Origin of the sequence: Kitasatospora sp. NPDC091276, assembly GCF_040684355.1 — a bacterium.
Lineage (GTDB): Bacteria > Actinomycetota > Actinomycetes > Streptomycetales > Streptomycetaceae > Kitasatospora.
Genome location: NZ_JBFBFU010000029.1, coordinates 54,430 through 108,110 on the forward strand (window position 1 = coordinate 54,430; position 53,681 = coordinate 108,110).

The following is a 53,681-nucleotide window of genomic DNA, read 5'->3' on the forward strand; positions in this document are numbered from 1 at the left end:
ACCAAGCAGCAGCAGATCCTGATCGCCGAGAAGGTCCTCGCCGGGCAGGGCCAGGGCGCCTGGCCGCACTGCGGCCCGGCGGCCAACCTGGGCGCCGACCACGCCAACCCCTACCCGGCCGGCACCTCCTACCCCGACCCGGCGTCGCTGCCCACCGGCACGCTCGTCAAGTCGCCCAACGGCTCCTCGGTCAAGATCCTGATCAGCGGCGCCGGCCTGCCCGTCACCGGCTCCGACGTCGCCCCCGACGGCTACGACCTGAGCAAGATCGTCCTGGTGGACGACGCCCGCTTCAACGCCCTGCCCACCACCCCGCCCGAGGGCACCGTCGTCCACGACCAGGCCGGCGGCAACGCCCGCTACGTCGTCGTCGCCGGCGCGGCGCTGACCATCTCCGGCGCGGACTGGACGGCGGCCGGCTACAACACCCGCCCCGACATGGGCGTCCCCACCGCCTGGCTGCAGAACGCGCTCACCAACACCCTCCCGACCGGCCTCGTCGTCCACGACCAGGCCGGCGGCAACGCCCGCTACGTCGTCGTCGCCGGCGCCGCCCTGCCCATCTCCGGCGCCGAATGGACCGCCGACGGCTACAACACCCGCGCCGACATGGGCGTCCCCGGCGCCTGGCTCACCTCCGCCACCCAGGCCACCGTCCCGAACGGCACCGTCGTCAACGGCCAGGCCGGCACCGACCCGTCGATGTACGTCATGGTCAACGGCACCGCCCTGCACATCTCCGGCAGCGAGTGGACCGCCGACGGCTACAACACCAAGACCCTGATGGGCGTGCCCGAGGCCTGGCTGCAGGGCGCCGTCGCCAAGCCCCTGAAGAACGGCACGGTCCTCACCGACGCCGCCGGCACCGACTCCACCGTCTACGTGATGGCCGGCGGCCTGGCGGTCTCCCTGACCTACGCCGACTTCACCGCCATGGGCTACGACAAGCAGCCGCTCACGGGCGTCCCCGGCACCTGGCTGGGCGCGGCCGCCGCCAAGAGCGCCCCCGCCGACGGCACCCTGCTGCTCTCGCCCGACAGCCCCACCGTCTGGCTGGTCGCGGGCGGCGGCAAGAAGGCCCTCACCGCGGCCGACTTCGGCCCCGGCAAGTACAGCCTCGCCGACGTGGTCAACGTCCCGACCGCGCTGACCGCCAAGCTCCCGACCGCCACCGCGTAACCCCGGCCCCCGACCACCCCGAGCCGCCCGGCCGCACCCGCCGGGCGGCACGGGCGCGGTTCCGGAGACGCCCGAAACCCGCGTGCCCCACCGGGCACCGCTCCGGTAGCCTGCAGACCATGTCGAGCCCCGAGGCATCCAGGGTGGGGGCTTTCGGTCACGCGCCGTCAGCCCCCTGAACCCCCGAGCCGCGCACCCCGCCCTCCCGCCGCACCCCACGGCCGGACGGGCACGCCCTCAGGCCCCGGGCGCTGACCGCGGTGACGAGACGCCGACCTCCCGCGCATCTCCTCACTCCGGAGCCCCCAGATGTCCCCGACACGCCCGATGCCCCTCCCGCTGTACCTCCTCGCCCTGGCCGTCTTCGCCATGGGCACCTCCGAGTTCATGCTCGCCGGCCTCCTGCCCGACCTCGCCGCCGACCTCGGCGTGAGCGTCGGGGCGGCCGGCCTGCTCGGCCCCGCCTTCGCCGCCGGAATGGCCCTCGGCGCCCCACTGATGGCCGCCCTCGCCCGCACCTGGCCCGCCCGCACCAGCCTCCTCGGCCTCCTCCTCGCCTTCGCCGCCGCCCACGCCGCGGGCGCCATCACCACCAGCCTCCCGCTCCTGTGCGCCACCCGCGTCGCCGCCGCCCTCGCCTGCGCAGGCTTCCTCGCCGTCGCCCTGACCACCGCCGCCACCCTGGTCGCCCCCGACCGCAAGGGCCGCGCCCTGGCCGTCCTGCTCTCCGGCACCACGCTCGCCACCATCGCCGGCGTCCCGGCAGGCGCCGCCCTCGGCACCCTGCTCGGCTGGCGCGCCACCTTCTGGGCCGTCGCCGCCCTCTGCCTGCCCGCCGCCGCCGGCCTCCTGCGCGGCATCCCGGCCGCACCCGCCCCACACGACAGCGCCCCACACGACAGCGCCCCGCATGACACCGCCGAACCGGCGCTGCGCACCGAACTCGCCCAACTGCGCCGCCCCCGTCTGCTCCTGGTCATGGCGCTCGGCGCCCTGGTGAACGCCGCGACCTTCGCCGGCTTCACCTTCCTCGCCCCCGTCGTCACCGACACCGCCGAACTGGGCCGGCTCTGGATCCCCGTCGCCCTGGTGCTCTTCGGCGCCGGCTCCCTGCTCGGCGTCACCACCGCCGGACGCCTCGCCGACCACCGCCCCCGCCTGCTCCTCGCGGCCGGCGGCCCGCTGCTGCTCGCCGGCTGGCCCGCCCTCGCCGTCCTGGCCGAGGAGCCGGCCGCGCTGCTGGCCCTGGTGTTCGTGCAGGGCGCGCTGTCGTTCGCACTGGGCACCACCCTGATCACCCGGGTCCTCTACGAGGCGGCCGCCGCCCCCACCATGGCCGGCTCGTACGCGACCGCGGCCCTCAACGTCGGCGCCGCCACCGGACCGCTGGTCGCCGCCCCCACCCTGGGCTCCAGCGCCGGGCCGCTGGGCCCACTGTGGGCGAGCGCCCTGCTCGTCCTGCTCGCGCTGCTCGCCGCTGTCCCGCTGCGCGGGGTGCTCGCCCCCCGCCACGGCGGCGCGTAACAGGCCCCGGGCCGCACCTCGCGGCAGCTGCGCCGTGGGGAGTCGGCCACGCCGACTCCCCACGGCGGCCGTACGCCCCGTCGGTGGGCACGGCCCCGGCGCGGCACCATCCGTGTACGCCCCTTCACGTCCTGCCATGAGCCGGTGATGCCTCCCCGCGCCCCGTGGCGTCCGCCGGGGCACCGGCGCGTCGACGCCGGCGGGCGCGGGCCGACCCCTTGACTTGGGGGGCGGGGCGCCCCGGACCGGTTCCGCCGTGTGTGCGCCCCGCGCCCGCCGGTTCGGAGAGGACGGCCTTGAAGGTTCTGACGCACAACGTGATGTTCCTGTCCTGGCTGACGCAGAAGAGCGAGGGCGACTGGAACAACGCGGCGCGCTCGCGGCTGATCGCCGAGTCCGCGTACGTCGCGGACCACGACGTGCTGGTCTTCCAGGAACTCTTCGACCCCGGCCCCTCCGAGGAACTGATGCAGGGCCTGGAGGGCCGGGGGTACCGCCACCGCACGCCGGTGGTCGGGGTGGACGAGTCGGGCTGGGCCGCCACGCACGGCCGGCAGATCTCCCCGCTGCACGCCCGCGGCGGGGTCGCGATCGTCAGCAGGTGGCCCATCCTGCGGATGGAGCAGTACGTCTACGAGGTGGCCTGCGGCTGGGACGCCGAGGCCGCCAAGGGCTTCGCCTACGCCGTACTGGAGGTCGACGGCCGGCGCGTGCACGTGGTGGGCACCCACCTGCAGTCCGACGACGGCGCCTGCCTGACCGGCCAGGCGAGGATCATGCGCCGCTCCCAGCTGCGCGACATCGACGTCTTCCTGACGGACCGCCGCATCCCGGCGCACGAGCCGGTGATCGTCGCCGGGGACTTCAACACCGACCGCCACTCGCCCGACTTCCAGGACGTCCTGGGCTTCGGGAACCTCCAGGAGGCGGGCCCCCGGACCGGCTGGAAGTACTCCTTCGACACCATCGCCAACGACGCCGCCCTGCACCGCCACCCGGCCGACCCCGCCGAGGACACGGACCACGTCCTGCTCCGCAAGGGCCACGCCCCGCCGTGCGACGCCTGGACGAGCGAGGTCCTGAAGACCGCCTCGCCGAGCTGGGAGGCGGGTGGCCGGGCCTTCACCGACTACAGCGACCACTACCCGGTGACCGCGGGCCCGCTGAGCCCGGGCCGCTGAGCCCGGGCCGCTGAGCCCGGGCCGGGCCCTGGGACGGTCGCCCGGCAAGCGCGAGCCGTCCGACAGGAGGAGCGGATATGAGCTACTCGGCACCACAGCAGTTCGGCGAACTCACCTTCGTCTTCAGCACCGGCGAGACCAGACCTCCCGAGGGCTACCACGCCCTGTGCAGCGTCATCCCCGACAACGCCCCGATGACCTGGGTGCGGGGGAGCACCGCCGGCTCGGCCGCGCTGGCCGAGCCCAAGCAGTGGCGCAAGGTCACCGACTCCGACGGGGTGCTGCGCGGCCTGGTGCCGGTGGCCCCTCCCGGGTACCGGGCGCTGAGCGCGCTGTGGTCCTCGGACACGGTCCACGGGCCCCGTGACGTCCTGCGCGACCTCGGCGGCGCGGCCTTCGTCGCCCAGGGCGACCTGCGCTGCGTGAAGGAGGAGATCGGCGGACGCCCCTACGTGGCCCTCGGCGCCTGGCGCGGGCGCGGCGGCCTGGAGATCCCCGAGACCGTCCGCCCCGAGACGATCCCCGGCGGCACGGGCTGCCTGCTGACCCCCGGCATCGCGACCTGGATCTCCTACTTCGACGGCGACTACGAGGGGGAGGACCCCGGCGACGTCCACGTGCTGGACGTGCCGATGCGGCAGGTCCGGCAGGGGACGGCGAAGGGCCCGGCCGTCACGGACGGAGGCGACGTGCCCGAGCGGACCGAGCCGGTCGTCGACCGGGAGGTGGTCCTCCCGTGCACCGCCGTCCTCGACCGGGGCGCGTCCACGGAGTGGATCCTGCGCAACTCGCCGACGTACACGGTGCGGCGCAAGCGGTTCTACACCCGGGTCGCGGTCACCGACCTGCGGGAGGACCCGGGCCCGGGCACGGTCGGCGCCACCGTCCCGTGGGGGGTGGACGAGGCGCAGGCGCAGGCCTGCCGCGAAGCCGTCGGCCTGTCCGCGGGGTTCGAGGCGGGCGTCGAGATCGAGGGCTCCGGCGCCAGGGCGGCCGCCTCCCTCAGCCGCGAACTCGGCTACGACAGCACGCGTTTCATCGCCGCCATGACCCGGGAGCGGCAGGAGGTCCGCGCCCCCGCACCGGGCCTGCACCTCACCGCGCTGTACGTCGAGAGCCACCGCATCGAGGTCGTCCGCAACGACCCGGACCACACGCTCCCCTCGGACCGGGCGGGCCTGACGTTCAACGCCCACGCGTCCTGGACGGCGCCCACCTACCCGCCGCGCCCGGCCCGCTGAGGGGCCGGCGCCCCGCGGCGGCCGGCCCCGCCGCGCACCGGCCGGTGCGCGGCGACCGCCGCTGTCACCGCGCCGTTGACTGTTCATCAGATCTTGCGAACTCGTGGTCGTCGGCTGGTTGGGCCGGCCGGGCGGTGGCTACGCTCGGCCGTGTCGTCCGATGGGGGGCGGCACCCGTCGCGTGCCGCACGCGCCCGGCCCTCGTGGCCCTCGGGCGTCGGAGCGGAGCACGCGCGGGCGGTTCCCACGGGAGTGGATCATGAGCTCTGTTGGTCGCAAGACCGTCGCGGTGATGGCCGCGGCCTTGGCCTCGCTGGGTGCGGGGAGCGCGGTCACCGCGTCCGCGGCCGCCTCGTCGGCTCCGTCGTGCAGCGGGTCGGAGTGCCCCAGCCTCAAGCCGACCAGGCTCTCGGCCAGTCAGGCGAGCCTGAACGTCACCCAGATGCAGCTGGAGAACATCCACGCGATGGCCTCCGACGCGGTGACCGGGGAGCCCATCCGCGGCGCCCGGATCGTGTTCGCCACCGTGGGCGGCCGGACGCTGGGCGCGGCCTACACCGACTACGACGGCATCGCCGCGATCACCGCCCCCGAGAACCTGGGCCCCGGCACCCTCCAGGAACTGCTGGGCGGCTACGAGGCCGCGATGGTCGGCGACGGCGTCCACGCCCCGGCCGGCGCCCACGGGGCCATCACCATCGGAACCGACCAGGGCCCCGGCGTCCCGGGCAACCCGTGTGCCGTGTGCAGCGACCGCGGGCTCAAGCAGGACGTGGTCCCGGTGGACTGGAGCCGGTAGGGGCGCGGGTGCGGCACCGGCCGATGCGGCCCCGGGCGTGAGCGCGTCCGAGGCCGCGCGACGACGAGAGGGCGGGAGACCATGACAGGGCCGGACACCGCGGCAGGGCCGAGCACCATGGCAGGGCCGGACACCGTGGCAGGGCCGAGCACCATGGCAGGGCCGGACACCGTGGCGGAGCGGGGCGCCGTGGCGGAGCAGCCGTCGCCGGTGAGCACGGACGCGATCTGGCGGCTCCCGGTGACGGTCTGCCGCATCACCGGGCTCCTGGGCGAGCGGACGGCCGGCGCCCTGCTGGCACGCGCCGTCGCCGTCGCCTCCGCAGGCGAGGCGTTGCAGCCCTCCCTGATCGGGGACCGGGAGCTGGCCCCCGACTTCCGCCGCTCCCGCTCGTGCCGGGAGTTCGCCGCGCCCGAACTGCTGGCGGCCATCGACGAGGTGCTGGAGGCGGTCGAGCACACCCTGGGCGTCTCCTGCCGCAACACCGAGCCCGACTACACCCTCAACGTGCACAACGACGGCGACTTCTACCGGCCGCACCAGGACACCAGCGCCGAGTTCTCCCCCCGGCGCCTGCTCACCTTCGTCTACTACCTGCACGGCACGCCCCGGCCGTTCGGCGGCGGCGAACTGCGCGTGTTCGACGCCGCCCTGCCGCTGTACGGCGGGACGACGGGGGAGTGGGAGAAGCGCACCTGGCGGGACTGGGAGCCCGAGCACGACAGCATCGTGTTCTTCCGCCCCACCGCCTGGCACGAGGTGCGCCCGGTGAGCTGCCCGAGCCGGCAGGCCGAGGACAGCCGCTTCGCCGTCAACGGCTGGCTGTGCAGCCCCGATCCGGCGACCGGGGGGAGCGGGGCGCTCTGACGGGGCGCGTCCTCAGTCCTTCAGCATCACCAGCGGCAGGCCGCCGTCGCTCCACGCGCCGCCCGTCTCGTCGACCTGGTAGCGGTCGGCCTCCAGGTCGGCGGCGAAGGCCTCCAGGAACTCCCGCAGGCCGGCGGCCTCGTAGCCGGCCCGCCAGCCCTCGTGCGACCAGTCGATGATCTGGCCGCGGCGCTGCGGGGCGGGCGGGTCCAGGTCGATGCAGATCACGTCGCCGTTGCCGATGGAGATGAAGGGGATCCACCCGGCGGACCAGGCGACGTCCCGGCGGATCACGCCGTCCTCCTCCAGCTCGTCCCAGGGCGGATCCCCGGCGTCGGCGGACCGCTCGCGCCAGTCGTCCACCATCGCGTCGAGCGAGTGGAGCGCGGCGTGTAAACCGATCAGGACCCCCGGCAGGCCGTCGTGGCAGCGGTAGGACTCCCGGACGTCCGGCGGGAGTTCCACCCCCATCGCGGCCTCCGCCGCCCGGATCTGCCCGTCGGTGGCGCCTGGCGGCATCGCGGCCGCCAACTTCGGGGCGATCCGCCCGAGCACGGCCTCGATCCGCGCCCACAGCTGCTGCATCGGGAACTCCCCTCCGTTGTGACGAGGACCGGAACGTAGCACCCGTCACCGACAGCCGGTCGGTGGGCCGGGGCTGATTGTCGGAGCCTCCTGGTAGGAAGGGGCTGATCGTCAGCCGACCGGCCGCCGACGCGTGGTCACCGAAGGAGGCCCGGATGTCCGTGGAAGACACCGCCGTGCGGGAGGACGTCATGACGGCCGGGGCGGGCCTGCGGATCTACCCCGACCCGGCGGACGTCTTCGTCGCCGACCAGGCCGAGTTGGCCCGGCACCTGCACCCGCTGGTCTCGATCGACCTGGCCCGGGTCAATCCCGCCTGGCACGGGTGGATCCACCTGCTGAGCCCGCTGGAGCCGTCGGAGGGCTGCATCGGCGACCACACCTCCGCCTTCCACACGGGGCTCCAGGCGCCCAACTGGCTCGGCTTCACGATGGAGGGCGACCGCTTCCGCCTGGCCGGCGACCTGCGCTACTTCGCCCGGGCGGCGGGCCCGGACGAAGTCCCCGACCCCTGGCCCGGGTTCCACACCGACCTCGCCGAGCACTGCGAACGCCAGGAGCGCAGCTACCGGGCGCACCGCGACAGCTTCCGCCGCGAGGGCCGGCTCGTCCTGCTCGGCGACGACGGTCTGCCGCACCCCGGCCGCACCGGCGAGATGGCCCTCCTGGACCAGCTCGGCGGCTACGCCGACTCCGCCGGCAACTGGATCGAGACCGACGTGTTCCCGCTCGACTACGACGGCGACCGCACCTGGCCCGTCGGCCCGTCCGGCCGCCGCTTCGAGTTCGTGGCGGCGGTGCCCGGCTGGCACTACCGCAGCAGCGGCGCCGACTGGATCATGCTGTTCTTCGAACCCGTCGACCGGCTGGCCCTGTTGACCTTCGACTGGAGCTGAGGCGCGGACGGCTCCGGGCCGGTCAGGCGCGGCAGCGCAGCAGTTCCAGCGGCGGGCTGGCGAGGAGGTCGGCCCAGAAGTCCTCGCCGAACTCGCGCAGGCCCGCTTCGGACACCTGGAGCGGGACCCACTCGGCGTCGCCGAACCCGGCCGCCCGCAGGCACTCCTCGTAGACCTCGCGGCGCGGGGCCGCGCCCACGATGCTGATCGGCTGAGGGTCGAGGAGGGCCGTGATCCGCACTCGCGGCCCCGTCTCGGTCTCCTCGCCGGTCGGCTCGCAGCGGAACCCGTACCTGTCCAGGGAGGGGCAGTCGAAGCGGTAGTCGGGCTTCTGGGCGAGCACGAAGAACTCCCCGCCCGGCACCAGGCTCCGGTGGATGTTGCGGCACATCCGTTCCATCGCCGCGACGTCCTCGGCGTAGTTGAGGCACTGCACTCCCAGTGCGATGTCGAACTTCCGGTCGAAGAGCCGCAGTTCGGCCACGTCGCCGACCTCGTAGCGCACACCCAGCGGGTCGCGCCGCTCGATCGTGCGCGCGGCGGCGACCATCTCGACGGAGATGTCGACGCCGAGGACGTCGGTGGCGCCGCGCCGCTTGAACTCCCTGCTGTAGAAGCCGGTGCCGCACGCCAGGTCGAGGACCGACCTGGCGGCCACGTCCCCGACCAGGCCCAGGAAGCTCGGCACCTCCCCGTAGCGGATCAACGGCAGGGACTTGAACCCCTCGAACGCCTCGCCGATCCCGTCGTACTGCTGCACGCCCACGTGCCGCCCCTCCTGTGTGCCGCCCGCCGGGTCGCGGCCGTGGCGGAAAGTCTCCTCCGCCCCGCCGGGCCGCCGTACTGGCAGATGGCACAAAGAAGTTGGCCGGTGAATCGGGGGCGAACCCTCCTATCGCCCAACACCGCTCTTCGGGGGCGGGGAAACGCCGTCGAAGGGCCATTCGAGTGACGTCCCGCGTCCTCGCGTGTCCGAACGGCCACACTGGCAGCGCTGAGGAAGCCCGCCGTTCAAAGGAGACGAGTCCGTGAAGAGCCTCGGAAGGACGCTGGTCACCGTCGGTGCCGCTGCGGTTCTGTGCATCGCAGTCCCGTCCGACGCCCAAGCCGCGGAGGGGACTTTCACCTACATCAGCAACAACCAGGAGCACACGCTGGAGAACCCCGAGGGCGACCGGTGCTACGACCTCGGCCGCCGCGTCACCGAGCTGTACAACGACACCGACGCGGAGGCGACCGTCTACCTCGGCGCCGGCTGCCGGGACGAGATCAAGACCATCAGGTCGGGTGGTTCGAGCACCCAGAGCGGCATCGGCTCGGTCAGTTTCACCGACGACGAGTAGCCGGCGCACCCGGCGGCGGGGCGGCCCGTCCGTCCGACGTGATCGTGAAGGGCTCGGACCAGTTGCCGGAATCACCGGACAGGACGACCCGGTAGTCGTCTCCAGGGGGGACGTTCGGCACGGTCACCTCCATCCGTCCCAGCAGGATGTCGAAGTCACGGGCGAGGACCCGGTCGAGGAGGGTGACGCCGCCCGCGCGCAAGGCGATGGACCCCGTGCGGTTGGTGATCTGCGCCGGCGGGTCCGAGACGTCCCAGGTGACTTCGACCCGCTCGCCGACCCGCCAGACCGTCCCCGCGCGAGGGGAGAGAACGCGCGGCACGTAGACGTCGCGCCGGGACGTGCGCTCGGCGGAGTGGGCGGCCACCGCCGGACCGGTGGCCTGTGCCTGTGCCGGCACCGTGGCGAGCAGGCTCGGCATGGCGGCGGCGGCCAGTGCCACCACGCCCAGGACGGGTCCGTTCCAGATCCTCATGGCCCCAGTGTCTCGGTTCGGCCCGGAGTGAGCGCACGGACGGGCGCCGCTTCCCTCGATCGGGGGAACGGCCGTCGGTGACGGAGGGCCCGTGAGGGGGGCGTGGCCCGAGGTCCGAGGGCGGCAAGCGGCCCGTCAGCCGCGTGACGGGGCGTGCGGTGCGGGCGCCACGGCCCCTTTCCCGGTGCAGGTCGGTCGCCTACGGTGGGTCACCCCGAAGACGAGGAACGGAGGTTCCCTGTGGCGGACGAGGTGACGACGCAGTACCGCAGCTACGCCTGGGAGGACGAGCACGGCGTCAAGTACGTGGCCGCCTACCCGGGCGACGAGGAGGCCGACGAGGAGCGCAAGGCCGAGCTGCGGGCGTTGGGCGCCCGCGTGTCGGCGGACCTGGTGGCCGAACAGGAGGCCGAGCGGGAAGCCCAGCGGGAAGCCCAGCGGCCGAGGGCCGGGCGGGTGGCCGGGCGTGCAGGGCCGGCGCTGCGGCTGATCCGTGGTGAAGGCTCGTCCTGAGTGCGTGACCGGGCCCGCCGGTGCGCAGGGCGCGGGCGGGCGGAGTGGGAAGTCGGCCGGGCCGACTTCCCACTCCGCGGTCGTCGGGGTGGTCCTCTCCCGGGCGGGGCCGCGGGGCGCGACCCGCTTCAGGCCGGGCCGTCGGGCGTGTAGTCGAAGGTGTGGGCCCGGTGTCGGGCGAGGTCGCCGAAGGAGCGGGCGGCGGCGCTCTGGTAGGCGGTGTCCCGGCGGAGCAGGGCGACGGCGCGCGAGGGGAGCGGCGGGTCGACCGGGATGGAGCGCAGGTGGGGGTGTTCGCGGGTGGTGGCGTCGGGTAGCACGGTGGCGAGGCCGGTGCGTTGGACGATCGCGACGAGCGCGCTGACGGAATTGGCCTCGACGGCGATCCGCGGCCGGACCCGGTGGTCGGAGAGGAACCGGTCGATGTGCTGCCGGGTCGCGAAGTCGCCGCTGAGCAGGGCGAGTTGCTGGTCGCCCAGCTCGCGGACCGGGAGCGGGCCCGGGTGGGCCGCGTACGGGTGGTCGGAGGCGACGACGAGGCCGAGGTGCTCGGTGAACAGGGTGGTGGCGGTGATGGCCGGCAGGTGCGCTCCGCCGAAGGCGATGCCGAGGTCGAGCTGGTCGGCGGCCAGCTCGGACTCGATGCGTTCCTGTGCCATCTCGCGGACGTCCAGGCTGATCCCGGGGTGGCGCGCGTGGAAGTCCCCGATGAGCGGCCCGGTCAGGTAGGCGGTGAAGGTCGGGGTCACGGCCAGGCGCAGGGTGCCGCGTGAGAGGTCCTTGACGTCCCGCACCGCGCGCTCGGCCGCCGCGAGGTCGCGCAGGGCCCGGCGCGCGTAGTGGGCGTAGGCCTGGCCGGCGTCGGTGAGGCGCACGGTGCGCCCGGAGCGGTCGAGGAGCTGCACGTGCAGCGAGCTCTCCAGCTGCTTGATCTGCTGCGAGAGGGTCGGCTGCGAGACGTGCAGGGCTTCGGCGGCGCGGGTGAAGTTGGCGTGCTCGGCCACGGCGAGCAGGTACCGGAGGTGGCGCAGTTCCATGAGCCAACTATAGGCAGCGCTGATGGCAATGATGGTTACCGCGTCTTGGACACTATAGGACCAGGTCATGCATCGTTGAGGTCATCGGCAGGCACCACGGTCGTCGAAGAAGGAGTGACCTCATGAACGAGATGGCGCAGGGTTTCCAGCGGTTCAGCCGGGACGTGTTCCCGACCCGGGCGGCACTGTTCAAGAGGCTCGCCACCACCCATCAGCCGACCGTGCTGTTCATCGGCTGCTCGGATGCCCGGGTCGTGCCGGAGCTGATCACCCAGACCGATCCGGGCGAGCTGTTCGTCATCCGCACCGCCGGCAACCTCGTGCCCCCGTACACCCGGGGCGCGGACGGTGTCGCAGCGAGCATCGAGTACGCGGTCGGCGTGCTCGGGGTCACGGACGTGATCGTCTGCGGGCACTCCGCGTGCGGCGCGATGACCGCCCTCGCCTCCGGTGGCGACCTCACCGGCCTGCCCGCCGTCGCCACCTGGCTGCACCACGCGGACGTCGCCAAGGCCCGCACCGACGCGGCCGAGCACCCGGCCGGCGCGGAGCGGGTCGCCGCCCTGGTGAAGGACAACGTCCTCGCCCAGCTGGCCAACCTGAAGACCCACCCGTCGGTGGCCAAGGCCCTGGTGCAGGGCAGGGTGACCCTGCACGGCTGGGTCTACGACATCGGATCCGGCTCCGCCGAGACGCTCGACACCGACAGCGGACGGTTCGTCGCCCTGGCGGGCTGACCACCCCGTCCCCCCCCGACCACTCCCTCCCACCATCCCCAGACCAGGTCCGGGCACCCGCCCCGGACCCATCCCCGAAAGGCCCATCCCATGGTGCACGCGCAGTTCGACCAGACCGCCCGTCAGCAGCTCGCCCTGGAGGTCGTCGACGCCAAGACCCGCAAGGACCTCACCTGGCAGGAGCTCGCCGACACGACCGGCCTGTCCGTCGCCTTCGTCACCGCCGCCCTGCTCGGCCAGCACGCCCTGCCCGCCGACGCGGCCAAGGCCGTCACCGAGCTCCTGGGCCTGGACGAGGACGCGGCCCGGCTGCTCCAGACCATCCCGCTGCGCGGCAGCATCCCCGGCGGCATCCCCACCGACCCGACCATCTACCGCTTCTACGAGATGCTCCAGGTCTACGGCACCACCCTCAAGGCCCTGGTCCACGAGCAGCTCGGCGACGGCATCATCAGCGCCATCAACTTCAAGCTCGACGTCAAGACCGTCGAGGACCCCGAGGGCGGCCACCGCGCCGTCATCACCCTGGACGGCAAGTACCTGCCCACCAAGCCGTTCTGATCCCGTGCGGGCCGGGGCGGACCGACGGGTCCCCCGGCCCGCCGTCCCACCCCCGACCAGCAAGGAACCGCCACCGTGGACTTCGCCCAGCACACCATCGACCTCGCCCGCCGCAACGTCGCCGAAGGCGGGCGCCCGTTCGCCACCGTCATCGTCAAGGACGGCGAGATCCTCGCCGAGAGTCCGAACAAGGTCGCCCAGACCGGCGACCCCACCGCGCACGCCGAGATCCTCGCCATCCGCGACGCCTGCACGAGGCTCGGCACCGAGCACCTGACCGGCACCACCATCTACGTCCTCGCCCACCCCTGCCCGATGTGCCTGGGCTCGCTCTACTACTGCAGCCCCGACGAGGTCGTCTTCCTCACCACCCGCGACGACTACGAACCGCACTACGTCGACGACCGCAAGTACTTCGAACTCGCCACCTTCTACACCGAGTTCGCCAAGAACTGGGACGAGCGCCGGCTGCCGATGCGCTACCGGCCCAGCGACGCGGCCATCGACGTCTACCGTGCGTGGCGCGAGCGCAACGGCGGCGAACGCCGCGTCGCCGGCGCGCCCGTCGCGCCCTGACGAGGGCGCACACGATGCCCGAGCCGATCGAGAAGGCCGCGTGGATCCGGCTGGAGAACGGCCGGGTCCACGCCGCAGTCGGCTTCCTCCTCCGCAGGCCACGGGTCAGTTCGCCGAGAGGCGGGTCTACCGGGCGTCGAACTCGTCGGCGCGGACGGCGGTGACGAAGGCCTGCCAGGCGGGGGAGGGGAAGAGGAGGGCGGGCCCGTCGGGGTCCTTGGAGTCGCGGACGGGCTGCACGCCGGTGAAGCCGTCGGCGACCTCGATGCACTGACCGCCACTGCCGCTGTGCGAACTCTTGCGCCAGGTGGTGTCCATCGCGGTTGCCTCCTGTGGGTGGAGTGGGAAGTCGGTGGGGATGACTTCCCACTCCGGCGTCAGATAGGCCTAGTTGGAGTCGAACTCGCCGGTACGGGTGGCGGTGACGAAGGCCTGCCAGGCGGCGGAGGAGAAGAGAAGGGCCGGGCCCTCGGGGTCCTTGGAGTCGCGGACGGGCATGAGGCCGGTGAAGCCGTCGGCGACCTCGACGCAGCCGTTCTGCCCGCCGCTGTACGTGCTTTTACGCCAGCCGGCGCTAGCCAGGTCAACGTCCATCCTCATAGTCCTTCCGTACCGCACGGATCATCTTCACGGATGCGGCCTGATTCAGTGCCCCGATCTGCAGCCGATCGTAGTCCCTGGCTAGCGGAAGGACAGCGTTGATATCGCGGTCGAGGTACCCGCGCAGCTCGGTTTCTGTGTATCCGAGCAGTTTGCGGTCCGGCATGGTCAGCAACGTCACGTGTGAGCTGAAAGGCCGGTCCTCACCCAAAGAATACGGGGCTACCTGGAGGAGGATGTTCGGGTTTGCGGCCAACTCATCGAGGTGCCGCAGTTGTTCGATCATCACCTCTGTTCCTCCGACAGTCCGACGCAGGCAACTCTCGTCGAGAACCGCATGAAGGAGAGGCGGAGGGGTGCGGTTCAGGAATTGCTGGCGCGTCATGAGGAAGTTCACTCGCTCCTCGGCCTGCTCGGGGGTGGCGTTGCCACGCCGGACGTTGCCCGCTTCCCAAGCGCTGGCGTAGGCCGGGGTTTGCAGCAGGCCAGACACGATGTCGATCGAGAACAGCCTGACCTCGGCGGCACGGTTCTCGTAGTTGGCGTACTCGGGGAAGCCCGGGACCAGGGCAGTGTGCTTGAGCTGCCAGTACATCAGCAGCAGGGTCCCGCCGGTCTGCAGGACCTCGTCGGCCTTGGTAGCAAACTTCTCACTCGGCGGTCGCTGCGCAAGTTCGACGAACGAGACGTAGGACGGGTGGACTCCGATCTTGCGCGCGAGCTGTTCCTGCTTGAGCCCCATCGCCCTGCGTGACCTGCGGAGTTGGACCCCGAACGGAGCCCAGGGAGATGACTGCGGGTCAATTTCCTTGATGTTCACCATGGCTGCTCCAACTCTCCAGACCACCGAGGTCAAGTCGTCTGCCACTTCCGATGCTAGGCGACACAGAGCCACCATGTGCACAGAACGTGAAATTCTGATCGCGGAAGGTTACTCCCATGGGCGATGTCCAAGTGCCCCGGCTCCACGGCTACGGGGTCCGCTGGGACCCGGAGGGCCGGTGTTACCGGGTGCGGAACGAGACGACGGGGGAGTGGCTGCGCAGCGGTGCCTCGGGTGAGCTGGCCTCCTTCTCCTCCTTCTCCGCTGCCTTCAGCGCGTGGCGGGGGTTCGAGGTTCGGCGGCAGGTGGGGGGGTGATGGGGGAGAAGGTCTACCGGGCCACGGCCGACCAGCGGCGGCAGGCGGCCGACGTCCTGGATGACCTGACGGCCGTCCTCGCCCTGGGCGGGGTGAAGTTGCCCTCCGTCGAGGTGGATTGGGAGTACGGCCGCAGGACGGGCTGCTACCTCATCGGCCTCGGCTGCGCCCGCCCGTCCGCACTCCTGCGGGTCGTGGACCTGCTGCGCAAGGGGCTGCGCTACGAGCGCCTGACGCATGACGGCTGAACTCCTGGTCCGCCTGCTCTGGTGGGCGGGCTTCTCCCTCCTGCTCCTCGCCGCCCTCAGAAGGTGAACTACCCGATGCGCGACCCCCGTCTGCTCGCCAAGCCGCCGGTGTGCCGGCTCGGCTGCCTCGTCCTCGTCCGCAACCCGCGCGGCGACGTCCTCCTCGTCGACCCGGACTACATGGACGGCCTGATCCTGCCGGGCGGCGCCGCCCAGCCCAACGAGCCCCCGCACCTCGCCGCCGCCCGCAACCTGCACGCGGAGACAGGGCTCAACCTGCGTCTCGCCGACGTCCTCGCGGTCGACTTCACCCCGGCCGACCGCCACCTGGAGCGCCTCAACCTGGTCTTCGACGGCGGGACCGTCACCGAGCACGCCGCCGCCCGCCTGACCGTCCCGCCCCGGCACCGCAGTGGCCTGTTCGGCGCCCGCTTCGTTCCCGCCCACGAACTCCCGGACGTCATGGCCCCCGCCCAAGCGGCCCGCGCCGCCGAAGCCCTCGCCAACCGCGCCGTCCCCCTCCTCCTCCACGGCCAACGCTCAAGCTGAAGGGCGCGATCTTAAAACCGCCTTTGACGAAGCCGCCGGGTGGCCGCCGCCATCCGCCGCCACCCGCCGGCGGGAAGCGCCGGTTCACCCGTGCGGTGGCCTGGCGCTTCCTTTGCCTGATGTGGCCGGAACCCACGTAGTTGTCACCGTACGGTCACCACGGGGTGAACAACGCCTAAAGGTCCAGACCACCGCCCAGTACGGCCAGGACGTCCGCCGCGTTCCAGTGCCCGGCGGCGCCCGGGCGGGAGGCCAGGTAGTCGGCGCAGCGGCGCGCGCTCCAGCCGTGGGACTCGGCCAGGCCGGCGGCCAGGGTGCGCAGATAGGGCGCCGAGGGCGGGTTGAGTTCGGCGCCGGCCACGCCTTCGGAGGCGGTGAAGGTCAGCAGCGGGTGCCCGTCCAGTGCGCCCGCGTGCACCAGCGTCTCGTACCGGCCGGGCCCGAGTCGGTCGCGTCCGTGCGCGAGGGCGCGGGTGAGGTCGAGGTCGGCGCCGGGGGAACGGTGCATCTCCTGGGCGGCGATGTCGCTGAACTGACTGACCGTCACCAAGTAGATGCGACAGGGAAGTTCGCCCGACGCGTCCGGGTCGTAGTAGCCGCTGCCGCCGCCCCACACCGCCGACTCCCGCGCGAAGTACAGCGTGCCGGGCAGCACCGTGGCCACGTCCCGGCGCGGCGGGCGGCGGTCGCGGCAGCCGGGGTAGGTGCGCGCGCCGCCGTCGGGGCGGCCGCCGCGCAGGTAGCAGGCGAGCCGGGCGGCGTGCAGGTTCGACCCGTACGCCGCGTACCAGACGAGCCCCGTGCCGCCCTCCGCACTGCCCTCCGCGCCGCCGGTCGGGCTACCGGAAGCGCCGCCCCCGCCCCCGGCCAGCCACCGGCGGGATCCGGCCACCATCATCGCTAAACCTCCAGATTTGGTGGGTCCGCTTTCACTACCGGTAGCGTCCCCGCCGCTATGGCGTAGACCACTCTTCGCCTTCCCGTCATATGCCTCCTGCCTCCGGCGATTACCCTTCGCCACCGAAAGCGATCGAAAAACCCCGAAATGACTTTCGAATCGTTCCCTGATGCCCCCATATGTCGCCGAAAATGAAAAGTTCCTTTGACTCCACCTTCACGGCATCCAGCGGGCTCCCAGTCGAGTCATGGTGAGTGAGGCACCACGCAAGGTGACTCCCCGCATTCATCCTTATGACTACTCCCAGCCGAGGACACTCCTTATGGACGCACGCCAGGACATGGCAGGACCGGGAACGCTGAACCGTCCCGGGCCCGCCCACGCCGCCGGTTGGCCGGCCGTCCGGCCCGCGCACCCCCGCAGCCTGCTCGACATCGTCACCGCCACCGCCGACGCCCACCCGCACGCACCCGCGCTGGACACCGGCACCGCCGTACTCGACTACCGCGCCCTCATGCACGAGGTCGACACCCTCGCCGGCGTCCTCGCCGGGCACGGCATCGGCACCGGAGACCGGGTCGGCGTGCGCATCCCCTCCGGCACCGCCGACCTGTACGTCGCCATCCTGGCCGTGCTGCGCTGCGGCGCCGCCTACGTGCCCGTCGACGCCGACGACCCCGACGAGCGCGCCGACATGATCTGGCAGGACGCCCAGGTGTGCGCCGTCCTCGGCGCCGAACGCCGGCTCGCCCCCGGCTCCGGGGCCGAGCCCCGCGGCAACCCCGCCTGGCCCACCCCCGCCGACGACGCGTGGATCATCTTCACCTCCGGCACCACCGGCCGCCCCAAGGGCGTCGCCGTCACCCACCGCTCCGCCGCCGCCTTCGTCGACGCCGAGGCCCGCCTCTTCCTCCAGCAGCAGCCGCTCGGCCCCGGCGACCGCGTCCTGGCCGGCCTGTCGGTGGCCTTCGACGCCTCCTGCGAGGAGATGTGGCTGGCCTGGCGCCACGGCGCCTGCCTGGTGCCCGCCCCCCGCTCCCTCGTCAAGGCCGGCACCGACCTCGGCCCCTGGCTCGTCGAGCGCCGCATCACCGCCATCTCCACCGTCCCCACCCTGCTCGCCCTGTGGCCGCAGGAGTGCCTGGACGCCGTGCGCCTGATCATCGTCGGCGGCGAGGCCTGCCCCGCCGAACTCGTCGAGCGCCTCGCCACCCCCGGCCGCGAGTTCTGGAACACCTACGGCCCCACCGAGACCACCGTCGTCGCCACCGCCGCCCGCATGCTCCCCGGCCAGCCCGTACGCATCGGCACCCCCCTGGACGGCTGGGAGATCGCCGTCGTCGACGCCGCCGGCCACCCCGTCCCCTGGTACGAGACCGGCGAACTCCTCATCACCGGCATCGGCACCGCCCGCTACCTCGACCCCGCCAAGGACGCCGAGAAGTTCAGCGCCCACCCCGCCCTCGCCTCCCCGCGCGTCTACCGCAGCGGCGACCTCGTGCGCAACGACCCCGAAGGCCTCGTCTTCGTCGGCCGCGCCGACGACCAGATCAAACTCGGCGGCCGGCGCATCGAACTCGGCGAGATCGACGCCGCCCTCCAGGCCCTGCCCGGCATCCGCGCCGCGGCCGCCGCCGTCCGCAAGAGCCCCGCCGGCGCCGACCTGCTGGTCGGCTACCTCGTCGCCCAGCCCGGCACCACCCCCGACCTCACCGCCGCCCGCCAGCACCTGCTCGAACGCCTGCCCGCCCCGCTCGTGCCCGTCCTCGCCCTCGTCGACTCCCTGCCCACCCGCACCTCCGGCAAGGTCGACCGCAACGCCCTGCCCTGGCCGCTCGCCACCACCGGCACCGCCACCCCCGGCACCGCCGCCCCCCTGGACGGCACCGCCGGCTGGCTCGCCGGCCGCTGGGAGAGCATGCTCGGCATGGCCCCCGGCCACGGCGACGACTTCTTCGCCCTCGGCGGCTCCAGCCTCACCGCCGCCCGCCTCGTCTCCGAACTGCGCACCCGCCACCCCGGCGTCTCCGTCGCCGACCTCTACGCCCACCCCGTCCTCGGCGACCTCGCCGACTACCTCGACAACCTCGCCGGCCCCCCTCATACCGGCGGCGCCGCGCGCACCCCCACCCCCGCCCCCGTCCGCACCGTGCGCCGCACCCCCGCCAGCGCCGGCCTGTGGCAGACCCTCATCCTGCTCGGCGTCTTCGGCATCTCCGGACTGCGCTGGATCCTCGCCCTCACCGCCTTCGACAACCTCATCGGCAACCACCTCAGCTGGGCCCCGCACAGCTCCTGGTGGCCCGTCGCCGCCGGCCTCCTCCTCTTCTACAGCGCCCCCGGCCGCACCCTCCTCGCCGCCGGCACCGCCCGCCTGCTCACCGCCGGCCTGCGCCCCGGCAGCCACCCCCGCGGCGGCCAGGCCCACCTGCGACTGTGGGCCGCCGAACGCGCCGTCACCCTCTTCGGCGTCGGCGCCCTCGCCGGCACCCCCTGGGCCCTGCGCTACGCCCGCGCGCTCGGCTGCCGCATCGGCGCCGGCGTCCTCCTGCACACCCTGCCCCCCGTCACCGGCCTCGCCCGCATCGGCGCCGGCGCCACCGTCGAACCCGAAGCCGACATCGCCGGCTGGTGGCTCGACGGCGACACCCTCCACCTGGGCCACATCGACATCGGCGACGGCGCCCGCATCGGCGGCCGCTCCACCCTCATGCCCGGCGCCCGCATCGGCGCCGGCGCCGACATCGCCCCCGGCTCCTGCGTCACCGGCGCCGTACCCGCCGGCGAACACTGGCACGGCTCCCCGGCCCGGCCCTCCACCGAGGCCCGCACCACCTGGCCCGCAGCCGCCGCCACCCCCCGCTCCCACTTCTGGAACCTCGCCTACGGCGTCGGCCTGACCGTCTTCGGCCTCCTGCCGATCATCGCCGCCCTCCCCGCGCTCGCCATCGTCTTCACGATGGTCGACACCGACCGCACCCTCACCGCGGCCCTCCTCCAACTCCTGCCCGCCACCATCCCGCTGGCCGCCCTCACCCTGGTGTGCCACGCCACGCTGATAGCGACCACGGTCCGCCTCCTGTCCATCCCGCTGCGCCCCGGCTTCCACCCCGCCCACGGCCGCGTCGCCTTCTGCGCCTGGGCCGTCACCCGGCTCAGCGACACCGCCCGGCGCACCCTCTTCCCCTTCTACGCCAGCCTCTTCACCCCGGTGTGGCTGCGCCTGCTCGGCGCCAAGGTCGGCCGCCGCGTCGAAGCCTCCACCGTCCTGGCCCTGCCCGGCCTGATGCGCGTCGACGACGGCGCCTTCCTCGCCGACGACACCCTCGTCGCCCCCTACGAGCTGCGCGCCGGCTGGCTGCACATCGGCCCCTCGCACGTCGGGCGCCGCTCCTTCGTCGGCAACTCCGGCATCGTCGGCCCCGGCCGCCGACTGCCCGACAACTCCCTCGTCGGCGTCCTGTCCGACACCCCCGTCAACGCCCCCGAAGGCTCCTCCTGGCTCGGCCGTCCCGCCTTCGCCCTGCCGCGCGTCGCGGCCGCCGGCGGCGACGCCCGCACCTACAACCCGCCCCGGCGCCTGATGTGGGCCCGCGCCGGCGTCGAGCTGTGCCGCCTGCTGCCCATCGTCCTCGCCGCCCTCCTCGGCGACCTCGTCCTCGCCACCCTCCAGGAACTGCGCGACGACTACGGCCTCCCGCGCGCCCTGGCCGCCGCCGGCCTCGTCCTCATCGGCGCCGCCGTCGTCGCCTGCCTGGTCACCACCGCCGCCAAGTGGCTCCTCGTCGGGCGCTTCCGCGTCGCCGAACACCCCCTGTGGTCCACCTTCGTGTGGCGCAACGAGCTCTACGACAGCTTCGTCGAGGAACTCGCCATGCCCTTCGGCGGCTCCAGCATCACCGGCACGCCCTACCTCAACGCCTGGCTGCGCAGCCTCGGCGCCCACATCGGGCGCGGCGTGTGGTGCGAGACCCACTGGCTGCCCGAGAGCGACCTCGTCACCGTCGAGGCCGGCGCCAGCGTCAACCGCGGCACCGTCCTGCAGACCCACCTCTTCCACGACCGGGTCATGCGCCTGGGCCCCGTCCACCTCGGCCCCGGCTCCACCACCGGCCCGCACTCCATCGTCCTGCTCAACTCCTCCCTCGGCGCCGGCACCACCGTCGGCCCCGCCTCCCTGGTCATGCGCGGCGAGAACGTCCCGGGCACCACCCGCTGGCTCGGCAACCCCGTCGCCGCCTGGAACGCCGACCCCACCCCGGCCGCCGGGCGGCGGGCCAAGCGCAAGGTCGGAGTGTGACGCAGGTCACTCCGGCTGGGCGATGAGTTGACGATGCGGTCGCGGTCCTACCTGGGTAGACCGCGACCGCGACCGCATCCGTTCCCGTCCGTTCCCGTCCGTTCCCGTCCGCTCCGGAAAGGGCGTACCGGCCATGACCGCCACCCCCGCCAAGGGCCCCGCCAGCTACTTCCCGTCCATCGAGAAGAAGTACGGTCGGCCCGTCGCCGAGTGGAAGGACCTCATCCGCGCCTCCCCGCTCAGCAAGCACATGGAGCTCGTCGCCTGGCTCAAGACCGAGCACGGCCTCGGTCACGGCCACGCCAACGCCCTCGTCGCCCACACTCTCGCCGAAGCCGAAGCCGCGGCCTGAGCCCGTCGCCCGGCGCTGCTGGTGACGCCCGGCCTGCGCCCCGTGGCGGGTGGTGGATGGCGGGCCGGCGGACGACGACGGGGCCGGGGCCGCCTGCGGCACGATCGGGAAGCAGGCGGCCCCGGACCCGGGTCGTTCCGTACGGGCGGGGCATCGACCGCGATGCCCGTACGGCTGCGGTCGGGACCCATTCGACGACTTCAACAGCACTTGAAGTCAAGCCCCCGGCGGCCCGAGGCGCCGGAGGGCGGGGTAGCCTCGCTCCCGGCGGGGGCCGGCGGACGAGGTTTCAGGGGCGGTCGAATGGAACAGCAACAGCGCGGCTACTGGCGGGTCGCGGACGGTTCGGCGGTCAGCTCCACCCAGGCCCAGGTCGCCTGGACCAGGGCCGCCTACCCGGCCCTGGTGGACGTGGCCCGCCGCTACCACGCGGTGATCACCTACTCCGAACTGGCCGAGACCGTGCAGGAGGCGGCCGGAGTGCGCACCCGGGTGCACCAGCGCACCTGGATCGGCAAAGTCCTGGCCCTGGTGGTGCGCGAGGCACACCGCCGCGGGGACCCGCCGCTGACCGCACTGGTGGTCCACTCCACCGACGGCATGGTCGGCGTCGGCTACCAGGAAGTACTGGCCGTGGCCGGACAGCCGCCGCTGGCAGCGGACATGGACCGCGAACACCACGCCGCCGCCGCCCGCCTCGCCTGCTACCGGCACTTCGGCGCCCAGCTGCCCGCCGACGGCGGCACCCCCGCCCTGGCCCCGCGCCTGCAAGCGGCCGTCAACCGCAAGGCCGCCGCCGCCACCCCGCCCCGCCCCCCGGCGATCTGCCCCTCCTGCTTCCTCCAACTGCCCGCCACCCGCATCTGCGACTCCTGCGGCGCCAGCGCGTAGGGGCTCTCCTGCGGATCACGCCGGGCCCGGACGGAGCAGCAGGCCGGATGGGATGATCTTGCCGGCAGTTCCGTACGAGGAGGCACGGTGGACGACCACTCGAAGCACGACCACTCCCGGTGGGAGGGCGTCGTGATCGCGGCCCGCGAACGTGCCCGCTCGCGGCAGGCCCTCATGGTCGAGCGCTTCGGACTGTCAGGTGACGTGCAGTACCACTGGTCGATGGACGACGCACGGATCACCTGGTCGCGCAGGAGGAAGTGGTCGCGCAAGAGCGAGGTGTTCCTCACCGGCCGGCTCACGATGATCGGCAGCGTCAGCCTCGCCCGGCAGACCTGGCTGTGGTCCTGGGCGAACGAGTCGCTGCCGCCCGCCGTCCTGGGCGACATCGAACGGGTGCGGCGCTTCGGCGAGGACAACGACTTCCCCGTCCTGCCGTGGCCGGGCTTCGACTCCCACCCCGAACTCGTCGCCGAGGCGCGGATGGTCGCGGCCTCGGTGCTCGACGCCGACGGGCTGTGGGTGGAGTCGACGGACGACACGGAGCTCCACTTCCTGCTCCACGACCTGGTGCCCGCCGCGGCGGCCGACTAGACGGCCAGACGGCCAGACGGCCAGACGGGCGGGCGGCCGGGCGGGCGGTCGGGTAGGCGGGCGGCTCGTCGGGCGGCCGGGCGGCCGGGCGGGCGGGAGCTCGCGGACCCGCGACGGGGCGTCAGGCCCGGACACCGGCGGGCAGGCGGCCCGGCATCTGCCAGCCCTCGGCGAGACGGGAAGGGGCGAGCCGGCGCCCGTCGCCGAAGAACTCGCAGAACTTCATGATCAGCGGATCCCAGCCGAGCGGGTCCACGTAGTGGTCCGTACCGGGCACGATCAGGCGCTCCTCGACGTGCGCGCGCACCACGGTGACCTCGAAGGCGGTGCAGTGCGGGTTGCCCGCCAGCGGCGCGGCCGCCTCCAACCGGCACTCCAACTGGACCGGGCACTCGGCGACGCGCGGCGCCCGCACCAGCTCCGACGGCTGCTCGGTGAGCCCGGCGGCGGCGAACTTGCCCCGCTCGAAGCGGTAGCCCTGCTGCCGCCGGTGCTCGGTCAGATCCGGGTTGGCGGTCAGCAGCGCGAGGGCGTCGACGGCGTCGACCTGCCCGGAGGAGGGCAGGTTGAGCACGCACTCGCCCTCGCGCCGCAGGTTGACGGCCGTCTGGGCGGTGTTGCCGAGGCCCAGCACGCAGGACTGCCCCAGCCACCACGCCGAGGACATCGGCGCCAGGTTGGCGCCGCCGTCCTCGTTGCGCGAGCTGATCAGCACCACCGGGGTGCCGAAATAGAGAACCTTGAGGTCGGTGGCCTTGTGCACGGGAATGCCGTCCTTGAGTGGGAAACCGTTGCCGGTCTCCGACTCTGCCCCCGCCCTGGAGGGGGCGCTGGCGGTGATCGGACACGGCGTTCCCGGCCCCGACGGGGGCGGACGGCCCTACGCCGGACGGCCCTGCACGCGTCGGCTCGGCCCGACACACCGGTTCGGCCGTACGGGCGGGTTCAGCACCCGTACGGGCCGGCGGTCAGAACGCGGCGCTGACCGGACCGCGAGCGGCCACCGTACGGGCCTGGCCGTCGCGCAGCCGGTAGGACAGGCCCACGACGGCCGCCGCGCCCTCGGCCACCTTGGCGGCCAACAGCTGGGAACGCTCCAGCAGCAGGTCCACGGTCTGGCGGATGTGCTCGTCGACGATCCCGTCCGGGTCCTCGATGCCCGCGGCCCGGGCCGACACCACGCTCGGGGTGACCCGCTCCACCACGTCCCGCACGAACCCGCCCGGCAGCCGCCCCTGGTCCAGCGCCTCCATCGCCGCGCCCACCGCGCCGCACGAGTCGTGCCCCAGCACCACCACCAGCGGGCACTCCAGCACGCTCACCCCGTACTCGATGCTGCCCAGCGCCTCCGCCCCGGTGACGTGCCCGGCCGTCCGCACCACGAACAGGTCGCCCAGCCCCCGGTCGAAGATGATCTCGGCCGCCAGCCGGGAGTCCGAACAGCCGAACAGCACCGCGAAGGGCCGCTGCGCCGGAGCGAGGGCGGCCCTGCGCCCGGCGTCCTGGTTGGGGTGCTCCGGGCTGCCCGCGACGAAACGGGCATTGCCCTCCATCAGCACCCGCATCGCCTGGTCGGGGCCGGATATCGGTGAGGAGATCATGCCTGCACCCTAGATCGCCGCAGGTGGGGCCCGCAGCAGGGGGGCCGGGGCAGGGGCCCGGCGCCGCGTCGCTCCTCACCCGGCCGGCCCAGTCCACGGCCCGCCCACCCCGCTGCGCCCGGCCTCGCCCGGCCCCTTCGCCGCCCGCGTGGCGGGAGGCCGGAGGATATCGTCAACTCGCCTCCTGCGTGGCGGCGTTGGACGTGGCAGTGCCGGTCAGCGGCCCGGCCTGCCCTTGGAGACGAACACCTGGACCGTCGAGTGCGCAGGTGTGGTGCGGCCGGCCTGCGGCTCGGAGTTGATGACCGACCCGGCGGGCACGTTCCAGTCGGTGAACTCGTGGACCTCGTAGCGCAGTCCCGCCGTCTCCAGCGCCCTGATGGCCGCGTCCTTGGCCAGGTTGGCGAGCGGCGGCACACTCACCTGCACCCCGTCGGTCGGCTGCATCGGCGGCGGCGTGGGGGTGCCGAAGGCCATCGAGGGCCCGGGCGTGGGCGTGTCGGAGGGCGCGCCGGGGGAGGGTGTGCCGGACGACGTCGGCGCCGAGGCGTTCGCGGGGCCCGCGGGCAGGCCGCCGGAGGGCGACGGACCCGAACCCGGCGCGAGCAGTGCCGCACCCGTGCCGATGGCGACCACCGCGGCCGCCGCCACCGCGCCGCTGAGCACGGTGCGACGGCGCACCGTGCGCCGGATGGCGAGGGCGTCGATGACGGGGGCCGGGGTGTTGTCGGCGAATGCGGTCATGGCGGCGAGGAGTTCCTTGTCGAAGTCGGGGTCGAAGTCGGGGTCGGAGGCGGGGTGGTCGGGGTCGGGGCCGGGATCGTGGGACGGGAAGCGGGTCATCACGCACCTCCGCGCGAGGTCGGCGGCGCGGACGGGACGTCCTGCCGGGGCAGTGCGGACCGCAGTTTCGCGAGGCCGCGGGCGAGTTGGGAGCGCACGGCGCCGGGGGAGATGTCCAGCGTCTGCGCGATCTCCTGGTCCCCCAGGTCGTGGAGGTAGTACAGGACGACCACGGTGCGCATCCCCATCGGCAGCGTGTGTAGCGCCGCGACGAGCTCCGCGCGCAACTCCACCGACCGGTAGGCGTCGCGCGGGTCGGCGTGCTCGGCGCCGGGCGCCGCGGCGGGCCGCTCGCCGGAGCGGCTCAGCCGCCGCCAGCGGTCGTTGACCAGGTTCACCAGGATCCGGCGCACGTACGCCTCGGGCGCTTCCGCGGCCGCCACCCGCCGCCAGTTGCGGCAGGATCGTTCCAGCGCCTCCTGGACGAGGTCCTCCGCGGTGTGCGCGTCCCCGGTGAGCACGTACGCCGTCCGGAACAGCGCGCCCGAACGCTGCTGTACGAACTCGACGAAGTCGATCCCGGGACTGGCCCTGCGCAGCCTCACCCGCCGCCCTCGCTCTCTTCACTCTTCCGCCGTCACCTTCGCCCCCATGACGGCCCCCGGCACCGCTCTGCTGCACCGCCACCGCGAAAGTGACGCGCCTCACAACGCTTCGAAGTCGAACGGGCCGAACGGGCCGAACGGGCCGGACCACCGCGGCAGCCCGGGGAGCACACACGCGGGCGCAACGATGCGCAAACGATGCGAGTGGCCCGGGCGGTGGCCGCTCCGGGACGGTCGCAGTGTGCACGCACTGATCGACCGGCCGGCACCCCGACCCCCGGCACCCCGGCCCCCGTCAGACGAGACGCCCGGCACCGAACCCCCCGGCATCGAACCCCCGGGCGGCGGCGGACAGGCCGGGCTGCGCGCCCTGGCGGCACGCGTGGCCGGCGGCGACGAGTGGGCCTTCGAGGAGCTGTACGCCGCCACCGCCGGAACCGTCCTGGGCCTCGTGCTACGGGTGCTGCGCGACCACGCCCAGGCCGAGGAGGTCACCCAGGAGGTGTTCCTGCAGGTGTGGCGGGAGGCGGCGCGCTACCGTCCCGAACGCGGCGAGGTCCTGCCCTGGATGCTCACCCTCGCCCACCGGCGCGCCGTCGACCGGGTCCGCTCCGCCCAGGCCGCCGCCGACCGCGACCGCACCGCCGCCCTGCGCGCCTACACCCCGGTCTTCGACGAGGTCGCCGACCAGGTCGAACGCGACCTGGACCGCGGCCGGGAACGCGAACGGGTCCGCCGCGCCCTGGCCACCCTCACCGACGTCCAGCGCGAATGCCTGCTGCTGGTCTACTACGGCGGCCGCACCCAAGCCCAGGCCGCCGAAGCCCTCGGCGCCCCCCTCGGCACCGTCAAGACCCGCATCCGCGACGCCCTGCTACGCCTGCGCACCCAACTCGCCGACCCCCCACCCCACCCGGCACAGCCCCGCGCCCGCACCCGCACCCGCCTGCCAAATCTGTAGACCGACCTACATATTCCTCTGCCCCGCGGTCGTGGTGCGCACAGGAAGTCGACAGGTCCGACTTCCTGCGCGCGCCGGCGGCTTGGTTCTGTGTCCGGGCCTGCCCTGCCGGGGTTCTCGGCGCGCCGGGGGACGAATCTGTAGACCGACCTACATATTCCTCTGCCCCGCGGTCGCGGGTGCGCGCAGGAAGTCGACGAGCCCGACTTCCTGCGCGCGCCGATGGCTTCCGGGGGACGAGCCCTGCTTGCCGTCCGCGTCCGCGACGCCCGCTGCCCCGGCCTGTCCCGCATAGGCTCACGCATGTGCCCGTCCCCGTCCCCGCGGCTGCCTCCGCCGACCGGCCGCCGGCCCAGGCCAGCCTGACCACCGGTGCCCTCGCCCGCATGCTCGGCGTTTCCCCGACCACCGTCCGCTCCTGGGAACGCCGCTACGGCATCGGCCCCGCCCGGCGCGACCCCGGGCGCCACCGCCAGTGGAGCCCGCGGGACGTCGCCGTCCTGGCGGAGATGTGCCGCCTGACCGCCCGCGGCGTCACCCCGGCCGAGGCCGCCCGCCTCGCCCTCGCCGCCGAGGCCCCAGAACCGCCCGAGGCCCCAGAACCGCCCGAGGCCCCAGAACCGCCCGAGGCCCCAGAACCGCCCGAGGCCCCAGAACCGCCCGAGGCTCGCGAGCCGCCGGGGCCGGCTGCCGGCGGGTCGGCCCCCGGTGGCGGGAACGCCCTGCCCGTCGGCACCGTCCGCCCCGAATGCCGGGGGCTGGCCCGCGCGGCCGTTCGCCTCGACGCCCCCGAGCTCGCCCGGATCCTGCGACACAGCGTCGACACCCTCGGCCCGGTCGCCGCCTGGACCGAGGTGATGATGCCCGCGCTGCGCGCCGCCGGCCGCAAGTGGGCCGCCGAGGGCGAGCGCTACGTCGAGGTCGAGCACCTGCTGTCCTGGCACGTGGCCGCTGCTTTGCGCCGCGCCGCCGACCGGGTCGAGCCGCCTCAGGGTCCGGCCGTCCTGCTCGCGGGCATGCCCACCGAACTGCATGCCCTGCCGCTGGAGGCGCTGGCTGCGGGGCTGGCCGAACGGGGTCTGCCGTTTCGGATGTTCGGCCCGGCACTGCCGACCGAAGCCCTGCTGGAAGCGGTCCGCCGCACCGGCCCGCCCGCCGTCCTGCTCTGGTCCCAGGTCGCCCGCACCGCCGACCGGGCCCTGGCCCGCCGTGTCGCCGAGACCACCTGGGGCCCCCACGGTGCCCGCACCCGTCCCGTCGTCCTGACCGCCGGCCCCGGCTGGACCGGCCCCCGTCGCCCCCCGGGCGCCCTGCGCCCCCGCGACCTGCCCACCGCCCTCGACCAGCTGGAGCACCTGCTGCGCTGAACCCCCGCCCCTGCGGAACCGCGGAACGTGCGCCGTACAGCCTTGCCCGCGGGCTCGCGCCGCCGGCTCCGGAGTGAATATACCGACCGGTCTACAGATTTGATCGTGCCCGCAGTGCGCACAGGAAGTCGGCCTGCCCGACTTCCTGTGCGGGGTGGCTCGCCCTCGGCTTCGCCACGCGGCGGGGCCTGCAGGCGGGCGGCCTGCGAAACGGAAAAATATATCGGTCGGTCTACATATTTGACTGTGCGCGCGGTGGGCGGGCGGGGAGCCGGGAAGCGGGGGCGGTTCGGCGTGCGCGAGAAGTCGGACCTGTCGACTTCTCGCGCGGCCGGAATCGTGGCCCAGAAGAAATATGCCGGTCGGTCTACATATTTCCCTGGTTGGGCCGCAGCGCCGCAGTGCCGCCATGCCACCGTGCACAGGAAGTCGGCGGGTCCGACTTCCTGTGCACGGGCAGGCCTGCGAGACAGGACGTGGGGAGAATATGTCGGTCGGTCTACATAGTCAGCTGGCGGGCAAGCAAGCGGGGGCGGGAGGTGGGGGGTGCGGCCCCCGGCTACCGGGGGGTTGTTCGCCCGGGGCCGCGGTTCATGGGCTGATGCCGGGTCAGGAGGCGGGCATCAGGACGGTGTCGACGATGTAGACGGTGGCGTTGGCGGTCTGGACGTCGCCGCACAGCACCTTGGCGGCGGAGTTGACGGTGAAGTCCGGGGCGGCGCCGGTCACGGTGAGGTCGTCGGCGGCCAGGGTCTTGTGCCCGCCGGCGAGTGCCGCGGGAGCCAGGCGCTGGGGGACGACGTGGTAGGTGAGGATCTTGGTGAGCTTGTCCTTGTCGGCGAGGACGGCGTCGAGGTCCTTCTTCGGGAGCTTGGCGAAGGCGTCGTTGGTGGGGGCGAAGACGGTGATGTTCTTCGCGGAGTTGAGGGTGTCCACCAGGCCGGCCTGCTTGACGGCGGTGACGAGGGTGGACAGCAGCGGGTTGTTGGAGGCGGCGGTGGCGACCGGGTCCTTGGCCATGCCGCTGAAGCTGCCGGCCCCGTCCTTGGGGACGGCCGCGCACGCGGTGCCGAACGGCTGCCCGGCCGTCACCTGCTCGGCGGACGGGGCACCGGAAGCCGGGGCACCGGACGGCTGGGCCGCGGCGGCTGCGGTGGTGCTCTTGGCCGTGTCCGAGGACTTCGCGTCGCCGCCGCTGCTGCACGCGCTCAGGGAGGCGGCCAGCAGGCCGGCGGCGAGGACGGCGGCGAAGGGCTTGCGGACCAGGACGGTCGTGTTCATGGACGGATTCTCCTGTCAGGTGGCATCGGGCGGATCCCGGATGCCGAAGGGGTGGGGAGGTCGTGAGGTGGGGTCAGGTGACGGTGACGACGACGCTGTGCCAGCCCGTCGCGCCCGAGGGGTAGGGGGGTGTGCGGGTGGCGGGCTGGACGGCCCCGGTGCCGTCGGTGGCACGGGCCTCGAGGCGGTGGGTCCCGGGGGCGGCGCCGGTCCAGGTGTGGGTCCACTGGCGCCACAGGTCGGGCCCGGCGTCGGCGGCCAGTTCGGCCTGCCGCCAGGGCCCGCCGTCGACGCGCACCTCGACGGCGGCGATGCCGCGGTGGGTGGCCCAGGCGGTGCCGGCCACCGTCACGTCGCCGGGCGGCACGCGGGCGAACGGCGCGGGCACGTCGATCCGCGAGGCGGTGCGGACCTCGCCGGTGCGGTCCCAGCCGCGCCGCACCCAGTACGGGTCGCGGGCGGCGAAGGTGGTCACCTCCAGGTCGACGAGCCACTTGGTGGCCGAGGTGTAGCCGTAGAGGCCGGGCACCACCGTGCGGCAGGGGAAGCCGTGTTCGACGGGCAGCGCCTCGCCGTTCATCGCCACCGCGAGCAGCGCCCGGCGCCCGTCGAGGAGCGTCTCGACCGGGGTGCCGATCGTCATGCCGTCCTGCGAGCGGCCGACGAGCTGCTCGGCGCCGGAGCGGACGCCGGCGCGGCGCAGCAGGGCGGGCAGCGAGGCGCCGAGCCAGCGGGTGGTGCCCGCGTAGGGGCCGCCGACCTCGTTGGAGACGCAGGACAGGGTGTGGTCCAGCTCCTCCAGCCCGAGGGCGAGCAGGTCGTCGAAGCCGATCAGCAGCGGGCGGTCGACCAGGCCGTGCAGCCGCAGCGACCAGGTGCGCGGGTCGATGCGCGGCAGGGTCAGGGCGGTGTCGACGCGGTAGAAGTCGGTGGTGGGGGTGATGAACGGGGGCAGGCCGGGGACCGTGGCGCCGGCGGCGCGCGGCAGCGGTGGAGCCGGGCGCAGCGGCGGCGGCAGGCGGACGGCGGCGCGGGCCGCGCTGACGTCGCCGCGCCGGTCGGACAGGACGCGTGCGGCCGTGCCGAGGGCGGCGGCCGCGCCGATCGTGGCGCCGGCCGCCAGGACGCGCCGCCGTTCGGGCCCGGCCGGCCGGACCGGGCCCGAGCCGAGGGAAGGGTCGAGGGAAGGGCCGGGGGAGAGGGCGGGGCCGACCAGCCACCACAGCACGGCGACCGCGCCGCCGGCCGCGGCAGCGGAGGGCAGCAGGTCGGTGGGGAGGGCCTGCGGGCGGGCCAGCGCGGCCCAGGCGCCGAGGCCGCCGAAGGCCGTGAACAGGGCGGCGGCCGCGCCGCGACGGCGTCCGGCCAGCACGCCGAGGGCCGCGGCCGCGAGGCCCATGACGGTGTAGATCCCGCCCAGCAGGACCGTCTTGTCGCCGGTGCCGAACCGCTGGACCGCCCACGCTTTGACGGCGGTGGGCGCGAGGTCGATCGCCGCCGAGCCGATCGCCACCACCGGTGAGGCCTGGGGGCGGGTGAACGCCGCCGCCGCCTCACCGGCTCCCACGGCCGCGGCGGCGGCCGCCAGCCCGCACAGCGCCGCCACGGCCGGCCCGGCGGCACGGGTGCGTGCTCGGGGGAGGGCGCCCGGCGGGCTGCTGCTCGTCTCATCGGTCACGGTCCTCATTCGGCGGTCCGGCTCCACCGGATGGGTGCGAGTCCGGATACCCCCCGATCGGGTGACATTGCTCTGGCCGGGTGACACCGCCCGGCCAGGGTTGAGGGCGGCGGACGGGCCGCGGACGGGCCGCGGACGGGCGGCGGACGGGCGGCGGAACGGGCCGGACCGCCGGGAGACCCGGCCCCGGCGCCCCGGGCCGAGGCCGCTCAAGGCCGCTCAAGGGCGCCCGGGGACGCCCGGGGCGCCCTTGAGCGGCACCCTCACCGTCTCCTGGCCCCGGCCCGACCCGGCCTTCCGCCGGGCCAGCCGCCCGGCCCGGCCCTCCCGCTCAGGTGAACGGGATCAGCAGGACCGGCGCCCCCGTGGGGTGCGCGGAGCCGGCCGAGGGCTCCACCGTGACCCCGATACCGCGCGCACCGTCCAGGGGGCCGTCCAGCAGGAACGCGCCGTCGCCCCGGGGCATCAGCCCCGCCGGGCGCATCGCGGCGCCGTCGTCGAACCACAGCTCGTACGCCGTGCCGTCCGCCGGGGCGGGCAGGCCGGAGGCCAGGAGGACGGCCCGGCCCTTGTCGTGCGACCAGACCACCGCCCCGGTGCCGGTGCCGCCGGCCGCCGGGCCGCTCGCCCGCCGGGCGTCGGGGGCCGCCAGCAGCCCGGTGACCTGGTCCTGGTGCCGCTGCAGCGCGGCGGCGAGGGCCCTGGCCCGGTCCGCCTCCCGGTGCTGCTGGACGGCCACGCCGCCGAGGGCCGCGGCCGCCGCCAGACAGGCCGCCAGCGCCAGCCGCGGCCAGCCGCGGGCGAGCCGCCCTGGGCGCCGGGCACCGTCGGGTCCGGCTGCGGCGCGCGGGGCCTCCTGCCGGACGGTGTCCAGGGCGCCCATCACCCGCGACTTCAGCTCCCCGGGCACCGCGACGGCCTGCGCGGCGCCCAGCCTGGCCAGCGTCGCCGTGAACTCGGCGACCTCCCGGGCGCAGGCCGGACACTGCGCCAGGTGGCGCTCGAACTGCGCGCGCTCGTCCGCGTCGAGGGCGTGCGCGGCGTAGGCGCCGGTCAGCGTGTGCAGGTCGGCGCCGCTCATGCTCCCACTCCCAGACAGTCGCGTAGCCGGATCAGCGCGTCGCGCATCCGGGTCTTGACGGTGCCCAGCGGGGTGCCGAGCAGTTCGGCGACCTGCGGGTAGGTGTACCCGCGGTAGTAGGCCAGCGTGATCGACTCCCGCTGCAGCTCGGTCAGCCCCTTCAGGCAGCGCCGCACCTGCTCGCGTTCCAGCCGCCCCTCGACCTGCTCGGCGACCTCGTCGAACGCCGGCGTGTGCGAGGCGGCGGCGGCCCGCCGGTCGCGGTCGGCGGCCGCCTGCGCCGCCCGCACCCGGTCCACGGCGCGGCGGTGGGCGATGGTCAGCACCCACGCCAGCACCTCCCCGCGCTCGGGCCGGTAGCGGGCGCAGGTGCGCCACACCTCCAGCATCACCTCCTGCGCGACCTCCTCGGACTGCGCCGGATCCCGCAGCACCCGGCGGACCAGCCCCAGCACCGGGCCCGCCACCGCGTCGTACAGCCGACCGAACGCCTCCCGGTCGCCGCGCGCGGTCCTGCTCAGCAACTCCTTGAGGTCGGCACCCGGACGCCCCGGCCCGGACAGGTGAACGACCGTACTCATCCGGCCGCCTCGCGCTCGCAACACACGGGCGACGGCCCCGGCCAGTGGACGGTGGGCATGGCACGACCTCCAGGGAATCCCGGCCGGGCGGACACCCGGCAGGGCCGACGGAACACGGCGACGTCAGGCGTTCGAAGCCGCACCCGGCGCGGATTGCCCGCCAAGGACACCGGATTCCCGGCCCCCGCGCACGCCCGGATTCCCGGCCCCCCGCGCGCACGCCCGGGCGGGCAACAGCGCGATGTTGTCGGCCCACGGCACACCCCCGCGCGCACGCCCGGGCGCCCGCAGGAGACCCCTGGAAGACTCGAATCCCCGGCCGTGTCCAATCCCCGGCCGCGCCCGCTCCGAACACCCCGGCAGCGCCCCCCGCGCCTGGCGGGGCACGGGGGGCGCACCCGCCCGCACGAGAGGAGCCGCAGGTGGACGAGCCGACCCGGACGCGCCCGCACTGCCTGGTCACCGGTGCCACCGGCTACATCGGCGGGCGCCTGGTGCCCGAACTGCTCGCCGCCGGGTACCGGGTGCGCTGCCTGGTCCGCGACCCGCTCCGGCTGCGGGACCAGCCCTGGCGGGCCGACGTGGAGGCCGTCACCGGGGACGTCACCCGCGCCGAGACCCTGCCCGCGGCCTTCGACGGCATCGACGCCGCCTACTACCTGGTCCACTCCCTGGGCACCGGGCCCGGCTTCGAGACCCGGGACCGGCAGGCCGCCGAGACCTTCGCCGGGGCGGCCGCCGCCGCCGGCACCCGGCGCATCGTCTACCTCGGCGGACTGCTGCCCGCCGGGGTCCCCGAACCGCACCTGTCGGCCCACCTGCGCTCGCGCGCCGAAGTGGGCCGCGCCCTGCGCACGGGCGGCGTCCCCACCGCCGAACTGCGGGCCGCGGTGATCATCGGCTCCGGCTCGGCCTCCTTCGAGATGCTGCGCCACCTGACCGAACGGCTCCCGGCGATGGTCACCCCCCGCTGGGTCGACACCCGCATCCAGCCGATCGCCGTACGCGACGTGCTGCGCTACCTGGTCGGCGCCGCCGCCCTGCCCCCCGAGGTCGACCGCACCTTCGACATCGGCGGGCCCGACGTGCTCACCTACCGGCTGATGATGCGCCACTACGCCGAGGTCGCCGACCTGCCCCGGCGCCTGATCGTGCCGGTGCCCGTGCTCTCCCCGCGCCTGTCCAGCCACTGGGTGGGCCTGGTCACCCCCGTACCGGGCTCGCTCGCCCGACCGCTGGTGGAGTCGCTGCGCCACGAGGTGGTGTGCCGCGAACACGACATCGCCCGCTGGATCCCCGACCCGCCCGAGGGCCTGACCGGCTTCGACCGGGCCGTGGAACTGGCCCTGCGGCGCATCCGCGACGCCCAGGTCTCCACCCGCTGGTCCTCCGCCTCGCTGCCCGGCGCGCCCAGCGACCCGCTGCCCACCGACCCCGACTGGGCCGGCGGCAGCCTCTACCAGGACCTGCGCCGGCGCCGGGTGGCCGCCGACCCGGCCGCGCTGTGGCGGGTGGTGGAGGGCGTCGGCGGCGAGAACGGCTGGTACTCCCTGCCGCTGGCCTGGGCCCTGCGCGGACGCCTGGACCGCCTGGCCGGCGGCGTCGGCCTGCGCCGCGGCCGCCGCGACCGCCACCGGCTGCGGGTCGGCGACGCGCTCGACTTCTGGCGGGTCGAGGAGATCGAACCCGGACACCTGCTGCGGCTGCGCGCCGAGATGCGCCTGCCGGGCCTGGCCTGGCTCGAACTGCGCGTGACACCCGACGGCGCCGGCGGCGCGCTCTACCAGCAGCGGGCGCTGTTCCACCCACACGGACTGGCCGGCCACCTCTACTGGTGGTCGGTGGCGCCCTTCCACGCCCTGGTGTTCGGCGCCATGGCCCGCAACATCACCGAACGCGCCCGACCCGCCCGACCCGCCGGCTGACACCCCCACCCGACCCGCCGCCCGACACCCCCACCCGCCGCCTGATACCCCCGTCCCCGCCCGCCGCCGTACCCGCACCCCACCGCACGAGGCCCCCGATGAGCACCGCCGTCGTCCTGTTCACCCAGGACCTGCGCCTGCACGACAACCCCGCCCTGCACGCCGCCCGCACCCGCGCCGACCAGGTCGTCCCCCTGTTCGTCCTCGACCCGGCCATCGCCCGGGCCGGCTTCGCCGCCCCCAACCGGCAGGCCTTCCTCGCCGAGAGCCTCGCCGACCTCGACCGGGCGCTGCGCGCCGCCGGCTCCCGCCTGGTCCTGCGCCACGGCGACCCCGCCGAACAGGCCGCCCGCCTGGCCGCCGAGTGCGACGCCGACACCGTCCACACCAACGCCGGCGTCTCCGCCTTCGCCACCCGCCGCGAACACGCCCTGCGCCGTGCCCTCGGCGAGCGCCTGCACCTGCACGACGCCGCGCTCACCATCGTCCCCGCCGGCCTCGTCACCCCGGCCGGGCGCGACCACTACGCCGTCTTCACCCCCTACCACCGCGCCTGGCAGCAGGCCCCCCGGCGCACCGTCCTGCCCGCCCCGCGCGCCCTCGCCACCCCCGACGGCCCCGCGAGCGCCCCGCTGCCCGCCGCCCCCGCCGGCACCTCCCCGGGCCGCGCCCCCGGCGGCGAGAGCGCCGCCCGCCGCCGCCTGCGCGCCTGGAACCCGGACGCCTACGAGCAGTTGCACGACGACCTCGCCGCCGACGCCACCTCCCGCCTCTCGCCGTACCTGCACTTCGGCTGCCTGTCCGCCACCGAACTCGCCCACCGCGCCGGGAAGTCCGACACCCCCGGCGCGGCCGCGCTGGTGCGCCAACTCGCCTGGCGCGACTTCCACCACCAGGTCCTCGCGGCCCGCCCCGACGCCGCCCACGCCGACTACCGCCCCCGCCCCGTCCGCTGGTACGACGACGAACGCGAGCTCCAGGCCTGGCGCGAGGGCCGCACCGGCTACCCGATCGTCGACGCCGGCCTGCGCCAACTCGCCCACGAGGGCTGGATGCACAACCGGGCCCGCCTGCTCACCGCCTCCTTCCTCACCAAGAGCCTGCGCCACCACTGGCGCCCCGGCGCCGCCCACTTCCTCGCCCTGCTCGTCGACGGCGACCTCGCCAACAACCAGCTCAACTGGCAGTGGGTCGCCGGCACCGGCACCGACACCCGCCCCAACCGCGTCCTCAACCCGCTGCGCCAGGCCGACCGCTACGACCCCGACGGCGCCTACGTGCGCCGCTGGGTCCCCGAGCTCGCCCACCTGCCCGCCCGCGCCGTCCACCGCCCCTGGGAGCTGGCCGAGCCCCCGGCCGGCTACCCGGCGCCCCTGCTGCCCCCCGACGCCCTCGGCACCCGCCTGCGCGAGAGCGGCTGAACCGCCCTCGCCCGAACTCACCCGCCCCCGCCCGAACTCACCCGCCCCCGCCCGAACTCATCCGAAACCCGCCCGCCCTCGCCCGAACTCATCCGAACGGCGTAGCGCCGCGTCCGCTCCCGCGCGGGCCCCGGCCGCCGCGGGATGCGGGCCCCACCCGCCTCCCGTTGGATGAACCTGCGGCCCGGCAGGCCCCGGGCAGGCCGCCCCCGGCAGGTCAACCCGGCAGGCCACCCCACCCCGGCGCACCACCCGAAGGAGCAGGAGCATGCCCATCTCCAGGACCCGCGACGGCGTCGAGATCTTCTACCAGGACTGGGGCAGCGGACGCCCCGTCGTGTTCATCCACGGCTGGCCGCTCAACGGCGACGCCTGGCAGGACCAGCTGAAGGCCGTCGCGGACGCCGGCCTGCGGGCCATCGCCCACGACCGGCGCGGCCACGGCCGTTCCGCCCCGGTCTACGGCGGCTACGACTTCGACACCTTCGCCGACGACCTCGACAGCCTGCTCACCGGGCTCGACCTGCGCGACGTCACCCTGGTGGCCCACTCCATGGGCGGCGGCGAGCTCGCCCGCTACATCGGCCGCCACGGCACCGGGCGGATCCGCTCCGCCGTCCTGCTGTCGGCGATCACCCCGTCCATGCTCCAGGGCCCCGACAACCCGCACGGCGTGCCCGGCACCGTCTTCGACGACCTCAAGGCCGGCATCCTCACCGAGCGCTCCCAGTTCTGGAAGGACACCTCCGTCGACTTCTTCTCCGCCGACCGCCCCGGCTCCCGCGCCACCCAGGGCAACCGGGACGCCTTCTGGTTCATGGCGATGCACCAGACCATCGAGGGCGGCGTCGACTGCGTGGACGCCTTCGGCTACACCGACTTCCACGAGGACCTGGCCGGGTTCGACATCCCCACCCTGATCGTGCACGGCGACGACGACCGGATCGTCCCCGTCGAGGCCACCGCCCGCCGGGCCGCCCGGATCATCCCCGGCGCCGTCCTGAAGGTGTACGAGAACGGCTCGCACGGCATCGCGATGGTCCCCGGCGACAAGGAGCGCTTCAACGCCGACCTGCTGGAGTTCCTGAAGCGGTGAGGGCGCCTCGGGGGAACCCCGGCAGCCTCAGGGCGCGCGGCGCAGGGACAGTGCCGTGACGTCGTCGCGGCTGCGGCCCCCGCTCCAGCGGCGGGCCTCGCGGTCCAGGGCCTCGGGCAGCAGGGAGGCGGGGGCGGCGGCGAGGGCGGCCAGGCCCCGCTCGACGGGGTAGAACGCGCCGGTGGCGTCCTGGGCCTCGGTGATCCCGTCGGTGAGCAGCACCAGCACGCCGTCCTCGGGCAGCGCGAACCACCGGACGGTGCGGACCTCGTCGGTCAGCTCCGCCAGCCCGAGCGGCACCCCGGCCGGCAGCGGCACGGCCTCGACCCGGCCGCCGTGCAGCAGGTAGGGGGCGAGGTGGCCGCAGTTGACGGCCTGCACGTCCGCGCCGCGCTCCACGCCCAGCACGGTCGCGGTGACGAAGCGCTCGCTCTCGCCGCCCTGTACCGCGTACGCGTTGTGCCGTTCCACCGCCGCCTCCAGGGCGTCCGCGACGCCGGTCAGCGCCGGCTCCCGGAAGGCCGCCTCCCGGAAGGCGCTCAGCACCGCGAAGCCCGCGCCGATCGCCGGCAGGCCCTTGCCCTGCACGTCGCCCACCAGCACCCGGGTGCCGTACGGGGTGTCGGCGACGTCGTACAGGTCGCCGCCGACCAGGGCGTCCTCCTCCACCGGCCGGTACAGCCCGTACAGCTGGACGTCGGGGGTGAGCACCGGCAGCGGGCGCAGCAGCTGGCGTTGCAGGGCGACGGCGGTCTGCCGCATCCGGAACAGCTCCCGCTCGCGCCGCACCCGGCGCGCGCACAGCCCGACCACGGCCGCCTCGGCGCCGACCACCCCCACCAGGGTGCCCACCCGGGCGGCCAGCGAGGACGGCGGGAACAGCACCGTGCTGACCGCCACCACCCCGGCCACCCACACCGAGGCCGCGACCGTCTGCGCGACGGTGCCCAGCCCTGCCAGCAGGGCCGGCAGGAACACCAGCAGCAGCACCAGCCGGGCGCTGGTGCCGCTCGCCGCCTGGGCGAGCAGCACCACCGCGGTGGAGGCCAGCACCCCCAGCACCACCGCCCGGTTGCCCGGCGCCCGCGTCCCCCCGCCGTCCCGCTCCCCGCTCCCGTCCCCGTCCGCGCCGCCCACCCCGCCGTCCTCTCCGCCGCCTCGCCGTCCCCCCAGGCATACCGGCGGCCCCACCCGGCCGCCAGCGCAGCCCGCCCGGACGGGCGAGCGCCCGGGTCGGTGCCCGCTCGGGAGCGCCCGCCCGGGCCCGGCCGTCAGACTGCCCGCCGCCCGGCCGTCAGACTGCCCGCCGCCCGGCCGTCAGGCGCAGGTGCTGTCCGCGCAGAGCTGCCACGGCTCCCAGGAGACGAACCGGTCCGCCTCGGTGGTCCGCCAGGAGCGGTCGCGGTTCCACTCGCGGACGGTCACCCGCAGCCGCCCGTCCGGCAGTTGGACGACCGAGGACGGCGCGCCCAGGCCCGCGTTGGGGTCCGGCAGCCGGGGCAGCCGGCGCACCGGGCCCCAGGAGTCCCGGGCGTCGCCGTCCTGGCTGCGCACCTCCATGGCCGCGCTCGTGTCGGCGCCGGAGGCGAAGGCGTGCAGCCGGCCGTCGCGTTCCCTGAAGAGCGTGAGCCCGCCGTGGTAGGGCGGCGGTGACAGCTCGAAGTTCTCGGTCGGGGTCCAGGAGTCGCCGGGTGAGGGCAGGACGGTGTGGCAGAAGCCGCCGTAGGAGGCGAAGAACACCTCCAGGGCGCCGGCGCCGTTCTCGACGGCGCTCACCTGGTACAGCTTCGGGCCCACGGGGGTGGCGCTGACGCGCTCCCAGCCGCCGTAGGCGCCCCCGGGCGCGTCCTGGGAGCGGTGCCAGACGAAGGGCAGGAGGGAGGCCGCCGAACTGTCGTAGAACTGCTGGAACTGTTCGGTCCGCCCGTCGGAGCGCGGCGTCTCCAGCAGGGTGTTCGGGAGGGCGGTACTGGCCAGGCCCTGGGCGGTCGCGTCGGCCCCGCACCCGGCGGCGATGCCCGGGGCGGGGGCGGTGCCCGCCGTGGTCGTCGTGGCCCACGCGGTCGTTCCCGCGAAGGCCACGACCAGCACACCCGACAGCACGGCTTGCGGAAGTCTCCTGTACACGGTCGGTGAACCTCCCCATTCGGTAACGGAAAAGGAGTGCCCGGTACGGGAGTTGGCCGCTTCGCCAGCCCCTCGCGCGGGACCGGCACATTCTCGTGCACCGGCGGCGGGGCGGACAGGGCGCCTGCGGGGCGGCCGGACGGGATCCGGCCGAACGGCGGCCCGCCCCCGGCGGCGGGGGAAGGCCGGCCGGTCCGGGGGTCGACTGGTCAGGCGGCCGGCAGGTCCGGGACGTCACCGCGGGGACGGCCGCGGAACAGCTCGTCCAGGTGGTGGGTGAGGATCGCCAGCGCGGCGTCGCCGGTGCGCTGGCCGCCGAGCACGCTGGAGCCGAGGCCGTTGACCATGGCCAGCAGCCCGGCGGCGGTCATCTCCGGGTCCCTGGCGGGGTCGATCTGCCCGTCCTGCTGGGCCGCGCGGACCTGCTTGGCGAGGAAGCCCTCCAGCAGGTCGGGCTGGGGCGTCCCGTGCTTCTCCACCAGCGCGGGATCGCTGAGCACCAGCGTGTAGTACGCGGCGTAGGTGCGGGTGATCCGGCGGCTCTCCGGGTCGGTGGGCAGGATGCTGGACAGGACCGCGGTCACCAGGCCGCGCGGCGTGGACGGGGTGGCGGCCGCGGTGATCCACGCCGCCATGCGGGCCTGGAGCTGGGCGCCGAGCCGCTCCAGCGCGTCCAGCAGCAGCCCCTCCTTGGTCGTGAAGTAGTACTGCACCAGCCGCAGGGAGACGCCCGCCTCGGTGGCGACCGCCCGCATGCTGGCCGCCTGCAGCCCCTGGGTGTCGGCGATGCGCAGCAGCGCTTCGGCGATCTGCCGCCGGCGTTCCTCGTGATCGACCCGCGCGTTCATGAACGACCTCCCTGGTACACCCGTATCATGCCGTGATACACATGTATCATGCGAATCAGCCAGTTCAAGAACGACCAGGCCGGGGACCGGTTTCGCGCCGCCTACGAGCGGGCCCTGACGGAACTGTGGCCCGGGCCGCGGACGGCGCTGGACCTCCCGACCGCGTTCGGGACCACCCGCGTCTACCGGACCGGCCCGCAGCGCGGCGAGCCGATCGTGCTGCTGCCCGGCTCGGGCGGAAACGCACTGATGTGGCACCGCTACATCGACACGCTGGCCCGCCACCGCCCGGTCATCGCCGTCGACACGGTCGGCGAACCGGGCGCGAGCGTGCAGAGCGCCCCGATCGCCGACGGCCGGGACGCGGCCGCCTGGCTGGACGAACTCCTGACCGCACTGGAGGTGACGGACGCTCAGGTCGTCGGCTGCTCCTACGGCGGCTGGCTGGCGCTCCACCACCAGATCCACCACCCCGGGCGGGTCGCCTCCCTCACCCTGGTGGACCCGGCCGGCTTCGCCGACATCGGCGCCCGCTTCTACGCCTGGGTGATCGCCGGCGGCCTCGCCGCCACCGCGCCGCGAGCGCTGCGCCCCCGGCTGGCCCGCCTGGTCGGCAACAGCGCCATCCTGGAGACCGAACTGATGGCCCTGATGCGCGCGTCGATGGGGTTCCGCCGCGCGCTCCCGGTGCCCCCGGTCCTGTCCGACGAGGAACTGCGCCGCCTGGACGTCCCCGCACTGTTCCTGCTCGGGGAGCGCAGCGCCATGCACGACGCGCACGCGGTCGCCGAGCGCCTCGGCCGCCTCGTGCCCTCGGCCCGGACGGAGATCGTGCCCGGCGCCGGCCACGCCCTGCCGACCGACCGGCCGGACCTGGTGGCCGACCGCGTCCTGCGCCCCGCCGGGCGGTAGCGCCACCCGGCCGGGCCCGGGGGCTCCCGCACCCCGCGGAGCCCCCGCCGAGGCCCGTCGCACCCGCGCCCGCACCCGGCTGCGCGCCGAGTTCCCCGCAGGACCCGCCGCGCGGGCGTGACACCGCGGCCCGCCCGTACGGGACGTGACGGAACGTCAGGACGCGGGGGCCGCCATCAGGTCGTGCAGCAGGTCGTCGCCCAGGCCCAGGCCGGTCTTCGACTCGTCGGGCAGGTGGTAGTCGCGGTACCAGTCCGCGGGGGCCTCCGGGTGCGGGCCGCTGACCGCCACCCGGCCGGCGCCGTAGGGGGCGATGACGGCGGCGGCGCGGTCGTTGGAATAGCGGGCCAGGACGTCCACGCCCGGGCCGTCGACGTCGAAGTACGGGCCGTCCTGGAAGTACATCCGCTGCGGGTGGCCGCGCCAGGCGACGTCGACGAGGCGGTCCTGCTCGTCGGTGACGGTCGCCCCCCGGGAGCGGATGTACTGCCCGGAGTCGCCCGGCAGGAGGTCGTAGCCCGGATCGCCGGCCAGGTAGCCGCCCATGCACAGGCCCAGGTAGCGACCGCCGCCCCGGACGTAGTCGCGCACCAGCTCCGGCGAGAAGCCGGGGTCGCGCTGGAGCAGGCCCCACGCGGTGCTCACCTCCTGCCCGTTGGTGCCGCCCGGCTGCACGTACAGCGCGGCGCCGGCCAGCACGCCCGCGCCGAAACGCAGCCGCTCCTCGGGCCCGACGTAGCGCACCGCGAAGCCGTCGCGCTCCAGCAGCTCCCGCGCCGCCTCCGGGCAGCCCTCGCAGGCCGCCGGGCCCCGGTAGACCAGTGCGAGCGGCCGCCCGTCGGCGGCGGCGACCGCGTCGCCGGCCGCGCCGTCCGGTGCGGCGGAGGCGCCGCAGGCGGACGCCGTCAGCAGCGCCGCCGCCACCGCCAGGGCCGCGGCGGCCCGCCCGGGCCGCCGCCCACCCCTCATGACCGGCACTGCCGCCATCGCTGACACCCTCCCCGGACAGGACCTACGCCGTGTGCAGCGACGACGCTACGGGCACAGCGGCCCGCGCCGCACGTCCGCCCCCCGAACGGGTGCACCCGCGCCGTCCGCGTTGACGGGCCGCGGGCCCGGGGGAGTAGCGCGGGCGGACGGGTCAGGCGGACGCGGCCCGGGCGGTGCGCCACTGCTCGAACTGCTCCGGGGTGCGCACGCCGTCGTCCAGGACGGCGCGGTAGACGTCCCAGCCGCGCACGCCGCGGCCGTACTCCGGGTGCTCGGACCAGGCGTGCTTGATCCGCAGGACGGCCTCGCGGGCCTGCGGGGTGAGGCGCGGCGGCAGGTCGCGCAGGTGGGCGAGGTCGGGCTGGCGGGCGGGCTCGTCGACGAACCACAGGTCGAGGGTCCAGTCGCGGCCCTGCGGGCAGCGGTAGTCCAGGCCGAGGTAGAGGCCGTCGGGGTAGGCGGCGGGGTCGGTGTTCCAGGTGCCGGTGTCGTTGCGCAGGCGTACCTGCCGCACCCGCGGGTGCAGTGCCAGCCGCGCGCCGAGCGCGGCCACCCGCTCGTGCGCGGCCGTGTCCAGGCGCGGGCACACCACGGTGACGTCCAGGTCCCGGCGCACCATCAGCCCCAGCGCCGAACTGCCCACCCGCACCGGCTCCCCGAGGGCGCCCAGCAGCTCGTCCAGGCCCAGGTCGGCGCTGACCGCCCCGGCCTCGGCCTGCCGTTCGTCCTGGCGCCGCAGAAGATCGTCCGTCGTCATCGGGCCAGTCTGCCAGCGGCCGCCGACCCCGGGAATTGGCCCATGAAATCGGCATGGAATTGCCACCTGATAGCTGGTCTTTCCGGCCCTAGCCTGGTCCCATGACGACGACGAGCAACGCCGCCCCCGCCGCCCCCGTGCTGACCCGCCACGCCGGGGCCGAGACCTGCGCCGACCCGAGCAGCACCATGACCCTGCTCGCCGACTCGGCGCACACCGAGGGCGGGTTCACCAGCTACCGCTCCACCTTCGCCAAGGGCGCCGTCGGGGCCCCCGCGCACTTCCACACCCGGGCGTGGGAGCTGTTCTTCGTCATCGGCGGCTCGCTGCAGGTGCTGGTCGGGGAGGAGGTCACGATCCTGGGCGAGGGCGACTTCCTCGCCGTGCCGCCGCACACCCCGCACGCCTTCGCCGCCGCCCCGGGCGCCGAGGCCGACGTCCTGTTCGTGTTCACCCCGGGCCTGGACCGCTTCGACTACCTGCGCCTGCTGGGCCGCGTCATGCGCGGCGAGACCGACCCGGGCGCGATCGCCGCCTCCGCCGGGCGCTTCGACAACCATTACGTCGACAGCCCCGCCTGGCGCGCCGCCCTCGACCGGAGCGCCGCCCGCGCCTGAGGCCCCGCCCCCTAGAAACCGCCCTGCCCCGCCCGGGGCCCGTGACGGCCGTTCCCGGCGGGCCGGTGCGGGCCGGGTGTGGAACGGTGGAAGCCGGGGGTGTCCTGGTTGCGAGAGGAGTGGCCATGTCGTCGAAGCGTCGCCGCAAGAAGAAGGCCCGGGCCCGGCGCGGGGCCAACCACGGCCGCCGGCCCCAGTGCTGAGCGCCTGAACCGTGCGTGCGGCCGGGGCGCCGCCCCGGCCGCACCGGCCGCTCAGCCCAGTTCGCGCCCGCGCCCGCGCGGCACGGCGTGGTACGTGCAGGTGTCCGTCCAGTCGCGGCCGAAGGTGAGCACCAGCACCGGGCCCCGCCCCTCGGCGCGGGCGGCGCGCAGCAGCGCGGCCGGGTCGCCGTCCGGCGGAATCTGCTCGTGCCGGAAGCGCACGTCGCTGCCCGGGCGCGGCCAGCGCGGGTCCGGGCGGGGGATGCCGGGCAGGTCCCAGACCAGGGTGGCGTCGGCGGTGGACAGGCTCGGGCCGGGCATCCGCCGGCCGTCGGGGAAGAGGCCGCGGTCGCGGTGGTAGCGCAGCGCGTAGGCGACCGTGCCCGGCGAGTACGGCGGTTCGTCGCCCCAAGTGTTCGGGAAGCCCCAGTCGGCCAGGCCCGCCGCCTCGATCCTGGGCAGGACGGCGGTGATGTCCTCGCCGGTGGCGAAGTAGGCGGCGGCGCTCATCCGGCAGACCAGCACGCCGCGGCCCTCGGCGGTGGTGGTGAGCAGGCCGAGCGAGGAGGGGCGGTCGCAGTGGTCGGCGACGCGGGTCAGCAGGTGCGTCACGCCCTCCACCGCGGCCAGGCCCTCGACCAGCCGGCGGATCCGCTCGCGCTCGGCGGCCCGCAGCGCCTCGACCCGCGGCGAGGAGGCCAGGGCGCGCAGCCGGCGGGTGGTGGGCAGACGGGCGCGCAGCGCGTCCCGGGCCCGTACGGGCTGGGCCAGCAGCATGCCGAGCAGGTACTCGAAGCCGTTCACCGGGCGGGGTCCTCTCGGGCCGGGGAAATGCAGAGAGACCGCTCGGGCCGCTGGGGCCGGGCGGTCTCTGCTGTTCGGACGGGCCCATGCGCCAACACGGCCCGCTGCCGGTGTTCCCGAAAATTTGGAGTAGACAGCGCCCCCGGGTTCCTGACCCGCAGGTCTGGATGACGCTGCTGCACATCGTCACATTCAGCCAGGACGGCTACAAGGGCGAGTTGCACAAAAATGCATCAAATTCCGGTTTCGAGTTCCTGAACTGCACTGATGCCAGAGGGTTGTGACGAGATTGCGGGCCGGGCCCGGGATTCTGGCGCATCAATCTTCGCGATGTTCACCGAACCGATTGGGAATCACCCGTACGCCTGACAGAGTGTTGCGCGAAACGGGTTCCTCGCGTGACGCCAACCACCGAAGTGCCCGTCCGTTGGAGTAGACGGTGATATAGGAGGTCCTCGATGACGAGGAAGCGGAAGAAGAAGCGCGCCCCCGCCCACTGCGCCGCCGGCCACCCGGCGCCGCCGCGACCGGGCCTGCCCTGGCCGTCCGGCCCCGTGCGGACGGCCGTGGTCGTCGTCGTGGTCGTCGTGGCCGCAGCCCTGGTGAGGACGGGCATGTCGGCGGGAGCGGCACTCGAACTGACCACCGGCGGGCTGCTGTTGAACGCCAGGCTCCGGCAGGGGCGGGCCTAGAAGGAACGCCGGACCGCGATGGGACGCCAGGAGAAACCGATCGCGGCGACCGAGCCGGCCCTGGGCCGACTCGCCGCGTTGCTGCGCGAGCAGCGTGAAGAGGCGGGGCTGACCTACCGTCAGCTCGCCGACCGGACCAACTACCACCCGACCACCCTGCAACGGGCCACCAGCGGCCGGACCATGCCGAACTGGGAGGTCGTCGAGGCCCTCACCCGGGCCTGCGACGGCGACCTCAAGAAGGCCCGCCGCAAGTGGACCCAAGCCAACTACTGGGCCCACGTCCCGCGCCCCTCCGGGACCCAGCGCCGGGCGCCCCGACGGCTCAACCCCGAGCAGGTCGACTCCCTCGCCGACCTGCGACGGGCGATGCACGAGATGCGGCGCAAGGCCGACTGGCCCTCCCTGGAGGAGCTGGACCGCCGGGCCCGGGCCGGGGGAGGGCGCCTGCCCTCCAGCACCCTGGCGCTGGTCCTCAGGGGTGAGGCCCCGCTGCGCAAGGCGGTGTTCCTCACCTACATGGAGGTCTGCGGGGTCAAGGAGGCCCGCCGCGCACTGTGGGCGGCGGCCTGGGAGCGGACGAACAACGCCCGCACCCCGGCACCGGTCAACTCCCGCACGTACCAGCGGGAGTTCACCCGGGCCATGCAGTCCTCCAGCAGCGGCACCTCGACGGACATCCTGTTCAAACTGTGGGTGACCCTGCGCAACAGCCTGGCCGCCGACCGCGCCGAGGACGCCGGCCACCCCGCCGCGACCGGCCGCGACGGCACCGGCGACAGCCCGCCGGTACTCGTGTGACCCGGTCCGCGGACGGGAACGCGCCACCAGCGCCCCGTCCGCGGACCAGCACCCACCCGCGCCACCTCGGGAATCAACCATGCCGACACCACCACGACAGCCGACCACCACGACCACGACCATCACCACGACCACCGCCACCGGACCGGCGCTGGGCCTGTGGGCGCTGTACGACCTCCACCTGCGCCACTACCTCGACTACGCCGCCCTGCTGCTCCCCGCGGCCGACGCCCCGCTGGCCGTCCAGGGCGCCTTCGACGACCTCAGCGGCCACTGGCTCGACGCCCTGGCCACCGCCAGCCCGGCCGCCTGCGCCTGGCAGGCGGTCCGCCGACGCGTCTGCGCCCTGGCCGGCCCGCGCCCGCTCGGCCCGGTCGCCCACCTCACCGCCCCCCAGCAGGACGTCCTGCTGCTGCACCTGGTCCTCGACCTGCCCGCCGCCGAGGTCGCGGCCCTGACCGGCACCGAACCGGGCGCCGTCCACGTGCAGTTGCGCTCGCTGGCGGCCGTCCGCCGGTAGCCGCCGCCCCGGCCCGCTCCCGTCGTTCCACCGGCCGGGCTGCCCCCGGCCGGTCCGGCGGCTCATCGCGCGGGGCTCGCGACCGGGTCGGGGTCGGGAGCGGCGGGGGAGGGGGCGGCGGCGCGGGCACGGGCCCGGACCTCGGCGACGGCCGGGCAGGTGGCGTAGACGCGGGTGAGGTGGGCCAGGTGGTCGGCCTCGGACTCCAGGTCCTGTCCCAGGGCGTGCGGCGGTTCGGCCGCCGGGGCGGTGCGCGGGGTGTCGGGGTTGGGCCGGGCGCCGGCGGCCGCGCGTTCCAGCGCGGCGGCCAGCGCGGCGGCCTCGGCGGTGGCGCCGGCCCGGGCGGCGGACGGGGGGAAGCGCGAGGCGGCGGCGGCGAGCCACCGCGGGGTCCGCGGGTCGAGGTGCTGGCGCAGGATCAGCCGGGCGTCGTGGATCTCGATGATCCGCCGGTACAGGGCGAACTGCGGGTCGCGCGGCGGCAGCAGCGGCAGGCGGCTGGCCGGGGCGAGCGCGATCTCCGGCAGCACGGTGTGCAGGTCCCGCCAGAGCGGGGCCAGCGCCCGGTAGCGGCGGTGGGCGCGCAGCCAGCCGCGGACGGCGGCGTGCGCGGCCGGCCACACCGTGGTGCCCAGGCCCGCCGCGAGCAGCGCCACGCACAGCAGGCCCAGGACGCCGCACAGGGCGTCCTCGGCGCCGGCCTGGGTGCCGGTGGCCGCCGCCTGGACGACGTCGTCGACGCCCCAGGCGTTCCACAGCAGGCCCGCGACCAGGCTCAGCGTGAGCAGCCGCAGCCCGCTGCGCTGGCGCCCGGGCGCGGCGGCGCGGGCGAGCCGGGCGAGCTGGCGCAGCAGGGCGGTGAGGCAGTAGGCGAGGTAGAGCACGCCGGCGGCGGTGTACCCGGCCAGTGCCAGACGGGCGCCGGTGGAGGGCGCGGCGGTGAGGTCGGAGGCATCCAGGCCCGGCGCGGCGGCGACGAACAGGACCGCCCGCACCCCCAGGACGCCGGCCAGCAGGGCGAGCTGGCGCCGCACCGCGCGGCGGGGAAGGTCGGGCGTGTCTGACAATTCCCGCCGGGCGCACGACGCCGGGCATCCCGCCTGGACGCACCGGCGAAACGCCCAAGTACGGCCCAGTACGAGGACGCTTCGCCGGCACGCCCAGCCGGGCGCCCACCGCCGCGCGCTGATCCGCCGCGAATTGTCAGACACGCCCTCGGGATCGCGCAGGACGCCGGCCAGCAGCCGGATCGCGCAGGCCGCGCCGATGCGCAGTACGTCGCCGAGCAGGACGGGCACGGCGGGCGCGATCCCGAGCCGGTGCAGCCGGTCGGCGGCCTGGACGGTGGGCGGGGCGAGCAGCAGCAGGGCGGCGGCGAGCAGCGCGGTGGCGTAGCAGCTGTAGCGGGCGATGGCGCGCGGGTTGGTCCGGCGGCCGCGGGCGAAGTGGCAGGCGCTCAGGGCGAAGAACAGCGCGACGCCGTAGAGGACGAGGCCGCTCACGGACGCCCCGCCGCCCGGCCGTCGGCCGCCCGGCCGTCGGCGGGTCCGGGCTCGCCGGTGAGCAGGGCGTCCAGGACGTCCAGCGAGTCCGGGTGCGGGGCGGGGCCGGGCGGGTGCGCGGCGTCGGCCTTGGCGGCCCGGCTGAGGATGAGGGAGGCCAGCAGCTCGGCCTCGCGTTCCTGGGGCTCGTCGTAGCCGGTGCGCCCGAGCACCCGCCGGACCAGGTCGGGGGACAGGTGCGGCAGGAGGTCCGCGGCCGGGCCGAGCGGCGCGGAGCCGGCGTGGTCCAGGAGCAGGTGGGCGATCTCGTGGACCAGGATGTGCCGGCGGTGCAGCGCGCTGGTGTCGGCGGTGTACAGGATGTAGTCCGCCTCCCGGGTGGACACCAGCAGCCCGCAGGGCGCGTTGGGCCGGGCGGCCACCGGCAGCAGGTCGATCGGCCGCCCCCGCCGGCGGGCGATTTGCTCCAGTAGCACGGTGGTGTCGAACGGGCTCGGCAGTTCCAGCTGTTCGGCCATCCGCCGGCAGCGGCGCAGCGCCGATCGGTAGCACCTGTCGTCCCGCACGCTGTGTTCCCCTTCTCGATCAGCGGCCCCGTTCCCCCCGATCTCCCGACCGCCGTGGCTCCGCCTCCGTGCCTGGCCCCCGCCTTGGCCCCCGTCTTCGTAGCCCCCCGCGCCCCGTCCGCCCCGGACCCCGTCCGCCCCGCCCGCGGCCCCGCGCCCGCCGCCGGCGTCAGGGCGCCGGGTTCCGGCGGGCCGCGTCCCGGCGGGCGATGACGTCGATCAGCTCGCTGACCGTGTCCAGGCCCTCGGAGGAGAGGCCGACCGCGCGCAGCGCCAGGCTGCGCACGCCCGCGTCGCGCAGCGCGCCGAGCAGCGCGAGCTCCTTGGCGATCTCCGCGCCCTGCCGCTCGTCGAAGAAGTACGCGGGCGGGACCTGGAAGAACTGGGCGAGCGCCTCCAGGTGGCGCTTGGTCGGGTTGTCCCGGCGCCCGGTGCGCAGCTGCCACAGGTAGGTGGTGGAGAACGACTCCCCGGTCGCCTCGCGGCAGGCCCGGGCCACCTCTTCGTTGGTGTACTGCTCGCGGTCGGGTCTGCGGACGGTGTGGAACAGCGCCTCGATCCTGGCCGCGAGCCCGGACAGTTCCACCGGTCCGTCCTCCCGGTTCGATTCCGCCATGGCCCGCCCTCCTCACCGGGGCCCCGCACGTCTCCTCCTGGCGGGCGGGCAGGGCCGGCCAGGTCACGATAACCCAACGGCATCAGCTGGCGTGGATCACAAGATACCGCCGATCAACGTCAGTTGACCCCTCCGTCGGCGGCTGACATCCTGGACCGCGGGCGGACCAGTCGAACTGACTGACCATCAAATCCGTTCGTGTTAAAGACATTTGACGTTTCCCCCGGATCGGCCGAACGATCTCGGCAGGCCGGTAGTGTGACCGACTCCCCTGGGACCGCCAGGCATCGACGCCCGAGACGGGACCGGCCGGACCGGCCGGCCCCACCGACGGCACGACGTGGGAAGGGGGCGCCCGTGAACACGGCGCCGCGACACCAGACGGTGCGGCTGGGCTTCCTGTGGCGAGCCGCCGGCGCCCCCGTCGGCTGCGTGCTCGCCCTGGCGATGGGCGTCGCGCTCGCCGACAGCGGGGACGCAGGCCGGATGGGAGCCGTCCCCGCGCTGCTGCTGTCGAGCGCGGCCGTCCTGGGCGTGGCCCTGCCCGTCCCGTACGGCTTCTGGCTGCGCGCCGACGACCACGGCCTCACCCTCGTACGGGCGTTCGTCCCGCGCCGCTACCGGTGGCGGGACATCCAGGGGCTCACGATGGACGCCGGGCAGGACGCCGACTCCGGCGCCCACCGGCTCGTCCTGCTGCTGCGCCTGACCCCGGCACCCCGCCGGACCGCCCGCGCCGCCCGCATCGCCCGCGCCGCACACCTGCACGGGCCGGTCCTCGGCATCCTGGGCACCACCCGCGACGGGCTGCCGCGCGGCACCGAACCCCGCCGCCTCGCCGAACTGTTCGACCTGCTCCGGCGCCACGGCGTCCCCTTCGACGACCGCCGCTACGCCGACCTCGTCCTCACCGCGCACGGCTACCCGGCGCTCGCCCACACCGCCCCCGGCGCGTCCCTCTCCGCTCGGCCCGCCGCCCGCCCCGACGCCGCCTGAACCGGGACCGAACCGGGCCCGCGCAGCCCGCCCCGGCCGGCCCGGCCCTTTGAGCCGCCCACCGCTGAGCGCCCACCGCTGAGCCGCCCACCGCCCCGCAGCCGTTGACCCCGACGGAAGCGCGCCCGCCCGGACGGCGCGCCAGGACGTCAGGAGAGCGGCGATGCTCAGGTTCCACGGCGCATGGCGGATCACCGTGGTCGGCAAGAACGCCAGCTTCGACCAGCGCGCGGTGGTGCGCGGCCCCTACGGCACCCGGACGCTGCCCGGCCGGGTCGGCGCCACCCTGGAAGTCGACGAGGACAGCTGGACGCTGACCCTGGAACACCACCTGTGGGGCCGCAGCTGGCAGCCGAACCTGCGCGTCACCCCCGGGCCCGTCACCGAACGCGACGGCGTCCGCAGCCGCCTGCTGACCAGCAACGACTGCCACTGGCCCGACAAGCCCCTGGACTACGTCAACTTCGTCGTCCGCCTCGACCAGAGCCTCGCCCCGGCCCCCGTCCTCGCCCCTGTCCGGGCCGTGCGCCCCGCCGACTCCCTGCAGCCCTCCGCGCCCCGGGCCATCCGCACCTCCTCCGGCGACGTCGGCGACTTCGGCGCGCCCGCCCCCCGGCCCGCGGCCACTCCCGCGCCCAGGCCGGCGCAGGCCCCGGGCACCAACGCCCGGCCCGCCGCGACCCCCTGGTAGCCCGCCCCCGGGCCCGGGGGACAACCCCCGGGCCCGGCGGCCCGCTGCCCGGATGGCCCGGACGGGCGCCGCAGGGTTGGCTGGACGCATCCGAACCAACCGATCCGAAAGGCCGTCACCCGTGCTCCTGCGCAAGACCGTCCGCCGCCGCGCCGCCCGCGCCACCGCCGTCGCCGCCCTCGCCGCCGCCCTGGGCGCCACCGCCATGACCGGCAGCGCCCAGGCGATCGTCAACGGCCACGACTCCACCGAGCGCTACCCGTTCATGGCCACGATCCCGATGAGCGCCAAGCAGATAGCCGACGGCACCTGCGGCGCCACCCTGATCGACCCCCAGTGGGTCCTCACCGCCGCCCACTGCGTCCAGGGCTACCCGGGCAGCGAGCTGACGCTCGACGGCACCGTGCGCATCGGCAGCGCGCACCGCAAGAGCGGCGGCACCGTCCGGGCCATCACCCGCACCGTGGTCCACCCCGGCTTCAGCTTCGGCGACGGCCAGACCCGCCCCAACTACGACGACCTCGCCCTGGTGCGCCTGGACCGCCCCGTCGCCCAGCGGCCCCTCCCCGTCGCCCAGCGCCCCGGCCCGCCCGGCACCCCGACCCGGCTGCTCGGCTTCGGCACCGTCGTCGACACCCCCAAGTTCGAGGAGATGGTCTTCCCCGACCGCCTCCAGGAACTCGACACCCGCCGCGGCGCCGTGGCCGACTGCGCCCCCGGCTACGCCGGCCCCACCCGCCTGTGCACGACCAGCCCCACCCCGAAGGCCATGGCCTGCTTCGGTGACTCCGGCGGCCCGCAGATCCAGCGCGGCCGCGGCGGCCGCTGGGAGCTCATCGGCACCACCTCCGGCCCCGGCGCCCCGGGCGTGCCCTGCTCCGAAGGCCCGGGCCTGTACACCGACGTGCGCGCCTACGCCGACTGGATCCGGGCCACCATCGCCGCCGGCTGACCCGGCTGACCCGGCCGACCCGGCTGACCTGTCTTCGCCTGACTGACTGACCGGCCGATCCGGCCGACCGCCTGACCCCGGTGGCCGGATGCGCCGGCCGACCCGACGGTAAAGTCCCAGGTGAGCACCGTCGCGCCCGAGGAGACCCCGCCATGCCGACCGACCCCGCCACCGGAGCCGCCGCCGACCGCCCGCCGATCGCGCGGTACGGCCTGGGCACCGCAGCCGTCGGCCGGCCCGGCTACATCACCCTCGGGCGTGACGGCGACCTGCCCGCCGAACGCACCGTCGAGGCGCTGCGCGACCGCACCCACGCCCTGCTCGACGCCGCCTACACCGCGGGCGTGCGCTACCTCGACACCGCCCGCTCCTACGGCCGCTCCGAGGAGTTCGTCGCCCAGTGGCTCGCCGAACACCCCGCGGCCGCGGCCGAGATGACGGTCGGCAGCAAGTGGGGCTACACCTACACGGCCGGCTGGCAGACCACCGGGGTGGCCGCGCACGAGGTCAAGGAGCACTCCACGGCGGTGTTCGACCGCCAGCTCCACGAGACCCGCTCCCTGCTGGGCCCGCACCTGGACGTCTACCTGGTCCACTCCGTCACCCCCGACAGCCCCGCCCTGACCGACACCGCCCTGCACGCCCGCCTGGCCGACCTGGCCGACCTGGCCGGGCAGGGCGTGCGGGTCGGCCTGTCCACCAGCGGCCCGGCCCAGGCGGACACCATCCGCGCCGCCCTGGCCGCCACCGTGGACGGCCGCCCGCTGTTCACCGCCGTCCAGGCCACCTGGAACCTCCTCGAACCCTCCGCCGCCCCCGCCCTGGCCGACGCCCACGCCGCCGGCTGGCTGGTCGTCGTCAAGGAGGGCATGGCCAACGGCCGCCTCGCCGGGCGCAACGCCACCGGGGACGACACCGCCGCACTGCGCGCCCTCGCCGCCCGCACCGGCGCGCCCCTCGACGCCCTCGCCCTGGCCGCGGCCGCCGCCCAGCCCTGGGCCGACCTCGTCCTGTCCGGCGCGGCGACCGTCGACCAGCTCGCCTCCAACCTCACCGCCGCCACCCTGCGCCCCGACCCCGACGACCTGGCCGCCCTCGCCACCCTGGCCGAACCCGCCCCGGAGTACTGGCGCACCCGCGCCGCCCTGCCCTGGTCCTGAACCGCCCCCGCCGCACCGCGGGCCCGAACCCCGCCGCCCGAACCCCCGTGTCAGTGACCGCCCCTACGGTGGCCGCATGACCTCGGACCTGTCCCGTCTCCTGCCCGCCACCCTCCCGCCCGGCCGCCTGGTCGGCGGCGAGGACGGGCCGGAGCCGCTGCTGTGGATCAGCGACGCCCCCGCCCCCGCCGGCCTGTGGCAGCAACTCCACCGCGCCCACCCGCAGTCCGGCCTGTGGCCGCTGCTGCTCGTCCCCCTCGGCGACGGCGCCGACTACCGCCCCTGGCTGTCCGGCGAACTCTTCCCGGCCTCCGCCTCCGACCCCACCCTCTACGACCCCGACGCCCTGCTGCGCCGCTGGTGGCAGCAGCTCGGCGGCACCGACGAGGACGCGCCCGAGAGCCCGCCCGAGAGCCCGCCCGAGGGCCCGTTCGAAGCCGAGGACGCCGCCGAACTCCACG

At 74.9% G+C, this 53,681-nt stretch carries 59 protein-coding genes and 1 pseudogene (2 of these 60 only partly in view); 35 read left to right on the forward strand and 25 right to left on the reverse strand.

Annotation, left to right across the window (positions count from 1 at the left end; all coding sequences use genetic code 11):
• From AB0O19_RS29920 to AB0O19_RS29945, 6 genes and pseudogenes are all read left to right on the forward strand, one after another.
• A pseudogene (locus tag AB0O19_RS29920) lies at positions 1–75 on the forward strand (transglycosylase family protein); its annotated part reaches 252 nt to the left of the window's first position; the annotation flags it as partial.
• A 1,431-nt stretch (positions 76–1,506) separates the two neighbouring features.
• On the forward strand, positions 1,507–2,703 hold the full coding sequence (locus AB0O19_RS29925) for a Cmx/CmrA family chloramphenicol efflux MFS transporter (protein ID WP_363624090.1): 1,197 nt from the start codon (positions 1,507–1,509) through the stop codon (positions 2,701–2,703).
• Between the two features lie 296 nt (positions 2,704–2,999).
• Complete coding sequence (locus tag AB0O19_RS29930) at positions 3,000–3,884, forward strand: sphingomyelin phosphodiesterase (protein ID WP_363623979.1); 885 nt, start codon at positions 3,000–3,002, stop codon at positions 3,882–3,884.
• 77 nt (positions 3,885–3,961) lie between these two features.
• A complete protein-coding gene (locus tag AB0O19_RS29935) occupies positions 3,962–5,125 on the forward strand; it encodes a hypothetical protein (protein WP_363623981.1) in 1,164 nt (387 codons plus the stop codon).
• Positions 5,126–5,384: 259 nt separating this feature from the next.
• Complete coding sequence (locus tag AB0O19_RS29940; RefSeq protein WP_363623983.1) at positions 5,385–5,924, forward strand: hypothetical protein; 540 nt, start codon at positions 5,385–5,387, stop codon at positions 5,922–5,924.
• A gap of 153 nt (positions 5,925–6,077) precedes the next feature.
• Entirely contained in the window at positions 6,078–6,791 is a 714-nt protein-coding gene (locus AB0O19_RS29945; RefSeq protein WP_363623985.1) for a 2OG-Fe(II) oxygenase, read from the forward strand.
• A 12-nt stretch (positions 6,792–6,803) separates the two neighbouring features.
• Here AB0O19_RS29945 and AB0O19_RS29950 read toward each other — a convergent pair whose 3' ends face one another.
• The gene (locus tag AB0O19_RS29950; RefSeq protein WP_363623987.1) at positions 6,804–7,376 is read right to left on the reverse strand and encodes an SMI1/KNR4 family protein; all 573 of its coding nucleotides are present in this window, start codon (positions 7,374–7,376) and stop codon (positions 6,804–6,806) included.
• 155 nt (positions 7,377–7,531) lie between these two features.
• Between AB0O19_RS29950 and AB0O19_RS29955 the strand changes: the two genes are divergently transcribed.
• Positions 7,532–8,272, forward strand: a complete 741-nt coding sequence (locus tag AB0O19_RS29955) for a hypothetical protein (protein WP_363623989.1) — start codon at positions 7,532–7,534, stop codon at positions 8,270–8,272.
• Positions 8,273–8,294: 22 nt separating this feature from the next.
• Here AB0O19_RS29955 and AB0O19_RS29960 read toward each other — a convergent pair whose 3' ends face one another.
• A complete protein-coding gene (locus AB0O19_RS29960; RefSeq protein WP_363623991.1) occupies positions 8,295–9,038 on the reverse strand; it encodes a class I SAM-dependent methyltransferase in 744 nt (247 codons plus the stop codon).
• 262 nt (positions 9,039–9,300) lie between these two features.
• Between AB0O19_RS29960 and AB0O19_RS29965 the strand changes: the two genes are divergently transcribed.
• Positions 9,301–9,615 carry a hypothetical protein gene (locus AB0O19_RS29965; protein ID WP_363623993.1) on the forward strand — a complete coding sequence of 105 codons (315 nt, stop codon included), beginning with the start codon at positions 9,301–9,303 and terminating at the stop codon, positions 9,613–9,615.
• On the opposite strand, the gene AB0O19_RS29970 is transcribed toward AB0O19_RS29965, so the two are convergent.
• Positions 9,599–10,090 carry a GPI anchored serine-threonine rich family protein gene (locus AB0O19_RS29970; protein WP_363623995.1) on the reverse strand — a complete coding sequence of 164 codons (492 nt, stop codon included), beginning with the start codon at positions 10,088–10,090 and terminating at the stop codon, positions 9,599–9,601. The two genes, AB0O19_RS29965 and AB0O19_RS29970, sit on opposite strands and share 17 nt — an antisense overlap.
• A gap of 240 nt (positions 10,091–10,330) precedes the next feature.
• Between AB0O19_RS29970 and AB0O19_RS29975 the strand changes: the two genes are divergently transcribed.
• A complete protein-coding gene (locus AB0O19_RS29975; RefSeq protein WP_363623997.1) occupies positions 10,331–10,603 on the forward strand; it encodes a hypothetical protein in 273 nt (90 codons plus the stop codon).
• A gap of 128 nt (positions 10,604–10,731) precedes the next feature.
• On the opposite strand, the gene cynR is transcribed toward AB0O19_RS29975, so the two are convergent.
• Positions 10,732–11,640 (reverse strand): transcriptional regulator CynR, encoded by a 909-nt coding sequence (cynR, locus tag AB0O19_RS29980; protein ID WP_363623999.1) that lies wholly within the window; start codon positions 11,638–11,640, stop codon positions 10,732–10,734.
• Positions 11,641–11,762: 122 nt separating this feature from the next.
• Here cynR and AB0O19_RS29985 point away from each other — a divergent pair, with 122 nt between their 5' ends.
• The 3 genes from AB0O19_RS29985 to AB0O19_RS29995 all read left to right on the forward strand — a co-directional run bounded on the left by AB0O19_RS29985 (position 11,763) and on the right by AB0O19_RS29995 (position 13,514).
• Positions 11,763–12,377, forward strand: a complete 615-nt coding sequence (locus AB0O19_RS29985; RefSeq protein WP_363624001.1) for a carbonic anhydrase — start codon at positions 11,763–11,765, stop codon at positions 12,375–12,377.
• Positions 12,378–12,467: 90 nt separating this feature from the next.
• Positions 12,468–12,938, forward strand: a complete 471-nt coding sequence (gene cynS, locus AB0O19_RS29990; RefSeq protein ID WP_350881326.1) for a cyanase — start codon at positions 12,468–12,470, stop codon at positions 12,936–12,938.
• A gap of 75 nt (positions 12,939–13,013) precedes the next feature.
• Positions 13,014–13,514, forward strand: a complete 501-nt coding sequence (locus tag AB0O19_RS29995) for a nucleoside deaminase (protein WP_363624003.1) — start codon at positions 13,014–13,016, stop codon at positions 13,512–13,514.
• A 126-nt stretch (positions 13,515–13,640) separates the two neighbouring features.
• Here AB0O19_RS29995 and AB0O19_RS30000 read toward each other — a convergent pair whose 3' ends face one another.
• The 3 genes from AB0O19_RS30000 to AB0O19_RS30010 all read right to left on the reverse strand — a co-directional run bounded on the left by AB0O19_RS30000 (position 13,641) and on the right by AB0O19_RS30010 (position 14,937).
• Positions 13,641–13,832, reverse strand: a complete 192-nt coding sequence (locus tag AB0O19_RS30000; RefSeq protein WP_363587811.1) for a DUF397 domain-containing protein — start codon at positions 13,830–13,832, stop codon at positions 13,641–13,643.
• Positions 13,833–13,901: 69 nt separating this feature from the next.
• Positions 13,902–14,114, reverse strand: coding sequence for a DUF397 domain-containing protein (locus AB0O19_RS30005; RefSeq protein WP_363587809.1), 213 nt, complete (start codon positions 14,112–14,114; stop codon positions 13,902–13,904).
• Positions 14,098–14,937 carry a helix-turn-helix transcriptional regulator gene (locus tag AB0O19_RS30010; RefSeq protein ID WP_363624006.1) on the reverse strand — a complete coding sequence of 280 codons (840 nt, stop codon included), beginning with the start codon at positions 14,935–14,937 and terminating at the stop codon, positions 14,098–14,100. Before AB0O19_RS30010 ends, AB0O19_RS30005 begins: the two co-directional genes overlap by 17 nt.
• Positions 14,938–15,053: 116 nt before the next feature.
• On the opposite strand from AB0O19_RS30010, the gene AB0O19_RS30015 reads away from it, so the two are divergent.
• From AB0O19_RS30015 to AB0O19_RS30025, 3 genes are all read left to right on the forward strand, one after another.
• Positions 15,054–15,254 carry a hypothetical protein gene (locus tag AB0O19_RS30015; RefSeq protein WP_363624008.1) on the forward strand — a complete coding sequence of 67 codons (201 nt, stop codon included), beginning with the start codon at positions 15,054–15,056 and terminating at the stop codon, positions 15,252–15,254.
• Complete coding sequence (locus tag AB0O19_RS30020) at positions 15,254–15,502, forward strand: hypothetical protein (RefSeq protein WP_363624010.1); 249 nt, start codon at positions 15,254–15,256, stop codon at positions 15,500–15,502. The genes AB0O19_RS30015 and AB0O19_RS30020 overlap by 1 nt, the downstream gene beginning before the upstream one ends.
• A 75-nt stretch (positions 15,503–15,577) precedes the next feature.
• Positions 15,578–16,051: an NUDIX domain-containing protein gene (locus tag AB0O19_RS30025; protein ID WP_363624012.1), complete on the forward strand. Its 474-nt coding sequence runs from the start codon at positions 15,578–15,580 to the stop codon at positions 16,049–16,051.
• A gap of 175 nt (positions 16,052–16,226) precedes the next feature.
• On the opposite strand, the gene AB0O19_RS30030 is transcribed toward AB0O19_RS30025, so the two are convergent.
• On the reverse strand, positions 16,227–16,949 hold the full coding sequence (locus tag AB0O19_RS30030; RefSeq protein WP_363624014.1) for a histone deacetylase: 723 nt from the start codon (positions 16,947–16,949) through the stop codon (positions 16,227–16,229).
• 322 nt (positions 16,950–17,271) lie between these two features.
• On the opposite strand from AB0O19_RS30030, the gene AB0O19_RS30035 reads away from it, so the two are divergent.
• The 4 genes from AB0O19_RS30035 to AB0O19_RS30050 all read left to right on the forward strand — a co-directional run bounded on the left by AB0O19_RS30035 (position 17,272) and on the right by AB0O19_RS30050 (position 23,086).
• On the forward strand, positions 17,272–21,249 hold the full coding sequence (locus AB0O19_RS30035) for a Pls/PosA family non-ribosomal peptide synthetase (RefSeq protein WP_363624016.1): 3,978 nt from the start codon (positions 17,272–17,274) through the stop codon (positions 21,247–21,249).
• Between the two features lie 133 nt (positions 21,250–21,382).
• On the forward strand, positions 21,383–21,601 hold the full coding sequence (locus AB0O19_RS30040) for a DUF4287 domain-containing protein (protein WP_363624018.1): 219 nt from the start codon (positions 21,383–21,385) through the stop codon (positions 21,599–21,601).
• A gap of 303 nt (positions 21,602–21,904) precedes the next feature.
• Positions 21,905–22,492: a hypothetical protein gene (locus tag AB0O19_RS30045; RefSeq protein ID WP_063352909.1), complete on the forward strand. Its 588-nt coding sequence runs from the start codon at positions 21,905–21,907 to the stop codon at positions 22,490–22,492.
• 87 nt (positions 22,493–22,579) lie between these two features.
• The gene (locus AB0O19_RS30050) at positions 22,580–23,086 is read left to right on the forward strand and encodes a DUF6882 domain-containing protein (protein WP_363586772.1); all 507 of its coding nucleotides are present in this window, start codon (positions 22,580–22,582) and stop codon (positions 23,084–23,086) included.
• A gap of 121 nt (positions 23,087–23,207) precedes the next feature.
• Here AB0O19_RS30050 and AB0O19_RS30055 read toward each other — a convergent pair whose 3' ends face one another.
• From AB0O19_RS30055 to AB0O19_RS30070, 4 genes are all read right to left on the reverse strand, one after another.
• On the reverse strand, positions 23,208–23,849 hold the full coding sequence (locus AB0O19_RS30055; RefSeq protein WP_363624020.1) for a flavin reductase family protein: 642 nt from the start codon (positions 23,847–23,849) through the stop codon (positions 23,208–23,210).
• 205 nt (positions 23,850–24,054) lie between these two features.
• The gene (locus AB0O19_RS30060) at positions 24,055–24,687 is read right to left on the reverse strand and encodes a carbonic anhydrase (RefSeq protein WP_363586774.1); all 633 of its coding nucleotides are present in this window, start codon (positions 24,685–24,687) and stop codon (positions 24,055–24,057) included.
• Positions 24,688–24,903: 216 nt separating this feature from the next.
• Positions 24,904–25,530, reverse strand: coding sequence for a PASTA domain-containing protein (locus AB0O19_RS30065; RefSeq protein ID WP_363624022.1), 627 nt, complete (start codon positions 25,528–25,530; stop codon positions 24,904–24,906).
• Entirely contained in the window at positions 25,530–26,069 is a 540-nt protein-coding gene (locus AB0O19_RS30070; RefSeq protein WP_363624092.1) for a SigE family RNA polymerase sigma factor, read from the reverse strand. Before AB0O19_RS30070 ends, AB0O19_RS30065 begins: the two co-directional genes overlap by 1 nt.
• Positions 26,070–26,403: 334 nt before the next feature.
• Between AB0O19_RS30070 and sigK (AB0O19_RS30075) the strand changes: the two genes are divergently transcribed.
• Positions 26,404–27,036 (forward strand): ECF RNA polymerase sigma factor SigK, encoded by a 633-nt coding sequence (gene sigK, locus AB0O19_RS30075; protein ID WP_363624094.1) that lies wholly within the window; start codon positions 26,404–26,406, stop codon positions 27,034–27,036.
• A gap of 305 nt (positions 27,037–27,341) precedes the next feature.
• Positions 27,342–28,403: a MerR family transcriptional regulator gene (locus AB0O19_RS30080; protein WP_363624024.1), complete on the forward strand. Its 1,062-nt coding sequence runs from the start codon at positions 27,342–27,344 to the stop codon at positions 28,401–28,403.
• A 609-nt stretch (positions 28,404–29,012) separates the two neighbouring features.
• Here AB0O19_RS30080 and AB0O19_RS30085 read toward each other — a convergent pair.
• From AB0O19_RS30085 to sigK (AB0O19_RS30100), 4 genes are all read right to left on the reverse strand, one after another.
• Positions 29,013–29,684, reverse strand: coding sequence for a fasciclin domain-containing protein (locus AB0O19_RS30085; RefSeq protein WP_363624026.1), 672 nt, complete (start codon positions 29,682–29,684; stop codon positions 29,013–29,015).
• 73 nt (positions 29,685–29,757) lie between these two features.
• Positions 29,758–31,362 carry a molybdopterin-dependent oxidoreductase gene (locus AB0O19_RS30090; RefSeq protein WP_363624028.1) on the reverse strand — a complete coding sequence of 535 codons (1,605 nt, stop codon included), beginning with the start codon at positions 31,360–31,362 and terminating at the stop codon, positions 29,758–29,760.
• 331 nt (positions 31,363–31,693) lie between these two features.
• Complete coding sequence (locus tag AB0O19_RS30095; RefSeq protein WP_363624030.1) at positions 31,694–32,443, reverse strand: anti-sigma factor; 750 nt, start codon at positions 32,441–32,443, stop codon at positions 31,694–31,696.
• A complete protein-coding gene (sigK, locus tag AB0O19_RS30100) occupies positions 32,440–33,024 on the reverse strand; it encodes an ECF RNA polymerase sigma factor SigK (protein ID WP_363624032.1) in 585 nt (194 codons plus the stop codon). The genes AB0O19_RS30095 and sigK (AB0O19_RS30100) overlap by 4 nt, the downstream gene beginning before the upstream one ends.
• A gap of 422 nt (positions 33,025–33,446) precedes the next feature.
• Between sigK (AB0O19_RS30100) and AB0O19_RS30105 the strand changes: the two genes are divergently transcribed.
• The 3 genes from AB0O19_RS30105 (at position 33,447) to AB0O19_RS30115 (ending at position 37,466) form a co-directional block, all read left to right on the forward strand.
• Positions 33,447–34,949: an SDR family oxidoreductase gene (locus AB0O19_RS30105; RefSeq protein ID WP_363624034.1), complete on the forward strand. Its 1,503-nt coding sequence runs from the start codon at positions 33,447–33,449 to the stop codon at positions 34,947–34,949.
• Between the two features lie 98 nt (positions 34,950–35,047).
• Positions 35,048–36,370 carry a deoxyribodipyrimidine photo-lyase gene (locus AB0O19_RS30110; protein ID WP_363624036.1) on the forward strand — a complete coding sequence of 441 codons (1,323 nt, stop codon included), beginning with the start codon at positions 35,048–35,050 and terminating at the stop codon, positions 36,368–36,370.
• Positions 36,371–36,638: 268 nt separating this feature from the next.
• Complete coding sequence (locus tag AB0O19_RS30115; protein ID WP_363586783.1) at positions 36,639–37,466, forward strand: alpha/beta hydrolase; 828 nt, start codon at positions 36,639–36,641, stop codon at positions 37,464–37,466.
• A gap of 27 nt (positions 37,467–37,493) precedes the next feature.
• Here AB0O19_RS30115 and AB0O19_RS30120 read toward each other — a convergent pair whose 3' ends face one another.
• The 3 genes from AB0O19_RS30120 to AB0O19_RS30130 all read right to left on the reverse strand — a co-directional run bounded on the left by AB0O19_RS30120 (position 37,494) and on the right by AB0O19_RS30130 (position 40,441).
• Positions 37,494–38,603, reverse strand: coding sequence for a PP2C family protein-serine/threonine phosphatase (locus tag AB0O19_RS30120; protein ID WP_363624038.1), 1,110 nt, complete (start codon positions 38,601–38,603; stop codon positions 37,494–37,496).
• A 180-nt stretch (positions 38,604–38,783) separates the two neighbouring features.
• Positions 38,784–39,593 (reverse strand): hypothetical protein, encoded by an 810-nt coding sequence (locus tag AB0O19_RS30125; protein WP_363624040.1) that lies wholly within the window; start codon positions 39,591–39,593, stop codon positions 38,784–38,786.
• Between the two features lie 209 nt (positions 39,594–39,802).
• Positions 39,803–40,441 carry a TetR/AcrR family transcriptional regulator gene (locus AB0O19_RS30130; RefSeq protein ID WP_363624042.1) on the reverse strand — a complete coding sequence of 213 codons (639 nt, stop codon included), beginning with the start codon at positions 40,439–40,441 and terminating at the stop codon, positions 39,803–39,805.
• Between the two features lie 48 nt (positions 40,442–40,489).
• Here AB0O19_RS30130 and AB0O19_RS30135 point away from each other — a divergent pair, with 48 nt between their 5' ends.
• Entirely contained in the window at positions 40,490–41,353 is an 864-nt protein-coding gene (locus AB0O19_RS30135; protein WP_363624044.1) for an alpha/beta fold hydrolase, read from the forward strand.
• A 156-nt stretch (positions 41,354–41,509) separates the two neighbouring features.
• Here AB0O19_RS30135 and AB0O19_RS30140 read toward each other — a convergent pair whose 3' ends face one another.
• Both AB0O19_RS30140 and AB0O19_RS30145 read right to left on the reverse strand, forming a co-directional pair.
• Complete coding sequence (locus AB0O19_RS30140; RefSeq protein ID WP_363624046.1) at positions 41,510–42,340, reverse strand: BPL-N domain-containing protein; 831 nt, start codon at positions 42,338–42,340, stop codon at positions 41,510–41,512.
• A gap of 154 nt (positions 42,341–42,494) precedes the next feature.
• Positions 42,495–43,100, reverse strand: coding sequence for a hypothetical protein (locus tag AB0O19_RS30145; RefSeq protein WP_363624049.1), 606 nt, complete (start codon positions 43,098–43,100; stop codon positions 42,495–42,497).
• Between the two features lie 101 nt (positions 43,101–43,201).
• Here AB0O19_RS30145 and AB0O19_RS30150 point away from each other — a divergent pair, with 101 nt between their 5' ends.
• Positions 43,202–43,717, forward strand: a complete 516-nt coding sequence (locus AB0O19_RS30150; protein WP_363624051.1) for a cupin domain-containing protein — start codon at positions 43,202–43,204, stop codon at positions 43,715–43,717.
• A gap of 254 nt (positions 43,718–43,971) precedes the next feature.
• Here AB0O19_RS30150 and AB0O19_RS30155 read toward each other — a convergent pair whose 3' ends face one another.
• Positions 43,972–44,724: a hypothetical protein gene (locus AB0O19_RS30155; RefSeq protein WP_363624053.1), complete on the reverse strand. Its 753-nt coding sequence runs from the start codon at positions 44,722–44,724 to the stop codon at positions 43,972–43,974.
• Positions 44,725–44,810: 86 nt separating this feature from the next.
• Between AB0O19_RS30155 and AB0O19_RS30160 the strand changes: the two genes are divergently transcribed.
• From AB0O19_RS30160 to AB0O19_RS30175, 4 genes are all read left to right on the forward strand, one after another.
• Entirely contained in the window at positions 44,811–45,008 is a 198-nt protein-coding gene (locus AB0O19_RS30160; RefSeq protein ID WP_363624055.1) for a hypothetical protein, read from the forward strand.
• Between the two features lie 174 nt (positions 45,009–45,182).
• Positions 45,183–45,416 carry a hypothetical protein gene (locus AB0O19_RS30165; RefSeq protein WP_363624057.1) on the forward strand — a complete coding sequence of 78 codons (234 nt, stop codon included), beginning with the start codon at positions 45,183–45,185 and terminating at the stop codon, positions 45,414–45,416.
• A gap of 18 nt (positions 45,417–45,434) precedes the next feature.
• On the forward strand, positions 45,435–46,217 hold the full coding sequence (locus AB0O19_RS30170) for a helix-turn-helix transcriptional regulator (RefSeq protein WP_363624059.1): 783 nt from the start codon (positions 45,435–45,437) through the stop codon (positions 46,215–46,217).
• Positions 46,218–46,296: 79 nt separating this feature from the next.
• Entirely contained in the window at positions 46,297–46,737 is a 441-nt protein-coding gene (locus AB0O19_RS30175; RefSeq protein WP_363624061.1) for a sigma factor-like helix-turn-helix DNA-binding protein, read from the forward strand.
• Positions 46,738–46,799: 62 nt separating this feature from the next.
• On the opposite strand, the gene AB0O19_RS30180 is transcribed toward AB0O19_RS30175, so the two are convergent.
• From AB0O19_RS30180 to AB0O19_RS30190, 3 genes are all read right to left on the reverse strand, one after another.
• Positions 46,800–48,239, reverse strand: coding sequence for an MAB_1171c family putative transporter (locus tag AB0O19_RS30180; protein ID WP_363586796.1), 1,440 nt, complete (start codon positions 48,237–48,239; stop codon positions 46,800–46,802).
• Positions 48,236–48,805, reverse strand: a complete 570-nt coding sequence (locus AB0O19_RS30185) for a ParH-like protein (RefSeq protein ID WP_363624063.1) — start codon at positions 48,803–48,805, stop codon at positions 48,236–48,238. Before AB0O19_RS30185 ends, AB0O19_RS30180 begins: the two co-directional genes overlap by 4 nt.
• Positions 48,806–48,974: 169 nt before the next feature.
• Positions 48,975–49,421, reverse strand: a complete 447-nt coding sequence (locus tag AB0O19_RS30190; RefSeq protein WP_363586798.1) for an XRE family transcriptional regulator — start codon at positions 49,419–49,421, stop codon at positions 48,975–48,977.
• 357 nt (positions 49,422–49,778) lie between these two features.
• Here AB0O19_RS30190 and AB0O19_RS30195 point away from each other — a divergent pair, with 357 nt between their 5' ends.
• From AB0O19_RS30195 to AB0O19_RS30215, 5 genes are all read left to right on the forward strand, one after another.
• Complete coding sequence (locus AB0O19_RS30195) at positions 49,779–50,417, forward strand: PH domain-containing protein (protein WP_363624065.1); 639 nt, start codon at positions 49,779–49,781, stop codon at positions 50,415–50,417.
• A 163-nt stretch (positions 50,418–50,580) separates the two neighbouring features.
• Complete coding sequence (locus AB0O19_RS30200; RefSeq protein WP_363624067.1) at positions 50,581–51,108, forward strand: hypothetical protein; 528 nt, start codon at positions 50,581–50,583, stop codon at positions 51,106–51,108.
• 121 nt (positions 51,109–51,229) lie between these two features.
• Positions 51,230–52,060: a serine protease gene (locus AB0O19_RS30205; protein WP_363624069.1), complete on the forward strand. Its 831-nt coding sequence runs from the start codon at positions 51,230–51,232 to the stop codon at positions 52,058–52,060.
• Positions 52,061–52,212: 152 nt separating this feature from the next.
• The gene (locus AB0O19_RS30210; RefSeq protein WP_363624071.1) at positions 52,213–53,220 is read left to right on the forward strand and encodes an aldo/keto reductase; all 1,008 of its coding nucleotides are present in this window, start codon (positions 52,213–52,215) and stop codon (positions 53,218–53,220) included.
• 76 nt (positions 53,221–53,296) lie between these two features.
• Positions 53,297–53,681 carry the beginning of a DUF4253 domain-containing protein gene (locus tag AB0O19_RS30215; protein ID WP_363624073.1) on the forward strand. 452 nt of this gene lie beyond the right edge of the window, so 385 of the gene's 837 nt are visible here — the first part of the coding sequence; its start codon is at positions 53,297–53,299; its stop codon lies beyond the right edge, outside the window.

What these genes read in the sequence shown, in the direction of transcription:
- AB0O19_RS30030 (WP_363624014.1), bottom strand. Translation starts at nt 16,949, where the DNA reads ATGATGGTGGCCGGATCCCGCCGGTGGCTGGCCGGGGGCGGGGGCGGC.
- AB0O19_RS30000 (WP_363587811.1), bottom strand. Translation starts at nt 13,832, where the DNA reads ATGGACACCACCTGGCGCAAGAGTTCGCACAGCGGCAGTGGCGGTCAG.
- AB0O19_RS29945 (WP_363623985.1), top strand. Translation starts at nt 6,078, where the DNA reads ATGGCAGGGCCGGACACCGTGGCGGAGCGGGGCGCCGTGGCGGAGCAG.
- AB0O19_RS30135 (WP_363624044.1), top strand. Translation starts at nt 40,490, where the DNA reads ATGCGAATCAGCCAGTTCAAGAACGACCAGGCCGGGGACCGGTTTCGC.
- AB0O19_RS30025 (WP_363624012.1), top strand. Translation starts at nt 15,578, where the DNA reads ATGCGCGACCCCCGTCTGCTCGCCAAGCCGCCGGTGTGCCGGCTCGGC.
- AB0O19_RS30110 (WP_363624036.1), top strand. Translation starts at nt 35,048, where the DNA reads ATGAGCACCGCCGTCGTCCTGTTCACCCAGGACCTGCGCCTGCACGAC.
- AB0O19_RS30060 (WP_363586774.1), bottom strand. Translation starts at nt 24,687, where the DNA reads ATGATCTCCTCACCGATATCCGGCCCCGACCAGGCGATGCGGGTGCTG.
- AB0O19_RS29950 (WP_363623987.1), bottom strand. Translation starts at nt 7,376, where the DNA reads ATGCAGCAGCTGTGGGCGCGGATCGAGGCCGTGCTCGGGCGGATCGCC.
- AB0O19_RS30095 (WP_363624030.1), bottom strand. Translation starts at nt 32,443, where the DNA reads ATGAGCGGCGCCGACCTGCACACGCTGACCGGCGCCTACGCCGCGCAC.
- AB0O19_RS30130 (WP_363624042.1), bottom strand. Translation starts at nt 40,441, where the DNA reads ATGAACGCGCGGGTCGATCACGAGGAACGCCGGCGGCAGATCGCCGAA.
- AB0O19_RS30175 (WP_363624061.1), top strand. Translation starts at nt 46,297, where the DNA reads ATGCCGACACCACCACGACAGCCGACCACCACGACCACGACCATCACC.
- AB0O19_RS29935 (WP_363623981.1), top strand. Translation starts at nt 3,962, where the DNA reads ATGAGCTACTCGGCACCACAGCAGTTCGGCGAACTCACCTTCGTCTTC.
- AB0O19_RS30200 (WP_363624067.1), top strand. Translation starts at nt 50,581, where the DNA reads ATGCTCAGGTTCCACGGCGCATGGCGGATCACCGTGGTCGGCAAGAAC.
- AB0O19_RS30015 (WP_363624008.1), top strand. Translation starts at nt 15,054, where the DNA reads ATGGGCGATGTCCAAGTGCCCCGGCTCCACGGCTACGGGGTCCGCTGG.
- AB0O19_RS29940 (WP_363623983.1), top strand. Translation starts at nt 5,385, where the DNA reads ATGAGCTCTGTTGGTCGCAAGACCGTCGCGGTGATGGCCGCGGCCTTG.
- AB0O19_RS30020 (WP_363624010.1), top strand. Translation starts at nt 15,254, where the DNA reads ATGGGGGAGAAGGTCTACCGGGCCACGGCCGACCAGCGGCGGCAGGCG.
- AB0O19_RS30010 (WP_363624006.1), bottom strand. Translation starts at nt 14,937, where the DNA reads ATGGTGAACATCAAGGAAATTGACCCGCAGTCATCTCCCTGGGCTCCG.
- AB0O19_RS30040 (WP_363624018.1), top strand. Translation starts at nt 21,383, where the DNA reads ATGACCGCCACCCCCGCCAAGGGCCCCGCCAGCTACTTCCCGTCCATC.
- AB0O19_RS30085 (WP_363624026.1), bottom strand. Translation starts at nt 29,684, where the DNA reads ATGAACACGACCGTCCTGGTCCGCAAGCCCTTCGCCGCCGTCCTCGCC.
- AB0O19_RS30005 (WP_363587809.1), bottom strand. Translation starts at nt 14,114, where the DNA reads ATGAGGATGGACGTTGACCTGGCTAGCGCCGGCTGGCGTAAAAGCACG.
- AB0O19_RS29925 (WP_363624090.1), top strand. Translation starts at nt 1,507, where the DNA reads ATGCCCCTCCCGCTGTACCTCCTCGCCCTGGCCGTCTTCGCCATGGGC.
- AB0O19_RS29985 (WP_363624001.1), top strand. Translation starts at nt 11,763, where the DNA reads ATGAACGAGATGGCGCAGGGTTTCCAGCGGTTCAGCCGGGACGTGTTC.
- AB0O19_RS30210 (WP_363624071.1), top strand. Translation starts at nt 52,213, where the DNA reads ATGCCGACCGACCCCGCCACCGGAGCCGCCGCCGACCGCCCGCCGATC.
- AB0O19_RS30145 (WP_363624049.1), bottom strand. Translation starts at nt 43,100, where the DNA reads ATGACGACGGACGATCTTCTGCGGCGCCAGGACGAACGGCAGGCCGAG.
- AB0O19_RS30115 (WP_363586783.1), top strand. Translation starts at nt 36,639, where the DNA reads ATGCCCATCTCCAGGACCCGCGACGGCGTCGAGATCTTCTACCAGGAC.
- cynS (WP_350881326.1), top strand. Translation starts at nt 12,468, where the DNA reads ATGGTGCACGCGCAGTTCGACCAGACCGCCCGTCAGCAGCTCGCCCTG.
- AB0O19_RS30160 (WP_363624055.1), top strand. Translation starts at nt 44,811, where the DNA reads ATGCGCCAACACGGCCCGCTGCCGGTGTTCCCGAAAATTTGGAGTAGA.
- AB0O19_RS29955 (WP_363623989.1), top strand. Translation starts at nt 7,532, where the DNA reads ATGTCCGTGGAAGACACCGCCGTGCGGGAGGACGTCATGACGGCCGGG.
- AB0O19_RS30065 (WP_363624022.1), bottom strand. Translation starts at nt 25,530, where the DNA reads ATGACCCGCTTCCCGTCCCACGATCCCGGCCCCGACCCCGACCACCCC.
- AB0O19_RS30190 (WP_363586798.1), bottom strand. Translation starts at nt 49,421, where the DNA reads ATGGCGGAATCGAACCGGGAGGACGGACCGGTGGAACTGTCCGGGCTC.
- AB0O19_RS30045 (WP_063352909.1), top strand. Translation starts at nt 21,905, where the DNA reads ATGGAACAGCAACAGCGCGGCTACTGGCGGGTCGCGGACGGTTCGGCG.
- AB0O19_RS30035 (WP_363624016.1), top strand. Translation starts at nt 17,272, where the DNA reads ATGGACGCACGCCAGGACATGGCAGGACCGGGAACGCTGAACCGTCCC.
- AB0O19_RS30150 (WP_363624051.1), top strand. Translation starts at nt 43,202, where the DNA reads ATGACGACGACGAGCAACGCCGCCCCCGCCGCCCCCGTGCTGACCCGC.
- AB0O19_RS30140 (WP_363624046.1), bottom strand. Translation starts at nt 42,340, where the DNA reads ATGGCGGCAGTGCCGGTCATGAGGGGTGGGCGGCGGCCCGGGCGGGCC.
- AB0O19_RS30165 (WP_363624057.1), top strand. Translation starts at nt 45,183, where the DNA reads ATGACGAGGAAGCGGAAGAAGAAGCGCGCCCCCGCCCACTGCGCCGCC.
- AB0O19_RS29970 (WP_363623995.1), bottom strand. Translation starts at nt 10,090, where the DNA reads ATGAGGATCTGGAACGGACCCGTCCTGGGCGTGGTGGCACTGGCCGCC.
- sigK (WP_363624032.1), bottom strand. Translation starts at nt 33,024, where the DNA reads ATGAGTACGGTCGTTCACCTGTCCGGGCCGGGGCGTCCGGGTGCCGAC.
- cynR (WP_363623999.1), bottom strand. Translation starts at nt 11,640, where the DNA reads ATGGAACTGCGCCACCTCCGGTACCTGCTCGCCGTGGCCGAGCACGCC.
- AB0O19_RS30170 (WP_363624059.1), top strand. Translation starts at nt 45,435, where the DNA reads ATGGGACGCCAGGAGAAACCGATCGCGGCGACCGAGCCGGCCCTGGGC.